At 36.3% G+C, this 57,671-nt stretch carries 43 protein-coding genes (2 of these 43 running past the window's edge); 23 read left to right on the top strand and 20 right to left on the bottom strand.

What is annotated here, in order from left to right; genetic code table 11:
* From F1003_RS04715 to panC, 9 genes are all read right to left on the bottom strand, one after another.
* On the bottom strand, positions 1-1,106 hold the start of the coding sequence (locus tag F1003_RS04715; RefSeq protein WP_155088068.1) for a DUF8693 domain-containing protein. The gene continues 3,172 nt to the left of window position 1, outside the view; only the first 1,106 of its 4,278 coding nucleotides appear in the window; the start codon lies at positions 1,104-1,106; the stop codon falls past the left edge of the window.
* Between the two features lie 335 nt (positions 1,107-1,441).
* The gene (locus tag F1003_RS04710) at positions 1,442-2,236 is read right to left on the bottom strand and encodes a T9SS type A sorting domain-containing protein (protein WP_155088067.1); all 795 of its coding nucleotides are present in this window, start codon (positions 2,234-2,236) and stop codon (positions 1,442-1,444) included.
* A gap of 368 nt (positions 2,237-2,604) precedes the next feature.
* Positions 2,605-6,837, bottom strand: a complete 4,233-nt coding sequence (locus F1003_RS04705; RefSeq protein ID WP_155088066.1) for a DUF8693 domain-containing protein — start codon at positions 6,835-6,837, stop codon at positions 2,605-2,607.
* A gap of 274 nt (positions 6,838-7,111) precedes the next feature.
* Positions 7,112-8,470, bottom strand: coding sequence for a DNA repair protein RadA (radA, locus tag F1003_RS04700; protein ID WP_155088065.1), 1,359 nt, complete (start codon positions 8,468-8,470; stop codon positions 7,112-7,114).
* 201 nt (positions 8,471-8,671) lie between these two features.
* Positions 8,672-9,859 carry an alpha/beta hydrolase gene (locus F1003_RS04695; protein ID WP_155088064.1) on the bottom strand — a complete coding sequence of 396 codons (1,188 nt, stop codon included), beginning with the start codon at positions 9,857-9,859 and terminating at the stop codon, positions 8,672-8,674.
* 78 nt (positions 9,860-9,937) lie between these two features.
* Positions 9,938-11,086, bottom strand: a complete 1,149-nt coding sequence (locus F1003_RS04690) for an alpha/beta hydrolase (RefSeq protein ID WP_155088063.1) — start codon at positions 11,084-11,086, stop codon at positions 9,938-9,940.
* Between the two features lie 42 nt (positions 11,087-11,128).
* Positions 11,129-12,088 carry a lysylphosphatidylglycerol synthase transmembrane domain-containing protein gene (locus tag F1003_RS04685; RefSeq protein WP_155088062.1) on the bottom strand — a complete coding sequence of 320 codons (960 nt, stop codon included), beginning with the start codon at positions 12,086-12,088 and terminating at the stop codon, positions 11,129-11,131.
* Between the two features lie 4 nt (positions 12,089-12,092).
* Positions 12,093-12,443 (bottom strand): aspartate 1-decarboxylase, encoded by a 351-nt coding sequence (gene panD, locus F1003_RS04680; protein WP_155088061.1) that lies wholly within the window; start codon positions 12,441-12,443, stop codon positions 12,093-12,095.
* A gap of 13 nt (positions 12,444-12,456) precedes the next feature.
* Complete coding sequence (panC, locus tag F1003_RS04675; RefSeq protein ID WP_155088060.1) at positions 12,457-13,308, bottom strand: pantoate--beta-alanine ligase; 852 nt, start codon at positions 13,306-13,308, stop codon at positions 12,457-12,459.
* 110 nt (positions 13,309-13,418) lie between these two features.
* Between panC and F1003_RS04670 the strand changes: the two genes are divergently transcribed.
* The 7 genes from F1003_RS04670 (at position 13,419) to F1003_RS04640 (ending at position 24,465) form a co-directional block, all read left to right on the top strand.
* Positions 13,419-14,231, top strand: coding sequence for a glycogen/starch synthase (locus F1003_RS04670; RefSeq protein WP_155088059.1), 813 nt, complete (start codon positions 13,419-13,421; stop codon positions 14,229-14,231).
* A gap of 8 nt (positions 14,232-14,239) precedes the next feature.
* A complete protein-coding gene (bamH, locus tag F1003_RS04665; protein WP_155088058.1) occupies positions 14,240-15,922 on the top strand; it encodes a BamH family beta-barrel-assembly machinery protein in 1,683 nt (560 codons plus the stop codon).
* Positions 15,923-15,933: 11 nt separating this feature from the next.
* Positions 15,934-17,781, top strand: coding sequence for a glutamine--fructose-6-phosphate transaminase (isomerizing) (gene glmS / locus F1003_RS04660; RefSeq protein WP_155088057.1), 1,848 nt, complete (start codon positions 15,934-15,936; stop codon positions 17,779-17,781).
* Between the two features lie 167 nt (positions 17,782-17,948).
* Positions 17,949-20,750 carry a TonB-dependent receptor gene (locus tag F1003_RS04655; protein ID WP_155088056.1) on the top strand — a complete coding sequence of 934 codons (2,802 nt, stop codon included), beginning with the start codon at positions 17,949-17,951 and terminating at the stop codon, positions 20,748-20,750.
* A gap of 22 nt (positions 20,751-20,772) precedes the next feature.
* Complete coding sequence (locus F1003_RS04650; protein WP_155088055.1) at positions 20,773-22,419, top strand: SGNH/GDSL hydrolase family protein; 1,647 nt, start codon at positions 20,773-20,775, stop codon at positions 22,417-22,419.
* A 180-nt stretch (positions 22,420-22,599) separates the two neighbouring features.
* A complete protein-coding gene (gene atpD / locus F1003_RS04645) occupies positions 22,600-24,108 on the top strand; it encodes a F0F1 ATP synthase subunit beta (RefSeq protein WP_155088054.1) in 1,509 nt (502 codons plus the stop codon).
* Between the two features lie 78 nt (positions 24,109-24,186).
* On the top strand, positions 24,187-24,465 hold the full coding sequence (locus tag F1003_RS04640; RefSeq protein WP_155088053.1) for a F0F1 ATP synthase subunit delta/epsilon: 279 nt from the start codon (positions 24,187-24,189) through the stop codon (positions 24,463-24,465).
* Between the two features lie 60 nt (positions 24,466-24,525).
* Here F1003_RS04640 and F1003_RS04635 read toward each other — a convergent pair whose 3' ends face one another.
* The gene (locus F1003_RS04635) at positions 24,526-25,500 is read right to left on the bottom strand and encodes a Gfo/Idh/MocA family protein (RefSeq protein WP_155088052.1); all 975 of its coding nucleotides are present in this window, start codon (positions 25,498-25,500) and stop codon (positions 24,526-24,528) included.
* 1 nt (position 25,501) lies between these two features.
* Complete coding sequence (locus tag F1003_RS04630) at positions 25,502-26,269, bottom strand: XRE family transcriptional regulator (protein ID WP_155088051.1); 768 nt, start codon at positions 26,267-26,269, stop codon at positions 25,502-25,504.
* A gap of 76 nt (positions 26,270-26,345) precedes the next feature.
* On the opposite strand from F1003_RS04630, the gene F1003_RS04625 reads away from it, so the two are divergent.
* The 3 genes from F1003_RS04625 to F1003_RS04615 are packed head-to-tail and all read left to right on the top strand — an operon-like array spanning position 26,346 to position 31,333.
* A complete protein-coding gene (locus tag F1003_RS04625; RefSeq protein WP_155088050.1) occupies positions 26,346-29,366 on the top strand; it encodes a DNA polymerase III subunit alpha in 3,021 nt (1,006 codons plus the stop codon).
* Positions 29,359-30,576 (top strand): DNA polymerase IV, encoded by a 1,218-nt coding sequence (dinB, locus tag F1003_RS04620; protein ID WP_155088049.1) that lies wholly within the window; start codon positions 29,359-29,361, stop codon positions 30,574-30,576. The genes F1003_RS04625 and dinB overlap by 8 nt, the downstream gene beginning before the upstream one ends.
* 25 nt (positions 30,577-30,601) lie before the next feature.
* Positions 30,602-31,333 carry an SOS response-associated peptidase gene (locus F1003_RS04615; protein WP_162306896.1) on the top strand — a complete coding sequence of 244 codons (732 nt, stop codon included), beginning with the start codon at positions 30,602-30,604 and terminating at the stop codon, positions 31,331-31,333.
* A gap of 2 nt (positions 31,334-31,335) precedes the next feature.
* On the opposite strand, the gene F1003_RS04610 is transcribed toward F1003_RS04615, so the two are convergent.
* Both F1003_RS04610 and F1003_RS04605 read right to left on the bottom strand, forming a co-directional pair.
* The gene (locus F1003_RS04610; protein WP_155088047.1) at positions 31,336-31,542 is read right to left on the bottom strand and encodes a helix-turn-helix domain-containing protein; all 207 of its coding nucleotides are present in this window, start codon (positions 31,540-31,542) and stop codon (positions 31,336-31,338) included.
* Between the two features lie 2 nt (positions 31,543-31,544).
* The gene (locus tag F1003_RS04605) at positions 31,545-32,066 is read right to left on the bottom strand and encodes a DUF2975 domain-containing protein (protein ID WP_155088046.1); all 522 of its coding nucleotides are present in this window, start codon (positions 32,064-32,066) and stop codon (positions 31,545-31,547) included.
* A 134-nt stretch (positions 32,067-32,200) separates the two neighbouring features.
* Between F1003_RS04605 and F1003_RS04600 the strand changes: the two genes are divergently transcribed.
* The 4 genes from F1003_RS04600 to bioA all read left to right on the top strand — a co-directional run bounded on the left by F1003_RS04600 (position 32,201) and on the right by bioA (position 35,985).
* Positions 32,201-33,331 (top strand): aminotransferase class I/II-fold pyridoxal phosphate-dependent enzyme, encoded by a 1,131-nt coding sequence (locus F1003_RS04600; protein WP_155088045.1) that lies wholly within the window; start codon positions 32,201-32,203, stop codon positions 33,329-33,331.
* Positions 33,328-33,741 (top strand): putative signal transducing protein, encoded by a 414-nt coding sequence (locus F1003_RS04595; protein ID WP_155088044.1) that lies wholly within the window; start codon positions 33,328-33,330, stop codon positions 33,739-33,741. The genes F1003_RS04600 and F1003_RS04595 overlap by 4 nt, the downstream gene beginning before the upstream one ends.
* On the top strand, positions 33,738-34,349 hold the full coding sequence (gene bioD / locus F1003_RS04590) for a dethiobiotin synthase (protein WP_155088043.1): 612 nt from the start codon (positions 33,738-33,740) through the stop codon (positions 34,347-34,349). Before F1003_RS04595 ends, bioD begins: the two co-directional genes overlap by 4 nt.
* Before the next feature lie 370 nt (positions 34,350-34,719).
* The gene (gene bioA, locus F1003_RS04585; RefSeq protein WP_155088042.1) at positions 34,720-35,985 is read left to right on the top strand and encodes an adenosylmethionine--8-amino-7-oxononanoate transaminase; all 1,266 of its coding nucleotides are present in this window, start codon (positions 34,720-34,722) and stop codon (positions 35,983-35,985) included.
* Here the strand turns inward: bioA and F1003_RS04580 are convergent.
* The gene (locus F1003_RS04580; RefSeq protein ID WP_155088041.1) at positions 35,971-36,399 is read right to left on the bottom strand and encodes a cytochrome c oxidase assembly factor Coa1 family protein; all 429 of its coding nucleotides are present in this window, start codon (positions 36,397-36,399) and stop codon (positions 35,971-35,973) included. The two genes, bioA and F1003_RS04580, sit on opposite strands and share 15 nt — an antisense overlap.
* Positions 36,400-36,530: 131 nt before the next feature.
* On the opposite strand from F1003_RS04580, the gene F1003_RS04575 reads away from it, so the two are divergent.
* The 7 genes from F1003_RS04575 to F1003_RS04545 all read left to right on the top strand — a co-directional run bounded on the left by F1003_RS04575 (position 36,531) and on the right by F1003_RS04545 (position 43,029).
* Positions 36,531-37,694, top strand: coding sequence for a beta-ketoacyl synthase N-terminal-like domain-containing protein (locus F1003_RS04575; RefSeq protein WP_155088040.1), 1,164 nt, complete (start codon positions 36,531-36,533; stop codon positions 37,692-37,694).
* A gap of 48 nt (positions 37,695-37,742) precedes the next feature.
* Complete coding sequence (locus F1003_RS04570; RefSeq protein WP_155088039.1) at positions 37,743-38,387, top strand: hypothetical protein; 645 nt, start codon at positions 37,743-37,745, stop codon at positions 38,385-38,387.
* Between the two features lie 33 nt (positions 38,388-38,420).
* Positions 38,421-39,851 carry a flotillin family protein gene (locus tag F1003_RS04565; protein WP_155088038.1) on the top strand — a complete coding sequence of 477 codons (1,431 nt, stop codon included), beginning with the start codon at positions 38,421-38,423 and terminating at the stop codon, positions 39,849-39,851.
* 48 nt (positions 39,852-39,899) lie between these two features.
* Complete coding sequence (locus tag F1003_RS04560; RefSeq protein ID WP_162306895.1) at positions 39,900-40,334, top strand: hypothetical protein; 435 nt, start codon at positions 39,900-39,902, stop codon at positions 40,332-40,334.
* Between the two features lie 106 nt (positions 40,335-40,440).
* Positions 40,441-41,535, top strand: coding sequence for a biotin synthase BioB (gene bioB, locus F1003_RS04555; RefSeq protein WP_155088036.1), 1,095 nt, complete (start codon positions 40,441-40,443; stop codon positions 41,533-41,535).
* Between the two features lie 66 nt (positions 41,536-41,601).
* Positions 41,602-42,462: a cupin-like domain-containing protein gene (locus F1003_RS04550; RefSeq protein ID WP_155088035.1), complete on the top strand. Its 861-nt coding sequence runs from the start codon at positions 41,602-41,604 to the stop codon at positions 42,460-42,462.
* Between the two features lie 75 nt (positions 42,463-42,537).
* Positions 42,538-43,029 (top strand): DUF6646 family protein, encoded by a 492-nt coding sequence (locus F1003_RS04545; RefSeq protein WP_155088034.1) that lies wholly within the window; start codon positions 42,538-42,540, stop codon positions 43,027-43,029.
* 147 nt (positions 43,030-43,176) lie between these two features.
* Here the strand turns inward: F1003_RS04545 and F1003_RS04540 are convergent, their stop codons facing one another.
* The gene (locus tag F1003_RS04540) at positions 43,177-43,683 is read right to left on the bottom strand and encodes a regulatory protein RecX (RefSeq protein WP_155088033.1); all 507 of its coding nucleotides are present in this window, start codon (positions 43,681-43,683) and stop codon (positions 43,177-43,179) included.
* Between the two features lie 69 nt (positions 43,684-43,752).
* On the opposite strand from F1003_RS04540, the gene F1003_RS04535 reads away from it, so the two are divergent.
* A complete protein-coding gene (locus tag F1003_RS04535; RefSeq protein ID WP_155088032.1) occupies positions 43,753-49,296 on the top strand; it encodes a DUF8693 domain-containing protein in 5,544 nt (1,847 codons plus the stop codon).
* 51 nt (positions 49,297-49,347) lie between these two features.
* Here F1003_RS04535 and F1003_RS04530 read toward each other — a convergent pair whose 3' ends face one another.
* The 4 genes from F1003_RS04530 to gdhA all read right to left on the bottom strand — a co-directional run bounded on the left by F1003_RS04530 (position 49,348) and on the right by gdhA (position 56,379).
* Positions 49,348-51,783 (bottom strand): TonB-dependent receptor, encoded by a 2,436-nt coding sequence (locus F1003_RS04530; RefSeq protein WP_155088031.1) that lies wholly within the window; start codon positions 51,781-51,783, stop codon positions 49,348-49,350.
* Positions 51,784-51,806: 23 nt separating this feature from the next.
* Entirely contained in the window at positions 51,807-52,526 is a 720-nt protein-coding gene (gene recO / locus F1003_RS04525) for a DNA repair protein RecO (RefSeq protein WP_155088030.1), read from the bottom strand.
* Positions 52,527-52,528: 2 nt separating this feature from the next.
* On the bottom strand, positions 52,529-54,913 hold the full coding sequence (gene porZ / locus F1003_RS04520; RefSeq protein WP_155088029.1) for a type IX secretion system anionic LPS delivery protein PorZ: 2,385 nt from the start codon (positions 54,911-54,913) through the stop codon (positions 52,529-52,531).
* Between the two features lie 122 nt (positions 54,914-55,035).
* Positions 55,036-56,379, bottom strand: coding sequence for an NADP-specific glutamate dehydrogenase (gene gdhA, locus F1003_RS04515; protein WP_155088028.1), 1,344 nt, complete (start codon positions 56,377-56,379; stop codon positions 55,036-55,038).
* Between the two features lie 226 nt (positions 56,380-56,605).
* Here gdhA and F1003_RS04510 point away from each other — a divergent pair, with 226 nt between their 5' ends.
* Positions 56,606-57,409, top strand: coding sequence for a THC0290_0291 family protein (locus tag F1003_RS04510; RefSeq protein WP_155088027.1), 804 nt, complete (start codon positions 56,606-56,608; stop codon positions 57,407-57,409).
* Between the two features lie 31 nt (positions 57,410-57,440).
* On the opposite strand, the gene F1003_RS04505 is transcribed toward F1003_RS04510, so the two are convergent.
* Positions 57,441-57,671 carry the 3' end of a cystathionine gamma-synthase gene (locus tag F1003_RS04505; protein WP_155088026.1) on the bottom strand. The gene runs 909 nt beyond the window's last position, so only the last 231 of its 1,140 coding nucleotides appear in the window; the start codon falls outside the window, past its right edge — the gene reads right to left on this strand; the stop codon is at positions 57,441-57,443.

The raw sequence follows: 57,671 nt of genomic DNA, 5'->3' as shown, positions 1-57,671 counted from the left end.
AAGGTAACACCTGTATCTGTACCGCCAGATTCAATAACATCTGGAATTCCATCATTATCTGAATCTAGATCGAAATGATTAGGAACTCCGTCACTATCTGCATCTAGATTAGCACAAATACCTGAGGCATTAAGTATACAAAAATTTGGATCCATGTAATTAGGTGTACCATCTATGTCGTGGTCAGCAGATGGATCGATACCATTAGATTCGTCTGTATCTTTTACTCCATCATTGTCGTCATCTAAATCGTCTACATCACTTCGTCCATCTTTATCATAGTCTGGCAGAGTAAGAATAAACATTTTTCCATCACCATTATCATTAGTTGCAGCAGTTATAGTTGCTTTTGTTATTAATGATCCTGTAGGTGCGATATCATCAAGATAAAAAATTGCAATACCTATAGTTCCTCTATTTTCAATGACCCTGTCACTGAGCCAATAATCCGAACCTGTTGGTGGAGGATTTAGTGCTCCAGCTGTACCAAGAGATGATGAACTACCTGTACCACCAAAGCCGTAAAAAGTACCTCCTGCATTGTTAACAAAAGTTTCCCCTAAAGATTGTTCTGGGCCACCATCTACTGGGATACCAAAAAATTCTAAATGGTAACAGTTATTAGCATTACGCTCTGTTATGGCAATAACACCACTTGAACTTGAAATAATTCCCCCGTCATATGTCAATGTTTGTCTTTGTGAATCTGTAGTGGTTTCTGCAGTATAATCATCACAAATGTTATCTCCATTTCCGTTACACTCAAAGTAATTATTAAGGTTTAAAGATTGAAAAGCAATCAAGGCATTTGAGTTCCAAGTAGCACTAGCACTAGTATTTTCTATCCTAACACCATTTAACCTAATATTATTAAATCCATGACCGCTAGGCCCAAGCTGTGTCATTTCATACCCAGTAGGAACTCCAAAATCAAAATAAACGTTTCCATTAACAGTAACGCTAGCTATTGTTGCTGGTTGATTTTGGTGTGTTTGATTATTACTCCATTGAAAAGTGACTCCAGATTGAATACTAGGAGCATTCGTTTGAGCATTTAATGACACTATCATTGAGAATAGCGAAAAAATGAGTAGTCTTTTATACATAAGCTATTATAGTTTGGGGCTAACAATATTTATGTACTATAAACTAAACTTCTAATTCAATGGATTGTAATTTTGAGGGAGGGTATTATCTATACGATAAATTGTAAGGTTTGGTTTTATCTTATATACTACAATAGTAGTGATTTGAACGAAAATCACCAAAAAAAAGGAACACTTTCTTCGATTAAGTGTTTAAAAAACCCGATAATATGATTGCGCTATTAATACTTGTAAATAAAAATAAGACTCATTATTCAGTCATTTTAAGTAAACAAATAAGGTCATCCCCAATTGCGCTATTAGGAATGACCTATCAGATATTTATTCAAAAATCACTAGTTAAGAATAATCTTTTTAGTAAATAAACCGTTTTTTTCTGTTACCAACTTTACAATATAAATTCCTGAATTTATTTTACCTAGTTCATATTTAATTAAATTTTCATCGTTTACAGTATTATTACTAAAAATCTTTTGGCCAGAAATATTATATATTTCTACGCCTTTTAAATCTAAGCTATTAGTGTTTGAAACTAATATTGTATTACTAACACTTAGATATCTTACGTCTACACCCTCAATTTCAAAGTCCGTTTGAGATAATGTTTCTTCAGATTTGAAGAATACTTCAAACCTATCTTCGAAGTAGCCTTGCTGTGATGAAAACTGGTAAGTTCCACTATTTTTTAAATTAAAAATCTCACCTGTATAATTATCCCTTAAACGAATACTTTGGTTATCCATATTTTCCATCGTGGTAAGCTCGATAGTATAATTATAATTACCAGAGGCCTGAAATACAAGGTTTGCAATTTTATCTTCAGTTATAGGGCTGTATGCCTGGGATATATAATACTCACCGTTTTGCAACAAGTTTAGGTCATCTTGCATTAAGAGTAAATTCTTTGTGTCATAGCCTTCATCAAAATTATCTGAAGTATTGTCACTAAAACTGAGCTGTAGCGATCGAGTTACCGAAGGTCCATTTACGCTATTAAATTCTAATCTAAAGCTTTGCACAGATGCCGCAATGTCATTAGAGTTATTCTGTGCTTTAATTAATGGGGAAGCACAAAAGATTAAGATAATAAAAGACAAAATCTGTTCTCTTTTAAGTAGTAATGTTTTCATAGTTTATGGTTTTATAGGTTAATACTATTTAACTATGTACTACGATGAAATCTTCGGTCTAATGGATTATACTTTGAGGGAAATATCATGTATTAAACTATCTGAGGGTCAGAATAATACATTACAATACTAATAGATGAAAAATGAAATAAAAAATAATTAAAGTTCTTTTCGATATAACTTAGGAAAGCAACGTTTATGAGCATTTATATAAAGATAAGCAGTTAAAAAAAGCGATTAAAAACAATTCATATTCAGCTATTTACAATAATTTAAACTTATTAATTTTAAATAATATCATAATCAACAAAGGCCATTCGATATGCTTACCGAACGGCCTTTGCCACTAACTAACTAAAAACACTGTTTTACTTTACGATAAATTTCTTCGTCATGCTTGCGCCCGTTTCGGTGGTAAGGTTTACGATGTACGTGCCCGCGCTCAGTTGCGGCAAGCCATACTCGTTGTACGAGCCCTCGAAGGTACCGATCCTTGCAACGGACTGTCCTAGCATGTTTATTATTTCCATGCTCTTTAGGTCTTCACTGGTTGGGTTCAGCACCACGATCTTCTTTCTTCCAATGGCATAATAAAGGTTAATATCTTCAATGTTTTCTTCTATCTGCGACAGCGTTTCGCTTTGCTGTTGCTGGAAAACGATCTCCAACCTGTCGTTAAATTCACCTTCTTCGGATGAGAATTCAAATGGTTGCTCTTCATTTCTTAAATCGAAATATTCACCAGTTAAATTATCCTTTATATACAGCTCTTGGGCCTCAGGGATATTTTCCATTTCGGAAACCTTTATGGTATAGTTATAGCTTCCCGAAGTTTTTAGTACCAGCGGTACCACCTTATCCTCAGTAATTGGACCATAGGCCTGCATGGTCATCAGTTCGTCTTCTAGAGCAAGGTTGAGGTCATCGCTGTATTCCTCTACATTTTTAGAATCATATCCGTAATCATAATCGTCCGATGTATCTTCGCTAAAGCCCAGTAATAATTCTCTTCTGGTGGCAGGACCATCAACTGAATTGAACTCTAAACGTATTTTTTGCATTGGATCCTCTTCAGGTTCTGAATTTTGCTGTTCAGTTACATTTTGTGAATTTGAAGTGCCCCTAAAGAACACCGATCCATTATTATAAGACCCGTTGGCGTCTGATTCTTTAATAAACACTCGTTGGCTGTTTTTAAAAACTATATTGCCACTGTTCTCAATCTCTGTCATAAACCCTTGCCCTACCGGTAAGTACCTTGATGGTGTCTTTGTTCCATCTTGGCTGCCATTGGTCTCACCTTCGATGCCCACAAACTGATATGCCCTTACCGAGCCCAGTTTGTTGACCTGTGCGTAGCCTCCGTTATATTCATCGAGATAATGAGAGCTTCCGCTCCATTGCTGCCAAAGCTGTATCGTACCGTCTATGACACCGATATTGTCATCGATGAACTCATGGATGTCCAAAGCAGATGGATATGGGTTGCCCAACAGGTAGTCCGTTTTTGATACCGCGGGAACGGAACCGCTTCCGCCAGTATCCGTGACCGGTACGACTATGGTACCGTTATTTGGTTTTCCCTCAAACAGATATTGCTGTTCCGACCCTGATATACCGGTGCCCTTTTGCGTGTAACCGACACCTGGCTGCAGTGCCGTGTTCTCATCAAAGCCTTCATAGTCATAATAGGTGACGCCGTTTTGGTACTTGTACAGCCAGAACCTGCTTATCTTGCCCGTCTCGTCATAGGAATCGGTAAACTGAAAGCTACTGCCGTCCGCCTTTTTGAGCATGTTCAGGCTATGGCCCGAATTATTGGGGTTGTTGTTCGTCGTATTGTTGTCCGTTAAGCTTGTCGCACCTTGACCCCCAACCGGTGAGGCCCAATAGTTGTACCAATATTTGTTGTTGGTCCCTTCTTGTCGACGCTTAACTCTACCGCTGGCAGAGGTCACCAAATCACTGGTAACGGTCTGAACCAACTGGGAATCGTCCATTAGATCCAAGGTGCCGTTCAGTTCTAGGTACCAATTGTTCTCCACCTTGTTGTCACCGTTCATGGTCAAGGTCCTATCGGAGTCTATCAGCAGTGCCAGGTTGGTGTGCGACGCTGAGGATGTAACATTATGCTTAATGTGGACAATGCCCCAGTCCTTGTTGCTCGGTACATCTTCAATGTCCCAGACATCGCCGTGCAACCATGTCCCTTCATTTGTCCAGTCGCCATTGCCGCCCGTCTCATAGGGCATTGGCGCGGTCTGTTCCTGTACCGTCCTAATGTTCATAAGCTTTAGGGTCCTGCCATTTCCCGAGTGGTCCGTCGTGGTACTGCTCTTTATATCTGTCATTGGCCAGTAACCCATAAGGCTCGACCATGGCACAGTCTGAAGGGTCTTGGTGTCCTTTATCTGTTTCGGTGTGACTTTCCCCTTTACATTGCCACCTTCCGACTCTATTTCCTGGTAGACCATCTGCTGTATCTGCTCATCGCTCAGTGCCGTGCCGAAGACCCTAACCTCATCTATGTTTCCCGGAAAATACTGCTGGTTCACTACATCACTGGATAAACGGCCTATCTCAAATCGATCGTTCCACGAGCTCAGAGGGACTATCGTCTTACCTATCAATCCGCTCGAGGTAAACCTTCTTCGCTCCTGCCCGTCAACGTATATGATCTGTTCGCCCGTAATATTGGAAAAGGTGCCCACAACATGGTGCCACTCACCATAATCGACGTTGATGCTCTGAACGGCAGTGGAACCCAGTGCCGTGCGGATGCCGAAAATCAGTTTGTTCCCGTTCTGCACGTAGAGCCTACAGCCATCCCCCTCGCCAGCTATCGTGGCATAGGTGTTCCCCGAATTTGAGGGGTCTATCTTTACCCAAGCCATTATCGTCAGCTCCCCCAGGCCCTCAAGAAGACTGTCGCCGCTCAGATAATCGTCGTAACCATCAAAATCGATTGTGGCAAATTCATGGTAAACATCCAAGTCATCTCTGTAGTCTAAATCACCTCCTATATATAAATCTCCATCGGTGTCTGGTAATATCGACGCCTCAGGTGAATTAATATCATCGTTTGGATCTGTTGGGTCATAAGTTACAGAACCTTCAAAAAGTATATCTAGTCCATCGTCATCAGAATCTGAAAACGTGGTAATACTATTTGCCATTCCATTTTCTTCTATGTCAGGAAGGCCATCTCCATCTGTATCTAAATCTAAAACATCAGGAGTATTATCTCCATCTGTATCAATTGAACTTAGGCCTTCACCATAATTATCATCTATTCCTGTTTTTTGATTAACATTATTACTAGGAGCAATATACCCCAATGTTGTCTGTGCTTCGACGTTATCTGGTATACCATCATTGTCACTGTCTAAATCTAAATGGTTGTATTTGCCATCCCCATCAAAATCTTCACCTGTAATAATAATCAAAGAATTGGCATTAAAATCTAAAAACTCACACTGTGTGAATGACATTCCGAACTGGCGCAGATTAGATCCAGTGGTTGTTTTATTTACAAGTTGCATTCTCATTTCGAAAGAATTGCCTATAAACTGATAATATGCTCTTAATATCTTTAAAGTTGAGAAACCTGGTCCTTCTTGTTCTCCATTAGCACTAATTTGAATATTATTACTACCCAAATCGGTGACCTCTAAAGCAGTTGGATTCTCCGTTCCATAGGCCGCAACATCATAATATACATGCGATTCTTGATAATTTGATCCTCCATCGACATCCCAAGAAATTCCATTTATTCTATACACTTCTACAGAAGGAGTGGTTGTTCCTGAATCTACGATGGTAAATTTAAACCTTGCTCCAGGTGTACCAGTCCCAGTCATTGTCAGTTGGGTTTGGAGATACGAAGGGTTATCAATTGTGTCAACATCAATATCGCTAATCGTCGTATTGTCTAATTCTAAGACCTCCAATAAAACATCTTTTCCTTCAATAGCATTCCCAAAACGGTAAACTGCACCTACAGTACCTTCAGAACTACTACTAGCCGCAGCGTCATACGCTCCATTTTCAAAAACGAGTGGTGGAAGTGTACACTCGAATCTATCTTCACCAATATTTTCAGCACCATCAGTTAGCCCGTCACCATCATCATCATAATCTAAATAGTCTGCTATTCCGTCCTGATCCATATCTGGTTCAGCATTACATTCAGCAGCACCACCAGATACATTAAAGTATAAATTCTGACCCGCTGTAGTCGCACCAGTACCATCATTATTAATTACTGTAACTCCAGCAACTTTAACATTTACACTACTGCTAGACCAACCGTCATTATCATAATCATAAAGCTTTACATAGTAGTTATTTCCGTCATCAACACATCCAAGGTTATATTTGACCACATATTTGTCCGTACCACCTGTTTGAGTACCAGAATAACATTGGGTATCATCGCAAATAGAAATCACTAAATCATTAGCAGCATTATAGAGTTCTAATTTGTGGTTATAGGATTCGCTTTTCCATTTTACCTTAACTATCACCTTAGAAGTTTGGGCATAGAAAGTACTACTTAGCATTAAACTAGTAAGAAAGCACAAAAGTAATTTTATCTTCATAACATAATGGTATTAATAGTTTGGGACTATTATTATGTACTGTGATAAAATCTTTAATTCAATGGAAATGAATAGTAGGAGGGATATAACTAATTGTGCGACAAACCTTTATTATAAGGTTCACCATACCGTACAATAGTAGTCATTTAGAAAAAAGTGCGCAAGACATTTCGTTAAAAAAAACGATAAAGTGTATAAAAAATTCGATAAAGTGTTTAATGCGGAAAATGAAAACCACAAAAACACCGATTAAAAACACTTGTTTTTCAGAGAATTAGACTATAAAACCTATCAAGTCTTCAATTTTTGAGACTAACTGAATCTTAATTTGTGTGTTTTTTATGGAAATCTTATTATACTTAGAAACAAAAATACTGGAGAAGCCTAATTTCTCCGCTTCTAATATGCGCTGTTCAACACGTTGAACTGGTCTTATTTCACCAGATAAACCTACCTCAGCAGCAAAGCAGTAATCGCTAGGTAAAGCTACGTCTTCATTAGAAGATAAGATTGCAGCAACAACGGCTAAATCTATTGCCGGATCATCAACAGTGATTCCCCCAGTTATGTTTAAAAACACGTCTTTTGCGCCTAAACGAAAGCCAGCTCTTTTCTCTAAAACTGCCAACAGCATGTTTAAACGCTTAGCATTAAAACCCGTCGCGGAACGTTGAGGAGTTCCATAAACTGCGGTGCTTACTAATGCTTGTACCTCTATCATCAACGGCCTTAACCCTTCAAGGGTGGCGGCAACTGCGTTGCCAGAAAGTTCTCCATCTTTTTCAGAAATTAAAATCTCTGATGGGTTAGAAACTTCTCGCAAACCAGAACCTTGCATTTCATAAATGCCCAATTCGTTCGTTGAGCCAAAGCGATTCTTATGTGCTCTTAGAATTCTGAAAACATGATTGCGATCGCCTTCAAATTGTAAAACGGTATCTACCATATGCTCAAGAATCTTAGGTCCGGCAATATGACCGTCTTTTGTAATGTGCCCAATCAACAAGACTGGTGTTGCGGTTTCTTTAGCAAATTTGATCAGATCGGTAGTGCATTCTTTAATTTGAGATATACTTCCGGCTGAAGACTCAATATAATCACTATGCAACGTCTGTATAGAGTCTATAATTACCAAATCTGGTTCTAAGGCTTCTATTTGTTTAAAGATGTTTTGGGTTTTAGTCTCTGTGAGGATATAGCAACTATTGTCATTGGGATTGATACGTTCTGCACGCATCTTAATTTGTTTCTGACTTTCCTCCCCAGATACGTAAAGTGTTTTGTAGTTTAATTTTAAAGCAATTTGAAGTAATAAGGTACTTTTTCCTATGCCTGGTTCACCTCCTAAAAGTGTTAACGAACCTTGAACCATTCCACCTCCGAGAACACGATTAAATTCTGCGTCATGCATATTTAGGCGTGCTTCTTGCGAAGTATCTATCTCATTAATTTTCAGTGGTTTTGAGACGCGTTTGGTAGATGAGCCTTGAGGCTTCCAGTTACTTTTTTCAGGTTTTTGAATAACCTCCTCAGCAATGGTATTCCATTGCTTACAAGCTGTGCATTGTCCTTGCCATTTGGCATATTGACTACCACAGTTTTGACAAAAAAAGGTTGTTTTTACTTTAGCCATTTTCAGTTTCCAATTAAATCGGAAATCTTTTAAAATTTTAGAACAGCTAAATTAATATAATTTTAGTTGATGTCTTTAAACCAACTGATTATTGCGAAAACTTTTATCGTAGCTAATTTTGAAGGTATATTAGTAAATAGAAAGTTTTTTGTTCTGTTGAACAATGCCTCAAAGAAATAGTCGGTCGATAATGAATTTTTCTTAGTTTTCTTCATTGTCTTCCTCCTCTCCTCCTTCTTCTTCATCTGTATCTACAATAGTAAGTTCATCTATTTTAGAGAAGATAAAATCTCTATTAATATGGCTCACATCATTAAGTGTTAAAGCAGATTCGTATAACTTTTTAGCTTTTTTGGTCTTACCAACTTTTTCTGAATATTGAGCGAGGTAGTATGTTCCCAATAATGATTCTGGATTTAATTTTTTCGCCAGTTTTCCTATTTTCTCTAAAGACTCTAAATCGTTACGTTGCTCGGCAACTTTAACTACTTTTTCAAATTCTTCTTCTGTGATTGGTTTTTTTATTCCGAATAACTCTTCAATCCTATCGTATCTATCTACCAAATACTTGTCTAAAGTCCCTTCATAAGTCAATACTTTTTCTTCTAGTTCTTTCTCACGGAGTGGTTTGTACAATTCAAAAATCTTGTCAAACGATTTAGCAATTGCACTGTTAACAAGTGTGTAATGCGTATCATTCTTAAAATCATCAAAATAATAAGTTAAATATTGGTTTTTAACTTCTGAAATCTGAGAATTGGCGTTTAAAACAGCTTCTCTTATATAGGGCAGATCTTTATCTGAAGTCGCCATATAATAAAAGATATCATCCTTAAAAAACTCTAATCTTTTACCTAAATAGTCTCTTACAGTACCCGATAAATCTGGACTAATGCATACGTAAGCATTAAATAATGGATCTTCTTTAAATAAATAAGAGTTTATGAAATTGCCCATTAAATCATGGCCGACTGCAACCCTAAACTTACTTGTATTGAACTTTTCATCTAGATAAGGTATTAACTCTTCTGCCACAAAATCGTGAAAACGTAAGCCAGATTCTTTAGGTAAGCCAGTGACCTCATCACAATAGCCATCATAACGTCTTTCGCTACCTTGTACAACACCAACTATTATAGAGCTTGGCATATCATCAAAATAGGTTTGAAAATCTACTTGGCCAGCTATGGGCTCAAATAAATAATCACCATCAAAAACAATAATTAAAGGATATTTAATTTCTGAGGATGGATCGTAATCCTTTGGTAGTTTAATTTTTAGTTGACGAACCGAATTTAGTTTTGATGAATTTATTTCATCATAACTAATCTGAGCGCATAATGGCATGCAAAAAATAAATGCCAGAACTATTAAAATAGTCTTTCTCATTTTTAAGTAGGTTTAGCTTTGGAGTACCAAACATACTAAAATATCGTTAAGTTGTGAATTTTTTTCGATGAACTGCAATTAATCTTTCATCGCATCTTGTATATCGTACATTTTTTCGAGCATCATTTCCTTATCAATATACTGAGAAGGCTCTAGCAATAATCCGGCTTTGTAGCGTAACAGTGCTTTTCTTAGGTTGCCTTCCTTTTCGTGGAACATTCCCATATAATAAGCACTGAGCATAGATTTAGGAAATTCTTTCTTAACCAACCTTGCCAACTTTTCTAAAGATTCTAAATCGTCGCGCTTTTTGCAAGCAGCTGCAATAGCTCTAATGTCATTTTCTATCAATTTCTTTTCAAAACCGTAAAAGTATTCTATGTCTTCGTACTTTTTCATTAAGTAGTCGTACGGTGAGCCTTCATAAGTCAATACTTTTTCATTGTATTCTTTTCCATTAATTGGTTTATATAAAGCAAATATTTCATTTAATGCTTTTGGAATTCCTCTCCCTACCAAAGAATAATGGTTGGCATCTTCAAAATTGTCAAACTTATAGTGTAGTTTGCCATTTTCAATAGATTTTAATTTGGCGTCACATTCTATTATTGAATTTCTTAAAACCTTCAAATCTGCATCTGCCGTTGCCATGTAATAAAATGTTTCTTGCTCTAAAATTGATAAGCGTTGCTGCAATCTTTCTACCATTTGTGGTGCTAAATCTGGGCTCAGGCTTATGTATGCCCTAAACATTGGCTCATCTTTAAACAAGTAGTAGTTGATGTAATTAGCACTCATATCGTGCCCTACAATTACTCTAAATGGAGAGGCTTTGTAATTTTCTTCAATGAAGGGAATCAATTCTGCTCCCATAAATTCGTAGAAATCCGCTCCTTCGTTTATGGGCAAATTTGTCTCTTCAGCATAGAAAAAATCATCTGTTCTAGATGTCGCTTGTTTTACACCCACCACAATGCAATCTGGTATATCTTCCCAATAGGCTTGGTAATCTATATTACCAGCAACTGGCTCAAATAAATAATCCCCATCTAAAACGATAACCAAAGGATAAGTGCGATCCGCTTCTGGATCATAATTTCTTGGCAATTGAATTTTTAATTCACGTTTATCATCAAGCTTATATGAATCTATAGTTTCATAAATTGCTTGTGCTTGGGTATTACATGTGATTAGAAATAATATAACAAGTCTATAAAAATTCTTCATGTTGTAGATTGACTTAAAGTTGAAGCAAGGTAAAAAATATTTTTATACGCTGGTTTTCTTTCTGTTATAGATTGGTAAGTATATCAAAGACAGGCCGCCAAGAACTATAATGACCAAAGTCTGAGAAGACCACATAATCCAACCGAAGGCTCTACTTGGATCTTCTGGTATATTAAACAGCGTAAATGCAATCACTATAGCTTCCGGAAAAGAGCCTATACCTCCATTTGTTGCTGCAATACTGAAACTTGCTAAAATAAAACCTATCAATACACCGGCTAGTGATATGTTGCCCAATTCTGGCAGTGCTAATGTGGTGACATAAAACATAGATAAATACAGTACCCAAATAAATACAGTATAAAAAATAAATGCCCATTTCTTTTTCATTTTAAATATGCTCAATGCACCTTCAATAAGTCCTTTAACAAAGCTTTTTACTTTTAAAGCAAATTTTGAACTGCTTCGCCTTATAAAAAAGTACAATCCTAAAACTAGCAACAACAATATAGCGCCGCCTATAAGCAAAGTTGCGGGATTAAACTTTTCCATAAAGAAACTATAAATGAACTCAAACTCTAAAACGAGGGCTATTCCTATTATTAAGAGTAGCATTAAGGTGTCAGCAACACGTTCTGCTACAATGGTACCAAATCCTTTGTCAAAAGGCACATCTTCATATGTAGTTAATATTGAAGCTCTGGCTACTTCACCTGCTCTTGGTATTGTTAGATTAATAAGGTAAGCTGAATACACAGCCATAAAACTATTGGCAAATTTAGGCCTGTAACCTAATGGTTCTGCCATAAACAACCAACGATAAGCTCTACACACATGACTTAATATTCCTAAACTCACTCCTAAGATTATCCAAAAATAGTCTGCATCCTTAAAATATTGAATAAGTTTTGATACGGATATTTGAGACAATGAATACCATACCAAAACTACTCCTAAGAGCAAGGGCAAAACAACTTTTAGGATGGATTTTGGTGTGCTCAAAAGTTTATTTTAGAAGATTGTTAGCTTCGTTTGGGAACACCAAAGACGGCTTAAAGGTTTTTGCCTCTTTGATGTCCATAAAGGCATACGTAATCAAAATTAAAATATCACCTACAGCTACTTTTCTAGCCGCAGCTCCATTCAGGGTTATTTCTCCACTATTACGAGGGCCAGGAATACAATAGGTTTCTAATCGCTCACCATTGTTGTTATTTACAATCTGAACTTTCTCTCCTTGTATAATATTGGCAGCATCCATTAAATCCTCATCAATAGTTATACTACCAATGTAATTAAGGTCAGCACCTGTACATTTAACGCGATGTATCTTAGATTTTACAACTTGAATTTGCATGGGACTAAGGTAATTAATTTAAGGCGATATTGTCTATAAGTCTTATATCACCTGCATATACAGCTATAAAAGCTCTATAGGTCTTTTTTGTTGATTTTCGTTTTACTGGTTTTAGGGTTTCTGTGTCTGCAATTATAAAATACTCTAGCTCTAAAAGCGGTTGTTGCTTAAATTGCTCTTCTACCCATTCCGTAACTTTTTGAGCACTTTTTGTGCCAAACTTGTTCTTGGCAGATTTTAAGGTTTTATAGATAAATGGAGCTACATTTCTATGGTCTTTTGTCAGCCTTGAGTTTCTAGAGCTCATTGCCAAGCCATCTTTTGCTCTATGGATTGGACAACCTATTACTTTTACAGGTATATTATGTAATTCTACTAGTTTTTTAATGATCTGCAATTGCTGAAAATCTTTTTCACCAAAGTAAGCTCTATCAGGTTTAACAATTTCAAACAAACGCTTTACAATAGTACCTACACCATCAAAATGACCTTCTCTAAAAGCGCCTTCCATTTCGTGCTCTAAGCCATCAAAAGTAAAGGATTGGGATTGTACATTATTGTTGTAAATATCCTCAACGGTTGGTGCATAAACCACAATATTTGTATCACTAACAGTTCTTAAAAGTGACACATCAGCATTTAATGTTCTTGGGTATTTAACAAGATCTTCTTTATTATCAAATTGAGTAGGATTGACAAAAATACTTACTACAACAAAAGCATTGTCATGTAATCCTTTTTCAACCAAAGACAAGTGCCCATTATGAAGCGCACCCATTGTTGGCACAAACCCTATGGAGCTTCCATCTGCCTTAAGGCCATCTACATGACTAGATAATTCGGTTTGATTGTGAAAAATTTTCAACTCTATAACAAAAAATTAACGCGTGCAAACATAATATTTTACTAGCAATCTGCACAAATTTTTGTAATTTTGCATGTTTTTTACTCTTAATTTTCAAAAGCAGTAGATTTATGAAAGATAAACGAATATTGTATGTGTCGTCGGAAGTTGTTCCATATTTACCAGAAACGGAGATTTCTTCAATGTCCTTTGAAGCTCCAAGAATGGTAAACAAACAAGGAGGACAGATACGAATATTTATGCCTCGTTTTGGTAATATTAACGAAAGAAGGCACCAACTTCATGAAGTTATAAGGTTATCTGGTATAAATTTAGTCATCAACGATTTGGATATGCCTTTGATTATTAAGGTAGCTTCTATTCCTAAGGAACGCATTCAGGTTTATTTTATTGATAACGAAGATTATTTTAAGCGCAAAGCTACTTTGACTGACGAGGATGGTAATCTTTTTCCAGATAATGATGAACGTGCTATTTTCTTCGCAAAAGGGGTTATTGAAACAGTAAAAAAGTTAAACTGGGCTCCGGATATTATTCATGTAAATGGATGGCTAGCCTCATTATTACCGCTATATCTTAAAGAATTCTATAAAACTGAACCGTTATTTACTGAAAGTAAAATTGTGACTTCCGTGTACAATCAAACCTTTGACGGAACGTTAGATAAAGGTATGATAGATAAGGTGAAATTCGATAATTTGGACGAAGAAGCTATAAAACCTCTTGAAAAGCCAAATTATATTAATCTAATGAAAATTGCAATTGACAACTCTGATGCTATTATTAGAGGCTCAGAATCATTGCCAAAAGAATTAGACACTTACATTAAAAATTTAACGAAACCTGTTTTAGATTTCCATTCTATTGAAGAATTTGCAGATCCTTACACGGAGTTTTACAAAGAAACTGTGCTTAACAGTTAAATAAACCTATGAAAAAGAACAAATTTGCCCTTCAAATAGCAGTATTTGCACTGATTATAACAAGTTTTATTGCCTGCGATAAGGACTTTTCAACATTAGAATCAGACATTTTAAATGATGATGTTGCAACTAATTTCGATATTCTTTCAGATCAATACGATATCATCACATATACAGATGCATTAGAGCCAGTACAAACCAATGGCCTTGGCCTTAACACTTTAGGTGTTTATGACGATAACACATATGGCAGAACAACATCTAGTTTTGTAACTCAATTAAGCACTACTTTTGGTGCAGATTTTGGAGATGTGGTTAAAATTGACTCTGTTGTATTATATATACCATATTTTGGTTCAATTGAAGAAGTAGATGAGGACGATAATGTAACTTATGAAATAGATTCAGTTCTTGGTAGAGAACCAATAAGATTAAGTTTATTTGAGAGCAACTATTTTATTAGAGATTTTGATCCAAATGCTGAATTTGATGAAACGCAGGCCTATTTTTCAAACAAATCTGCATCAGCAACTGAACCGATTTCTGATGCTGTCTTAGAAGGTACACTATTGCCATTTGTTGATTACAATGAGACAACTGAAGAATTTGATCCAATTGATAATATCATCGAAATTTCTGAAGAAGGATTTGTTTTAACAGGTTTAGATGATGAAGGAGAAACACAAGTAACTCAAAGACAATTTCCTGGTATAAGAGTGCAATTAGACACTACATTTTGGCATAACAAAATTATTGATAAAGAAGGTGATCCAGTTTTAGACAGCCAAAACAACTTTTCAGAATATTTTAGAGGTCTTTATTTTAAAGCTGAGCCCGTAAATGATGATGGCAGTTTTCTTATTCTTAATACTGGTGCACAAACTTCTAATATTACTATTTATTATACCAGATTAACAGCTTCTACTTCGGACGATGAAGATACAACTGAGCAGGCGTCAATAGTTTTAAGTTTTGGTCCCAATAGAATCAATTTTATGGATAATGAATTTACCTCTCCAATTAACGATGGAGATGAGACCAACGGTGATGACAGATTGTTTTTAAAAGGTGGTGAAGGATCCATTGCAAGGATTAAGTTATTTAATGGAGAGGACTTGGATGAAGATGATAACACCATGAATACTTTTGAAACTTGGAAAAGTGAATTTGTAGAAACTGATGAAGACGGTAAGTTTGTTAGAACTAAACGATTGGTTAATGAAGCTAACTTAGTTTTTTATGTGGATCAGAATATGGTAGATGGAAAAGAGCCAGATCGTCTTTTTCTGTATGATATAGATAATAAATCACCGTTGACAGATTTTTTTATTGACCTTACCAATAATAGTTTACCTTCGTTTTCAAAGTTTAACCATCTTGGCCCTTTGCAACGCGTTGATGATGAACCAACTGGAGACGGTATTAAATATAAGTTTAGGATTACAGAGCACATTAATAATATCTTATTAAGAGATTCTACTAATGTTGAATTAGGTTTAGCTGTTTCATTAAATGTTAATTTAGAAGATATATTAGCACAAAGACGAGTACAGACAACTGATGATTCTGAATTTACAACACCAACGAGTTCAATAATAACACCAAGAGGTACAGTATTGCATGGAAACAATACTGAAGATGAAAGTAAAAAAGTGTATTTAGAGATATATTACACAGAACCAAATAACTAAAACATTAACCTATGTGTGGAATTGTTGGATACATTGGCCATAGAGAGGCATATCCTATAGTAATTAAAGGACTTCAAAGACTAGAATATCGTGGTTACGATAGTGCTGGTATCGCTCTTTATGATGGCACCAATATTAAACTTTCAAAAACCAAAGGAAAAGTTTCTGACTTAAAGGAACGTATAGAAAGTGAAATTTCAACCAATGGCACGCTTGGTATTGGCCATACACGTTGGGCAACTCATGGTGTTCCAAATGACGTAAATTCTCATCCACACTATTCCAATTCTGGTGATTTAGTTATAATTCACAATGGGATTATTGAAAATTATGACTCTTTAAAGAAAGAGCTCATTAAGAGAGGTTATACTTTTAAATCAGATACAGACACTGAAGTTTTAGTCAACTTAATAGAAGACGTTAAAAAGAGCGAAAACCTTAAGCTTGGTAAAGCGGTTCAAATTGCATTAAACCAGGTTGTTGGAGCCTATGCTATTGCTGTTTTTGACAAAAACAAACCTAACGAAATTGTAGTTGCCAGACTAGGTAGCCCATTGGCGATAGGTATTGGTGAAGACGAATTCTTTATAGCCAGTGACGCTTCTCCATTTATAGAATACACAAAAAACGCCATTTACCTAGAAGACGAAGAGATGGCGATTGTTAGAAGAGGTAAAGAAGTAAAAGTTAGAAAGATTAAGGATGACGCACTCGTAGATCCTTACGTACAAGAACTTCAGCTTAATCTTGAGCAAATAGAAAAAGGTGGCTATGACCATTTTATGCTTAAGGAAATACACGAGCAACCAGATGCCATCTCCGATACATTTAGAGGTCGTTTGTTAAGTAATGAAGCCATGGTAAAACTTGCTGGTGTGGAGGATAACATGAAAAAGTTTCTTGCTGCTGATCGTATTATCATTGTAGCTTGTGGAACATCTTGGCATGCAGGTTTGGTAGCTGAGTATATTTTTGAAGATTTAGCAAGAATACCTGTTGAAGTAGAATACGCTTCAGAATTTAGATACAGAAATCCTGTTATTACGGAAAAAGATATTGTCATTGCTATTTCACAATCTGGTGAAACCGCAGATACTTTGGCCGCTATTAAATTAGCAAAATCAAAAGGTGCATTTGTATTTGGTGTTTGTAATGTGGTTGGGTCTTCAATTGCAAGAGAGACAGATGCAGGAGCATACACACATGCCGGACCGGAAATTGGAGTAGCCTCAACCAAAGCATTTACAACGCAGATAACTGTACTAACACTAATAGCACTGCGATTGGCAAGAGCAAAAGGCACCATCTCAAGTTCAGAGTTCAGACATCACTTAATTGAATTAGAAACCATACCAAAGAAAGTAGAGGAAGCTTTAAAATCCGATGGTTATATACAAACCGTAGCAGACATCTATAAAGATGCTACCAATTTCTTGTATTTAGGTCGTGGATTCAATTTTCCAGTGGCGTTAGAAGGAGCACTTAAATTAAAAGAAATTTCTTACATTCATGCTGAGGGGTATCCTGCTGCTGAAATGAAGCACGGACCAATTGCTTTAATAGACGAGCAAATGCCTGTGGTTGTTATTGCTACCAAAAAAGGACATTATGAAAAAGTAGTGAGCAATATACAAGAAATTAAATCTAGAAAAGGTAAAATTATCGGCATTGTAACCAAAGGAGACACCAATGTTAAAGAATTAGCAGATCACGTTATTGAAGTTCCTGAAACTCTAGAGTGCCTCTCCCCGTTATTAACAACAATACCGTTACAGTTACTGTCGTATCATATAGCAGTAATGCTTAATAGGAATGTAGATCAACCTAGAAATCTTGCAAAATCGGTTACGGTGGAGTAATATTTGAATATATCACAAATAAAGGCTCAAAAATTGATAATAATACAATTTTTGAGCCTTTATTTTTTTGATATGTACTATGCATGCATAATTTTGTGAAAAATTGTTACCTAATTTTCATATATTTATTTAAATTGCTTTCCTAAAAAATTAACTAATTCTCTAAAATGAAGACAATCTTAAAACTTTTTACATTGCTTTTTGGCGTGGTGTCATTTGCTCAAACCACCGTTAAAGGTAAGGTTACTGACAACACAGGATTACCTTTACCTGGTGCAAACATTGTAGTCGTAGGCACCAGTTCTGGTACCGTATCCGATTTTGATGGTGACTACACATTAACTGTAGATCTAGACCCTCCATTTTCAATTCGCATCAGCTATACAGGCTTTGAAGCACAAACAATTGAAATAACATCAAACAACCAAACAGTAGACGTGACTCTTGAAGAAGGAAACACTCTTGATGAAGTGGTAATTTCTGCATCTCGTACACCAGAACGTATTTTTGAATCACCAGTAACCGTAGAACGCTTCGGATTAAAAGAAATTAAAAATACAGCATCCGTAGATTTTTACGATGGTTTAGAAAACCTAAAAGGTGTAGATATTAATACCAACAGTTTAACCTTTAAGTCTATCAACACGAGAGGTTTCGCAACCTTTGCAAATACGCGTTTTATGCAGTTGGTAGATGGTATGGACAACTCTGCACCAGCTCTTAACTTCCCTCTTGGTAATTTATTAGGTATGACCGAAACAGATGTATTGAGTGTAGAGCTCTTACCTGGAGCTGCTTCTGCACTTTATGGAGCAAATGCATTTAACGGAATTCTTTTTATGCGTAGTAAAAACCCTTTTGACCATACAGGGATTAGCGGTTATATTAAAAGAGGAATTACGTCTCAAGAAGCGGCAGGAGATAATCCATATACCGACTTAGGAATTAGAATGGCTTATAAGTTCAGTGAAAAATTTGCTGCTAAAGTTAATTTTGGATATCTAAAAGGTACTGATTGGTTTGCGGTGAATGATGCTGATAAACTTAACCGTGGATTGACAAGAGAAGATCCAGATTACGACGGTATTAATGTTTATGGTGATGAGGTTAGCACAGATATTAACGACGTAGCCCAAACTTTGGAAGGTCTAGGATTAGCACCTCCAGGATCTTCAGCTCTTGTACCATCCCAAAACGTAAGTAGAACTGGTTATGACGAGAGAGATCTAACCAACTACAATGCAGAAAGCATTAAAGCAGATTGGGGATTATACTTCCGACCTTGGGAAGATGATTTTGAAATTCAGTATGTAGGTAAAGTAGGTTCTGGTAATACGATTTATCAAGGTGCCAACCGTTACAATATTAAGAACTTCTTTTTACAACAACATAAATTAGAAATACGAAACGACAATTTCTTTGTAAGAGGATATGTTACAGAAGATAAAGCGGGTGACTCATACGACATGGTATTCACTGGTATCAATATTAATAGAGCGTGGAAAGATGACCAAACTTGGTTTGGCGAATATGTCGCTGCTTACATAGGGGCTACGTTAGGTGGTGCGACTGATGATCAAGCTCACACCGCAGCAAGAACTCAAGCAGATACAGGACGATATGTCCCTGGTACACCAGAATTTCAAAATGCATTTGAGAGAATTACCAACGACCCAGATTTAAACACTGGTTCTAGATTTCAGGACAACTCTAAAATTTATCATGCAGATGCCAACTATAACTTCGGTGACATGATAGACTTTGCTGAAATTCAAGTCGGTGGATCTTACAGAAGGTATAGGTTAAATTCTTTTGGAACTATATATACTGATAACGATGGTCCTATAAATTATTCTGAAGTTGGTGTCTATACTCAATTACAAAGGTCTTTAGAATTATCTGAAAATGTAGAATTAAAATTAACCGGTTCTGTTAGATATGATAAATCAGAATTATTTGACGGATTTTTCTCTCCGAGATTATCAGCTGGTTTTACTATAAACGAGGATCACAATATTAGAGCATCTTTTCAAACTGGATTTAGAAACCCAACTACACAAGATTTATACATTGGTCTAGACGTTGGTAGAGCTATATTAGTTGGTGGTGCTCCAGACAACCCAGCTAGAGATGTTAGAAATTATGACTTAAGTCCTAATGGTACAGCCATAACTGGTCAGTCTAATATAGATTTTGATGGTACTGGAGCCTACAACAACTCATTCTTTGCAAATTCTGTCTCTAGTTTTGGTGAATCTATGAATCCTGCAGATTTAGAAATAGCAAATTCTAATTTGGCACAACCAGAACAAGTTAGTTCATTTGAGCTAGGTTATCGTGGTAAACTAGACGGAGTTATTATTGATGCTTCCGCTTACTACAATAAATACCAAGACTTCTTAGCAAATGAGACTGTGATTGCTCCTTTTTATGGTGATGTACAGTTAACAGAAACATTGCCAGGCGGAACTCCACTAGCAGTTGCCGCAATCGCAAATGGAGACTTCCAAGCTTATCAGACCTATACTAATTCAGATGAAGAGGTTAATTCATATGGAGCCGCAATTCAAGTATCCACCAAAGTATTAGGCGATTTTGATTTAAGTGCTAATTATACATATGCAAAACTAGATTTTGATGTTAACCAGAATCCAGATTTTAGAACTAACTTTAACACACCTGAGCATAAAGTAAAAGCCTCGTTTGGTAATACTGAGTTATTTAAAAACTTTGGTTTTAACGTGTCTTGGAGATGGAGTGACAATTACTTCTGGGAAGCCTCTTTCGGTGACGGTGAAGTTCCTGCATACCATGTATTGGACGCACAAGTAAACTTTAGAGTACCAAGTTTAAAATCAACCTTTAAAGCTGGTGCTACCAATTTGTTACAAGATGAATATTTTACAGCCTTTGGAACAGGTCTAATAGGATCTCAATACTACGTTTCTTGGACTATCAACAATCTATAATAACGGCAAAGACAAACATAAAATGAAGAAACTAAAATATATAACGCTATCACTGCTTACATTAGGTATGGTAGCTTGCGAGAATGAACTCGTACAAGACTTAAGAGATAGAGCAAATACTAATGACGAACCATTACCAGAATTAACGGCAGGCTCAGCAGACTTCTCTAATTATGTTGCTGTTGGCGCCTCATTTACTGCTGGCTTTACAGACAACGCACTTTTCATTGCCGCACAAGAAAATTCATTTCCAAATATCATGGCGAATAAATTTGCGCTTGCTGGTGGAGGTACCTTTACACAGCCAATGATGAATGACAACTTTGGTGGTTTAGCAGTTGGCGGAATGAGAATTACAGACCCAAGGTTGGTTTTTGGTGGTGCAGGCCCTGTTCCACTAGAGACTGTTATTGGTCCTGTAACTGTATCCACAGATATTGCTTTAAACAATCCAACGGGTCCTTTTAATAATTTAGGAGTACCAGGTGCTAAAAGTTTTCATTTAGTGGCGCCAGGTTATGGTAATTTAGCTAATTTCCCAGCGGCTGCAAATCCTTATGCCGTACGTGTTACAGGAAATACACCTGACGCATCTCTACTAGAATTAGCCGTAGCACAAAACCCTACATTTGTGTCCATATCTGAAGTTGGCGGAAACGATGTTTTAGGCTATGCTACAACTGGTGGTGATGGAAGCAATCCCATAACTGATACAGCTACTTTTGATGCTTCTTTAAATGCCTTAGTGTCTGGTTTAACCTCTAATGGAGCCAAAGGTGTTATCGGTAACTTACCAAACATAACGAGTCTATCTCATTTTACAACAGTACCACACAATCCATTAGATCCTTCTAATCCAGATTTTGGCCCATTAATTCCTACATTGAACTCCTTATTTGGTGCTTTAAATGGTGTCTATGCATTCTTGGAATCTCAAGGTGCCATTTATGATGCTGCTGAAAGAACAGTTATATTTTCTGAAACGGAGGCGAGCGCAGTGGTAATTGTAGACGAAAACTTAACCAATATATCTACCTTAATAACCGATACTTTATTGGCAAACCCAGCATTCCCTACTTTTTTAGCACAATTTGGATTACCACCAGAAGCCGCACCACAAGTTGCTGGATTGTTAGGTCTTGTATATGGTCAATCTAGACAAGCAACTGCTGATGATTTGTTTGTATTACCAAGTTCTTCTGTTATAGGAACAGTCAATGCAGACTTTCTTGCATTTTTACAAAGTCAAGGATTACCTGCTAATGTTGCTGGTCAGTTTGCAGTAGAGGGCGTCACATTGCCATTAGAGGATAAATGGGCGCTATTACCAGAAGAGCAAACTGAAATCGCTACTGCAACCGCAGCCTACAATGCAAGTATATCATCTGTAGCGAGTTCAAATGGTCTAGCGTTAGTAGATCTTAATAGTATACTGGTTGAAGCTTCTACAACTGGAATTATGTTCGACGATTATAATATGAATACTGATTTGGTCTTCGGTGGCTTAGTTAGTTTAGACGGAATACATTTAACAGCTAGAGGTTATGCCTTAATGGCCAATAGTTTCTTAAAGGCAATTGATGCAACTTATGGGTCAAACTTTGAAGCTTCTGGCAATCTGGCCAAAGCAGGTGATTACCCTACAAACTACTCTCCTACATTACAATAGGATAGCAATATTTATACATCTAAAAACACGCTTTTATAAAGCGTGTTTTTTTATTTAAAAAAAGGCCCATTTTTTTAAATAAAACTATATCTTTGCAGCGCAAAAAACACACCTATTTAACTTGTTTAGGTGACTTGTTTTTTCATATTTAAATTATTGCAAAACAAAAACATATAAGTAATGTCAAAAGTTACAGGTAAAGTTGCACAAATTGTAGGTCCGGTTATCGATGTAGAATTCGCTACTGGCGCAGAACTTCCAAAGATTTATGATTCGTTAGAAATTAATAACCCAGATGGTACTAAATTAGTATTAGAAGTACAATCTCACATTGGTGAAGATACAGTGCGTACAATTGCTATGGACTCTTCAGATGGTTTAAGTAGAGGGACAGAAGTTACTGCTACTGGTGCTCCAATCCAAATGCCAATTGGTGAAGATGTTTACGGACGTCTTTTTAATGTAATTGGTGATGCTATTGATGGATTAGGTGATTTGCCTAAAGCTGGTGATGCAGGTTTGCCTATTCACAGACAGGCGCCTAAATTCGAAGATTTATCAACGTCTACCGAAGTTTTATTTACTGGTATTAAAGTAATCGACTTAATTGAGCCTTATGCAAAAGGTGGTAAGATTGGATTATTTGGTGGTGCTGGTGTAGGTAAAACAGTATTGATTCAGGAGTTGATTAACAATATTGCAAAAGGTCACGGTGGTCTTTCTGTATTTGCAGGTGTTGGTGAAAGAACACGTGAAGGAAACGATTTACTTCGTGAGATGTTAGAGTCTGGAATTATCAAGTATGGTGATGACTTTATGCACTCAATGGAAGAAGGTGGATGGGATCTTCAAAAGGTAGATAAGAAAGCCATGTTAGATTCTAAAGCAACGTTTGTATTCGGACAAATGAATGAGCCTCCTGGAGCTCGTGCTCGTGTGGCATTATCTGGTTTGACTATCGCTGAGTATTTCCGTGATGGTGCTGGTGATGGACAAGGTAAAGATGTACTTTTCTTCGTAGATAACATCTTCCGTTTTACACAAGCTGGTTCTGAGGTATCTGCTTTACTTGGTCGTATGCCATCTGCGGTAGGTTACCAACCTACATTAGCAACTGAAATGGGCGCGATGCAAGAGCGTATTACTTCAACAAAGAAAGGATCGATTACATCTGTACAAGCGGTCTACGTACCTGCGGATGATTTAACGGATCCGGCTCCGGCAACTACGTTTGCCCACTTAGATGCAACAACAGTATTATCTCGTAAAATTGCTGAGCTTGGTATTTACCCAGCGGTAGATCCTTTAGATTCTACGTCTAGAATTTTAGCAGCAGATATTTTAGGTGATGAGCATTACGACTGTGCTACTCGTGTAAAAGAGTTATTACAACGTTATAAAGAATTACAAGATATTATTGCAATTCTTGGTATGGAAGAATTATCTGAAGAAGATAAAATGGCTGTAAATAGAGCAAGACGTGTACAACGTTTCTTATCTCAACCATTCCACGTAGCAGAGCAGTTTACTGGTATACCTGGTGTATTGGTAGATATTAAAGAAACGATTAAAGGTTTTAATATGATTATGGATGGTGAGTTAGATCACTTACCAGAAGCAGCATTTAACCTTAAAGGTTCTATTGAAGAAGCTATCGAGGCAGGAGAAAAGATGTTAGCGGAAGCTTAAAAACAGTAAGCAGTATGCAGTATGCAGTATGCAGTCGCTACTAATTACTAAATACTGATTACTAAATACTAAAAAACTATGTATTTAGAAATTGTATCACCTGAAGCAACATTATTTAGTGGAGAAGTAGATTCTGTTACTGTTCCTGGTGTTAATGGTGAGTTCGAAATGTTAAAAGATCACGCTCCTATCGTATCTATTCTTAAAGAAGGACACGTTAAAGTGGCTGGTAATAATATTCAATTAGAAGAAGAGGTTGAAGACAAATTTACCAAGTCAGATAAAGGTGTTTGGTTAGCCATCAATTCTGGTACTATTGAAATGAAAGATAATAAGCTAATTGTTTTAGCAGATTAGATTATTTCAACTGAAATATAAAGAACGCGAAGCAGGTGCTTCGCGTTTTTTTTTGCTTTATTATAGCTTACCTAATATCTTGTCCATGACCCAAGCCGTATGCGTTGCGGTTTTTCCAGTGGACGGATGTTGTAAAGTACCATCCAAATGTTTCTTCATGTTTTCTATATGGTATTGTTGAATATGCTTTGGGTTATCAATTACAAATTCTTTAATTCCACCATTTTTGATTAATGTAAGAGGCTCTTCAAGAAATACCGAAAACCTTATTTCCCCATCACTTCCTATAATTTTGACTTTATCTTCGCGCTCATAAGCACCAAAATTCCAAGTACCAGAACCCATAACTCCAGAATGGTGTACCCAAGAACCCGAAACGGCATCTTTTGCTGTATATAATTGCTGTTGGTTACTGCTTATTCCTGAAGCTTCCTTTATATCTCCCAACAAATAAGCAAACAAATCTAGACCGTGGCTTGCCAAATCATCAAAATAACCAGCAGGTGCAATCTTTGCATCGGTTCGCCAATTATAATCTTTTGATTGGTCTTTCTCACTTGGTGTTCTGGTGAGCGTCCAATGAATGTATCGCACATCTCCAATAGCTTGTTCTTCCAATAGAGATTTCACTTTATTGAATCTCGGTAAGGATCTACGGTAATAGGCCACAAACAATGGTAAATTTCGTTTTTCAAAAGCATCACAAATCTGAATACATTCCGTATAATTTGGTGCCATTGGTTTTTCAATACAGCAGATTTTGCCGGCTTCGGCTACTTTCATGGCATAGTAATAATGACTGTCTGGTGGTGTGGCAATATAAACGGCATCAACTTCAGATTCATTAATTAGCTCATCTGCATCATCATAAAAACGCGGTATATTATGTCGTTCAGCATAATTTTGAGCTAAGGCTAAGTTTCTTCGCATCACGGCGACAAGCTCAAAACCTTCGGTCATTTTGTAGGCTGGTCCGCTTTTAACTTCGGTAACGTTGCCGCAACCAATAATTCCCCATTTTATAGCTTGCTTCATCCTACATTTGTTTTACGGCCTCCAGCTCTACTTTTAGCTCTTGGAACATCGTCATAATACTACTTAGCTTTAGTTCCTTTTCATCATATTCTTGAGTGTTGATGCAACAGGTAAACTCCCATAACTCCAAAATATTTTCTTTTGAAACCAGGTAAGGTTTATAAGCTTTATTATCTGAACTTAGTAGCAAATTAACCACGTCACCTTCCGGAACGTACACACGTTTATACACTAGACCGTCGTCTTTGGTCAATACCACATAAGTCTTTCCGCTTTTTAGATCATTAATATCTTCTATAAATTTAGCAACAACAAAAGAACCTGGCTTTACAGGTAACATAGAGTCCCCTTTTATAGGAAAAGCTCTGTGTGTTCCTGTGGGTAAAAATGGTAGTTTAATTTTTTGAAGCTGCTCAATATATTCCGGATCATCATAGCCAGATAAATAACCTGCTGAAGCTTTTGCTGGTATAATTTCAATGAGATCCTCATTATCTTCATTTACGGTTACAGGAAACAATACGCGCTTGTTCCCTACCTCAATAAACGAGGTATCCTTTGCTTTACGCAAATCTTTGCGCACCAAAATATCTATAGGAATATCAAAATAATTAGACAGATCTATTAAGCGCTCAATAGGTGGTTCACTTCTGCCTTCTTCATAAGAACCAACTACAGAACGTGTCCAGCCCAAATCGTCTGCAAAGCGTTCTTGGGATAGTTTCTTTAATGACCTGAGGTGCTTTATGTTAGCTTGTATAGGTTTCAATCTAATTAATTTTAACAATATTTACTACAAATATAAGCAATAAAAACTACATATAGTAGCTAATTTTGTTAGTCCCATGTATTTAAACTGTCACACATATTACAGCCTTCGCTATGGTACTATAAAACCTGAGCAACTACTTGCTATTGCTTCAGAAAATGGTGTACAGACTTTGGCGTTAACAGATATTAATACCACCTCAGCGTGTTTAGATATTGTTCGTCTCTCAAAAAAATACAAGGTAAAGCCTGTGCTCGGTGTAGATTTTAGAAACAACGCACAACAAGAATTTATTTTAATCGCAAAAAACAATCAAGGCTTTCAGAATATAAATGAATATCTCTCTAAATTTCTTCACAATCACGATTTAAAAATTCCTGAACGACCAGAAGAAACTTTAGCAGACTGTTTCGTGATTTACCCTTACCAAAAAGGGAAAGATTTTAAACTAAAACCGAATGAGTTTTTAGGCATTGCGCCAAAAGATCTCAACCAACTAAAATTTTCAAAATGGAATACACATAGAGAGAAATTAGTGGTGCTTAAGACAGTGTCTTTTCAAAATAAAAAAGGATTCAACACACATCGTTTGCTTCGCGCTATTGATAATAATACGCTATTGAGCAAACTTCCAAAAGCTGAAGAAGGCAGCTCAGAAGATATAATGTTGCCTTATAATGAACTGTGCGAACGCTATTCGGAATTCCCAAGTCTTATCAATAACACAGAGGATTTGTTAGACAATTGCTCAATTTCATTCGATTTTGAAAATCCTATACCCAAAAATCAACGGTTCCTCACAAAAAATGCTAATTCTGATTATGAGCTTTTAGAAAAGTTAACCTATGATGGCATTGCATACCGTTACGGAAACGATGTTAAACCAAAAATCTATCAACGTATTGAAAAAGAACTCAACATCATTAAACAGAAAGGTTTTGTATCCTATTTTTTAATCAACTGGAAAATTTTAGAGTATGCACGTAGCAAAGACTACTACTATGTTGGTCGTGGTAGTGGAGCTAATAGTATCATTGCTTACTTGTTACGAATTACAGATGTAGACCCTATTGAGCTCGATTTATATTTTGAGCGCTTCATCAATCTGTTCCGACAAAATCCTCCCGATTTTGATATTGATTTTTCTTGGAAAGACAGAGATGATATTACTGAATTCATCTTTAAATCCTTTAAGCACACAGCGCTTATTACGGTTTATAACACCTTTAAATTTAAAGCTTCGGTAAGAGAACTTGGAAAAGTGTTTGGCTTACCAAAATCTGAGATGGATATACTTACACGAGGTAAATACAATATCCATAAACTCGACAGATTATCCCAGCTTGTTATCAAGTATTCAAAATACATTCAAGGGTTTCCTAATTATTTGGGGATTCATGCAGGTGGAATTTTAATTTCTGAGAAACCTATTCATTATTATGGTGCCACATTTATGCCTCCAAAAGGGTTTGCCACTACCCAATTTGATATGGTCGTAGCTGAAGATATAGGACTTTACAAGTTCGATATACTAAGTCAACGTGGTTTGGGAAAAATTAAGGAGGCCGTAGAAATTGTGAGCTATAATCACCCTAACCAACCCGCTTTAGACATCCATGATATTAAGCGTTTTAAACAAGATGAACGCATTAAGTATTTACTTAGAAATGCTAAGGCTATTGGTTGTTTCTATGTAGAATCACCCGCTATGCGCATGCTCTTAAAAAAATTGCAGGTAGACAATTACTTAGGCTTAGTCGCTGCAAGTTCGGTCATTAGACCAGGTGTTGCCAAAAGCGGTATGATGCGGCAATATATTTTGCGCTATCGTTATCCTGAAAGACGTAAAGAAGCGCATCCTGTACTGGCTGAAATTATGCCAGAAACCTATGGAGTTATGGTCTATCAAGAAGATGTAATTAAAGTGGCCCATCATTTTGGTGGTTTAGATTTGGGAGAATCTGATATGCTCCGTCGTGGTATGTCTGGTAAATTCCGTTCGCGTGAAGAATTTTTAAAAGTGAAACAAAAGTTTTTTGACAATTGTAAAAAGGACGGAAAGCCTTTTGATTTGGTTGCAGATATATGGAGACAGATTGAAAGTTTTGCTGGTTATGCCTTTGCTAAAGGGCACTCAGCTTCTTACGCCGTAGAAAGTTACCAAAGTCTGTTTTTAAAAGCCTACTACCCATTGGAATATATGACTGCTACCATTAATAATTTTGGTGGATTCTACAGTACCGAACTTTATGTACACGAAGCCAGAATGCATGGTGGTAAAATTGAAGCACCTTGCATCAATCAATCTTACACCCAAACTATTATCAAAGGAAAAACCATATATCTCGGTTTTATGTTTTTACAATCCTTAGAATCTAAAACTATTGAACGCATCCTTTCAGAACGCCAAAATTATGGACTGTTTAATTCGCTCGATGATTTTATAGAACGTGTCCCTATTTCTATAGAACAGATTGGTATTCTTATAAAGATTAATGCGTTTAGATTTACAAAAATCAATAAGCGTGAATTGCTTTGGGAAGCACATTTAAAAATTAGCAAAACTGTAATTCAAGATCATATAGTTACATTATTTAGAACTGAACGCATTAATTACAGTACACCAGAATTACCAAGTACAGCATTAGAAAATGCCTTTGACGAGATTGAACTATTAGGCTTTCCGTTGTGCAACCCATTTCATTTATTAGAAAAAGAATCTACCACTAAATTACGTGCAAAGCACCTTAATAAACTAGAAGGCAAATATGTGAAAATTGAAGGCTATTTAGTTACCACAAAAAATACAAAAACCTCAAATGGAAAGTTGATGCATTTTGGCACCTTTTTAGATCGTAATGGTGATTTTATAGATACCGTTCATTTTCCACCAGTGGCATCAAAATACCCATTTAGAGGAAAGGGAATTTATGAAATCATAGGCAAAGTAATGATAGAGTTTGACTGTGTTACCATCGAGGTTTCAAAATTAGAACGTTTGGCAATTATTGAAGATCCTCGATATTCCATAAAATCATTAAATCCAACGTTTCAAAGAAAAAGAAGTTTTAAAGACCTTAAAGCAAATTATGGTTAACAACCGCTCAATAGTACATATGGATTTAGACACTTTTTTTGTGTCTTGCGAACGTTTACTAGACAGCCGTCTTAATGGCAAACCTGTGCTCATTGGTGGCACAAGCGACAGAGGTGTTGTAGCATCTTGTAGTTATGAAGCCAGAACTTTTGGCGTACACTCTGCCATGCCTATGCGAATGGCAAAACAGTTGTGCCCAGAGGCTATTATTTTAAGAGGCAATTCTGGGATATACACTAAATTTTCGCAAAATGTAACTGATGTCATTAAAGAAAGTGTACCTCTTTACGAAAAAACATCTATTGATGAGTTTTATCTCGATCTCACCGGAATGGATAAGTTTTTCGGTTGCCATAAATTGGCTTCAGAACTGCGTCAGCGTATCATCAAAGAAACAGGATTACCCATTTCTTTTGGTTTGTCGCTAAATAAAACGGTTTCGAAAATTGCGACAGGAGAGGCCAAACCCAATAACGAAATACGCGTTATTTCAGGTACCGAAAAACCGTTTCTAGCACCACTTTCGGTAAAAAAAATCCCAATGGTAGGCAATGTGACTTATAAAGCTTTGTGCGATTTGGGTGTAAAACGCATTAAAACCGTGCAGGACATGCCTATGGAATTAATGCACAAAGTTTTGGGCAAAAACGGTCTTTCCATTTGGAAAAAAGCCAATGGTATAGACAATTCGCCCGTAATTCAATATCATGAGCGCAAATCCATTTCTACCGAGCGTACCTTTGGGCAAGACACGACAAACGTTCATAAACTAAGAGGCTTAGTTATTGCTATGGCAGAGAACTTAGCCTTTCAATTGCGTCGTGGTAATAAATTGACGGCTTGTGTGACATTTAAGATTCGGTATTCCGATTTTCAAACCTATACACAACAACAACGCATTCCCTACAGTGCTATGGACCATAATATTATTCCTGTAGTGTTAGACCTGTTTAAAAAACTATATAACCGTAGATTGTTGGTACGCCTTATTGGTGTAAAGTTTAGTCATTTGGTAGAAGGTGGTCACCAAATTAATCTATTTGAAGACAACGAAATGCATCTTAATTTAGCACAGGCATTAGATAAAATGCGCGAACGTTACGGAGATAGAGCTGTGATGAATGCTGCTGGCATGGAAGCCAAAACCATTAGCCGTTGGAATCCGTTTACCGGAGAACCACCTCCTTTACTTGCTAATAGGCATCAATAAAAACAAAAATTACTATCTTAGAATCATGTGTTATTCAACAGCGTTACGAAAGCAAAGAGAACAAGTAGAGAAAAAGCTGCGAGACAGTGTTAATGCTAAATTTCATCCTTCAGTAAGTTATACTCCATACTACCACCTCAATGGTTTTACACACGGTAAATTACTAATCATAAAAATGGATGAACCAGAAACAATTTATAACGCAAGTTGGGGCCTAATACCAGATTGGGCTGCACACAATCCAGATGATTTTCGCAAAAAAAGTAACACACTAAATGCTAGAGGTGAAAGTATCTTTGAAAAACCATCCTATAAAGAAAGTGCAACAAATAAAAGATGCTTAATCTTAGCCGATGGTTTTTTTGAACCACATCACGAAAATGGAAAAGCCATACCCTATTTCTGCTATCAACCCTCCAATAGTAATCCAGAGGGCGATCTTTTTCTTTTTGCAGGTCTTTATAATGAAATCGATAAAAATACTTTAAGTACTACCATCCTAACAACAGAAGCCAATGACTTTTTTATGGAGGTTCATAATAAAGGCAAGCGAATGCCATTAGTCTTAGATGAACATTACTATGAAGATTGGCTCGATGATGGTATGAATGAACAAGAGATTAACGAAATTATAGCCGTTGGTATGAGCTCACAACCATTTAAGGCACATCCAATTAGCAGAGATTTCTACAAAAAAGGTATCGATACCAACCAATCCTATATTATTGAAAAAGTGCAAAAGGACACTCTTTTTTAATGTTAATCTTCCACATACTCTAAAATATCACTAGGCTGACAATCCAAAGCTTTGCAAATGGCTTCTAAAGTAGAAAAACGAATGGCCTTTGCCTTACCGGTTTTTAAAATGGAAAGGTTTGCCGTGGTGATGCCAATGATTTCCGCAAGTTCATTGCTCTTCATGCCTCGTTTGGCTAAAACTCTATCTAAGTTAACTACTATTGACATATTTATATGGTTAGGTCGTTTTCTGATTGAATCTCAACAGCACGTTTAAATAATAATGCAACAATAAAAACTACTCCTGCCATAAACAACAAGCTTTGTGCGCCCCAATTATATGGATAAAAGAATGTTTGTTGATGTAGCCAAGCACTATACGCACTTGCGAGTAATGCCATCAGTGCAGTATATAAAACTACCTTATTGATTTTTGAAAGCAACTGTGCGACGGGCTCTGTAAACGGGCTATTAAAGTCAACTTTTCTAAACACATTTATGAGTAAATAAAAAAGATAGGCTTTCAAACTAGCAATTAAGATTATTAAGATAACTGTAATTATATAATGTAATTTACTAAAGTTGTAAAGACGAGAAAAATCAAGGCCTAAATAAATATTTTGCACAGCATAATCATTCACAAAAAGACTTGTAAAAAAGGATATAATAAAAGCTCCTGCTTTAATGCACAGTCCGATAAATAGTATCCAAGCTACTATGTGCATTATACTTAAGATTTGTTTTGTTTTCATTTTTTATTATCGTTTAACAATAACAAATATATAAATATTATTGATAAACAATAATATTTTATTGAAAAAAGATAATTTTAAAACTAGACCTCACAGGTTTTTGAAACCTGTGAGGTCTTAACTATCTTTACCCAATGCTACCCAAAAAACTAAATAAAAAACTCGAAGACCGTAAAGCCAATAACGCATTTCGTGAGTTGGGCTCAAACTCTAAATTGGTAGATTTTTCATCCAATGACTATTTAGAGTTTTCAAAATCTGAAACCATTTTTGATGCAGCCCATCAATACCTAGTTGACAACAATCTAAAGCAAAATGGTGCTACAGGCTCTCGTTTGCTTTCAGGTAATCATAAATTATACAACGAGGTTGAATCTGAAATTTCAAAAATCCATAATTGTGAAGCCGCTTTGATTTTTAATTCGGGTTATGATGCTAATATTGGGTTATTGTCATCCGTTCCTCAACGTGGTGATATCATTTTATATGACGAACTGTGCCATGCTTCCATAAGAGATGGCATTAACATGAGTAATGCCAAGTCTTATAAATTTAAGCATAATGATTTAGAGGATTTGGCTGAGATGCTGAAACGAGTTCAGCATGACAAATCTGATACATATATTATTACCGAATCCGTTTTCTCAATGGATGGCGATTCGCCAGATTTGGAAAAACTTATTAAGCTCACCAAAACCCAAAATGCACATCTCATCATTGACGAAGCCCATGCACTAGGTGTTTTTGAAAAAGGTTTAGTGCAAAAACTTGGTTTAGAAAATGATGTGTTTGCAAGAGTCATCACTTTTGGAAAAGCCTTAGGTTGCCATGGTGCAGCAATTTTAGGTTCGCAAGATTTAAAAGATTATCTCGTTAATTTTTCACGCTCTTTTATTTACACCACGGCTTTGCCTCCTCAAGCTTTGGCTAACATAAAAATAGCTTACAATGAATTGACCACAACCAATGAAATATATCAACTGAAAGAGAATATTTCATTCTTTAAAAAAGAAGTTAAGCGCATTGGATTTCAAAAGAGGTTTCTAGACAGCGACTCCGCAATACAGTGTTGTATCCTTCCAGGAAACGAAAAGGTGAAATCTGTTGCCAGTATTCTTCAAGATCATGGCTATGATGTTAAGCCCATTTTATCACCTACAATTCCTAAAGGGAAAGAACGTTTACGGTTTTGTATTCACAGTTATAATTCCAAAGAAGAAATCTCGGAAGTCTTGACCTTGTTGGTTACCTTTGCTAACCAATGAACGAAACATTTGTAACCATAGCAAGATTTCAATATTCATCCGAAGCACAGATTGTTAAAGGTCGCTTGGAAGCTGATGGTATTAAAACTTTTCTAAAGGATAATATCACTATAGATACAGATCCTTTGGTGAGCAATGCCATTGGAGGCATTAAACTAAAAGTACGTGCTGAAGATGAAAAGGAAGCCAAGGGAATTTTAAAATCAATAAAAGCATACGCTTTGGATGATAATGGTGACCCTATTTTATGTCCTAATTGTGGGAAGAACGAAGTAGAACTTTATTCCACTATTGACAGCTTTAAAGCATTTTTATCATTTTTCATAGGTTTATTGACCTTTACACTTCCATTTCACGCGCGTTACAAATACATTTGCGAAAATTGTAAAACCGAATTTCCATTAAAATGAATACCTACTTCGTCACCGGAATCTCAACAGACGTTGGCAAAACCATAGCCTCCGCCATTTTGGTCGAAGCCTTGCAGGCAGACTATTTTAAACCTGTACAAGCTGGCGACTTGGATAATTGCGATACCAAAAAAGTACAACGTTTGGTTACTAATTCCAAATCCGTTTTTCATCCAAATAGCTACGCACTACAAACACCAATGAGTCCTCATGGAGCTGCTGAAATTGATGGATTAACTATTGACATTAAAAACATAAAAAGGCCACAAACCAAAAACGATTTGGTCATTGAAGGAGCAGGTGGACTCATGGTGCCATTAAATAATTCTGAAACTATTTTAGATTTGATTCAACCAAAAGATAAGGTTATTGTGGTATCTCGTCATTATCTAGGAAGTATTAACCATACGCTGTTAACCGTTAACACATTAAAAGAAAAAGGGTTTGATGTGTCCCTTATATATAGTGGAGACGAACACAAATCCACAGAATCCATCATCGAAAAAATGACTGGTGTAAATGTGATTGGAAGAATAAATGACGAACCTTATTTTGATCGTAACGTTATTGCCGAGTATTCAAAATTATTCAGGAAAAAACTAATTTAGCAAGTACTCAAATCCCAAATCAATGCTTAGCATTGAGCATTGAAATGCAGAATATAAAAATCAAATCGATAAAAATTTTTGAAGCCTTGGAAAAAATTTAGATTTTATTTTTGGTTTTCATTCCAATTAAGGGAATGAAAAATTCCTCATTTCAATTTGATTTCCTGCCTATCGGCAGACAGGTTTGGTTCACTTCGATAATTATCGAAATGTATCAAGACAAAATGAACTTAAGAAAAAAAAAACAATAAATAGAGGCTGAAACAACACTTCGACATGCTCAGTGTGAAAGTTCAGCATGACAAAAATATAGTGTGAGTAACTAACATTTATAAGATTCCTGCCTACGCAGGAATGACAAAATAAAAACATGACCCTTAAAGAACGTGACAAAAAACACCTCTGGCACCCACTAACCCAACACCAATTGCATCCAGAAAGCATTGCAATTGTAAAGGCAGAGGGCTGTACCCTTTACGATGAAGATGGTAATACTTATATCGATGCCATTGCCTCATGGTACACTTGTATGTATGGACATTGCAATCCATATATTACTAATAAGGTTGCAGAGCAGATGCAAACGCTAGATCAAGTTGTGTTTAGTAGTTTAACTCATGAACCAGCTGTCAAATTATCCGAAGCTTTAATCGACATTCTACCTGACAATCAAGAAAAGATTTTCTTTAGCGATAATGGCTCTACTTCGGTTGAAGTCGGTATAAAAATGGCATTACAGTATCATTTTAATCGCAACGAAAAACGAAATGTTTTAATCGCTTTTGAAGATGGTTTTCATGGAGATACATTTGGAGCGATGAGCGTTTCAGGATTATCGATGTATAACGGACCGTTTGAAGATTTCTTTATTGAAGTGAAACGCATTCCGACACCAGATGGCACTAATAATAATGACATTTTAAATCAACTCAAAACCATTTCAGAAAATAACAAAGTAGCAGCCTTCGTTTACGAGCCTTTAGTACAAGGAGCTGCAGCCATGAAAATGCACGATGCAGAAGGGTTGGATATTATTCTGGAATTCTGTAAATCTCAAAATATCATAACTGTTGCAGACGAAGTAATGACAGGCTTCGGCAAAACAGGTAAGCACTTTGCCTCGCTTCACCTCAATAATCAATCTGATATTATCTGTTTGAGTAAAGCATTAACTGCTGGATTACTCCCAATGGCAATTACAAGTTGCAGTCAAGAAATTTATAATGCTTTTTTAAGTGATGATATTACCAAAGGCTTTTTCCATGGACACACCTACTCTGCTAATCCATTGGCTTGCACCGCAGCTTTAGCAGGAATTGAACTACTACAATCCGAAGACATTCAACAAAACATAAAACGGATTATAGCATCACACCAAGCTTTTGGCGGACGGATTAAAAATCATCCAAAAGTTGCTAAAATCCGCCAAACAGGAATAATTTTCGCTCTGGATTTAGATGTTCAAATGGAGCGTTATGGTAATTTACGAGACCAACTCTTTAAGTTCTTTATGGACAACGGTATATTTTTAAGACCGCTTGGTAATACCATTTATATTTTGGCACCTTATGTCATTACTGATGCTGAGTTGGAAAAAGTGTATAAAACAATTGAAGCTGCATTAGTTACCCTCTAAGCCCTTATCCAGAAGATTAATCGCTTCTTTTGTTTCTTTTATTTGCACATATAGTTTTTCATAAACCCATTCTCCATAGTCTTTGTAAGCCACTACAACAATTCTAGCTTCACCATTTGGACCCTTTATAGGAATTCTAAAATCTGCTTCACCATCATCTCCATTTAAGCTTATATTGCCTTGCATTATACCATCAGACTCTATGGGCTCACCAAGGATTGCGATCACCTCTTCATTTGTAAATGCCTGTTCCATAGCATATTTATACGGAGTTGAAGAGGTAAACATTTTTGATACACCAAAAATGATACTACCAAAAAATAAAACGACGATTATAATTAAGGTTAAGCAGCCACCACCAAGGACCCATCCCCAATTTCTACTAAACCAGCTTTTTTGTCTTTGTTCTTCCATGTCTTTTTTTGATTGATTTTCTATTTGTAAGTCAAGAGAAACGATATTATGTTACAATTTAGCAATAATTTATCAAGGTTGACTTTTAGACTTAGGTATAAATCTTACTTTTGTTTTAAAGAAAAATTACATTGAACCAACCTATTTCAATTACTGCCATAGCATCTATTTCTCCACTAGGGTTTTCGCCTGAAACCATATGGAAAAATTATATGTCGAAAGCTCATTTGTTCACTATAAAAGACAATAATCTCGTTGCTGAATTACCAAATGATGCCAGAGAAGAAATCGAAAAACTTAGAAACTCAAATAACAAGTATAAACAACTTGACGATTCTGTTTTATTCGGAATTTTCTCTGCGAGACAAGCAGTTAAACAAGCAGATTGGAATGCTTCGGACAACTTCGGAATAAACATGGGTTCATCTCGAGGTGCAACAGGTTTGTTTGAAACTTACTTTGAAAGTTTTTTAGAAAAGCATAAAGCTGAAACCTTAAGCTCACCAACAACAACGCTTGGTAATATATCATCTTGGATTGCTCACGATCTGCAAACCAAAGGGCCAGAAATTTCACATTCTATAACCTGTTCAACGGCATTACATGCTTTGCTCAATGGTGTCGCATGGCTAAACTCTGGGATGTGCGATAAATTTTTGGTTGGTGGTAGTGAAGCTCCACTCACACCTTTTACGATTGCTCAGATGAAAGCTTTGAAGATTTATTCTAGACTGGACACTGAGGTTCTCGAAGTGTCTAACGAAAAATATCCCTGCCAAGCCCTAAACTTCAACAAAACTGAGAACACCATGATTCTCGGTGAAGCTGCTGCAGTGGTTTGCCTAGAAAAAGGAAAAACGAATAATGCACTCGCTGTTATAGAAGGCATTGGATATGGCACAGAATTGTTAGAGCATAATGCTTCACTTTCAACCGATGCTAAATGTTTTCAACGTTCTATGGCAATGGCTTTGGGTGATTCCAATCCAGAGGACATTGATATCATCGTTACACATACACCAGGCACCATTAAAGGTGATTTGGCAGAATACAACGCGATAAAAAAGATTTTTTGTAACAAAATTCCTGCATTGACTACTAATAAAATACAAGTAGGTCACAGTCTAGGAGCTTCTGGAATGCTCAGTATAGAAATGGCCATACTTATGCTTAACCATCAAAAATTTATTGACATTCCTTATTTGGAGCAATCGCATCCAACAAAGATTTCAAGAATTATGATTAATGCCGTGGGCTTTGGTGGTAATGCTGTGTCTGTTATACTTTCAAAATAAAATGTTATGAATGTATAAAAATTGTTCAACCTTTAATTCTTATTGATTATGCTAGAATGGTTTTCAAATTTAGAGTTTCTTCCTAAGCTATACTGGTCCATAGCACTAGTTGGCTCATTGATTTTCATTGTTGTAATGATAATGGCTTTCGTTGGTGGTGATGCCGATGATATTGGAGATGCTGATGCTGATATCGACAGTGATGCTGGAGCAGGCTTTCAGTTTATCACTTTCAAGAATTTGGTAGGCTTTTTTACCATTTTTGGCTGGAGTGGCATTGCTTGTATTGATGCTGGACTCTCAACACCTTTAACAATTATCATTTCCGTGATTTGCGGATTATTGATGATGGTGATTATGGCATCATTATTCTATTTCATTAGTAAACTCACTGATAGTGGCACATTGAATTATGACAACGCATTAGACGCTGTAGGTGAAGTTTATCTTACTATTGGTGGAGATCGCTCTAGTATGGGAAAAGTAAGTGTGAATGTACAAGGTACGGTTCGTGAACTCGATGCCCTTACAGATTCCTTAACAGATTTAAAATCAGGAACCATAATAAAGGTCGTTGATGTGACTTCTAACGGAATTCTCATTGTTGACCGAACACGTAAACCTATTGAGGCTTCATCACCAAAACGTGATGAACTACAATCTGGTGAAACCCATTTGCTGAACGACAAATAGAATTAAATACTAACCTTTAAAAACATAAGTCCTATGATCAAGTTACTCATTCAAGAAAATATGAATTTAGACGGCTTTGGTGGGCCAATGCTACTGATTTTTGTAGCCTTATTCATTGTACTTACATTAATTATTTTAATAAAACGCTACAAACGCTGTCCTTCAGACCGAATTTTAGTGGTCTATGGTAAAGTTGGTGGTGGTCAATCAGCCAAATGTATTCATGGTGGTGCGGCATTTATCATGCCTGTAATCCAAGATTATGAATTTTTGGATCTCACACCAATTTCAATTGAGGTGAATCTGGTCAATGCCCTTTCAAAACAAAACATTCGTGTTAATGTGCCATCGCGTTTTACCATTGGTGTATCAACAGAACCAGGTGTGATGCAAAATGCTGCAGAGCGTTTATTAGGTCTAGGTTTACAGGATATTCAAGAACTGGCAAAGGAAATTATTTTCGGTCAATTACGTTTGGTAGTAGCTTCGATGGATATTGAAGAAATCAATAATGATAGAGATAAGTTCTTAACTAATATTTCACAATCCGTTGAAACGGAATTAAAGAAAGTTGGCCTGAAGCTTATCAACGTAAACATTACAGATATCGTTGATGAATCCGGTTATATCGAAGCTCTTGGTAAAGAAGCTGCTGCACATGCAATTAACGCAGCACGTAAGTCTGTTGCAGAAAAAACCAGAGATGGTTCTATTGGTGAAGCTAATGCAAAACAAGACGAACGCTCTCAAGTTGCAGCAGCAAACGCACAAGCTGTTGAAGGTGAAAATACAGCAAAGATTTCCGTGGCAAATTCCGATTCCTTACGTCGTCAGCGTGAAGCTGAAGCAGAGCGTGTGGCCATTGCATCTGAAAAAGTACAAGCTGCAAAAGCATTGGAAGAGTCTTATGCTGCTGAGCAACTCGCTGAAACTGCAAGAGCTGAACGTGAGCGTTCATCGCAGTTAGCAGATGTTATCGTTCCTGCCGAAATTGACAAACGTAAAGTTGAAATAGATGCAGAAGCTGAAGCGGAGCGTATAAGAAGACGTGCAAAAGGTGAAGCTGATGCGATATTGTTCAAAGCACAAGCGGAAGCGAAAGGTTTATACGAAGTCTTAACAAAGCAAGCTGCTGGTTTGGATGAAATCGTAAAAGCTGCTGGCAACAATTCCAAAGATGCTGTATTATTATTGATTGCTGATAAGTTACCTGAATTGGTAAAAACACAAGCTGAAGCCATCAAGAACATTAAGATAGATAAAGTCACTGTTTGGGAAAATGGTGGTGGTAAAGATGGAAAATCATCGACCTCTAACTTTATCTCAGGCATGTATAAGTCTGTACCACCTTTACAGGAAATGTTTAATATGGCTGGTATGGACTTACCAGAGTATTTAAAAGGTAAAGACAAAAAAGAGATTGACGCTGATGATGCTGAGGTTGATAAGTCTGACAACAAATAATACTTAAGCATTTTGAATAAAATAACTTACAAGAGACCAGTACCAATTATGAAGTTCATTTTTGGTGCTGCTTTCTTCATTCTTGGGATATCATGGCTCCCTCATATTTTTGGTTTTGTTATATGTGGTTTGTCATTTTTCTTTGTCCATACTACTGGCATAGAGATTGACTTGGAGAATAGAAAATACAGAAAAACTGTTTCGTTTTTCAGTCTAGCTTTTGGTAAGTGGCAAGAACTCCCTAATATAGATTATGTCTCTGTTTTTAAAACATCAGAAACCACTACTGTTAGAGCATTGAGTGCTGAAGCTAATGTTAATAACGAAGTCATAAAACTCAATTTATTCTATAATACCAATCAAAAAATAGAAGCTTACAACACGCAAAGTGAAAAAGACGCCTTTGAAAAAGCAAAGCAAATTGCAACCATTCTAAATATCGATATTTTAGACGCAACAGAACGAGAATCTAAATGGTTATAAGAACTCACATAGTCTTTTTCAATCTGTTAAAAAATTCAAATTTTCACTTAAACTCAAAAAGATTAAATGAGTTCACTATTTTTGTTTCACTAAGACATTAACCCATATGAGCGAAGTAAGACACAACTGGACCAAAGAAGAAATTCTAGATATATACAACAAACCCTTAATGGAACTGCTTTACGAAGCAGCAACGATACACAGAAAACACCACGACCCAAACACGGTTCAGGTGTCCACATTATTATCTATAAAAACTGGTGGTTGTCCAGAAGATTGTGGTTACTGTCCACAAGCAGCACGTTACCATACTGATATTGAAGGCAACGATTTAATGACCGTTCAGCAAGTTAAAGCACAAGCTTTGCGTGCTAAATCTTCAGGAAGTTCGCGTGTATGTATGGGAGCCGCTTGGAGAAATGTAAAGGATGGACCAGAATTCGACCAAGTCTTGGAAATGGTACGTACCATCAACAAGCTAGATATGGAAGTTTGCTGTACCTTGGGTATGGTCACTGAAAATCAAGCACAACGATTGGCTGAAGCTGGTTTGTATGCTTATAATCATAATTTAGATTCTTCAGAAGAATATTATAAAGAAGTGATTTCTACCCGTGGTTTTGAAGACCGATTAGAAACCATAGATAATGTGCGTAAAACCAATGTTACGGTTTGTTCTGGAGGTATTATTGGCATGGGAGAAAAAGAGGAAGATAGAGCCGGAATGTTAGTGGCACTAACCACTTTAAACCCTCAACCAGAATCCGTACCTATCAATGCTTTGGTTGCCGTTGACGGAACTCCTTTAGAAGAACAAGAACCTATTTCCATTTGGGATATGGTGCGTATGGTAGCTACTACACGTATAGTATTACCAGAAACCCAAGTGCGTTTATCTGCAGGACGAACACAGATGACTCGCGAAGGTCAGGCCATGTGTTTCTTTGCAGGAGCAAATTCTATTTTTGCTGGTGACAAATTATTGACCACTCCAAATCCTGATGTTAACGAGGATATGGAAATGTTTAAACAACTTGGTTTAAACCCTCAGAAGCCATTTATCAAAAAAATGCAGCCTGAGACTGTTGAAGCATCAGACTCAAAATATCAAGCTTTGGGTGAAAAACCAAAGTGGTCACGACCAGATCATAAAATTGAACGTAACGAAGAAGCCAAGCAAAAAGCCAGAGCTTTAAAGTAATTCGACTTAACAATAACTAAACTTTGATAACGTTTTACTAACTTTGGCGCTCTAAAGTTTTAACTGTTGCAACTAAATCTTCAAGACATACCTCGTGTTGAAACCATCACGAAAACAGATTTCTTAAAGCATTACTTTAAACCACAAAGACCTGTGGTTATAGAGCGCTTTATTGAAGATTGGCCAGCCTATACCAAATGGAGTCTAGACTACATGAAAGAAGTGGCAGGTGACAAAACAGTTCCGCTTTACGACGATAGACCTGTAGATTATAAAGATGGGTTTAATGAACCACACGCCACTATGAAAATGGGAGAATATGTGGATTTATTGAAACGCGAACCTACCAAATTCAGGATTTTTCTTTGGAATATTTTAAAGGAAGTACCTCAGCTTCAAAAAGATTTTAGTTATCCAGATTTTGGACTTCGACTCATGAAGGGTTTACCAATGCTCTTTTTTGGTGGAAAGGATTCTTACACTTTTATGCACTACGATATTGACTTGGCCAATATTTTCCATTTTCATTTTGAAGGCAAAAAACAATGCATCCTTTTTGACCAAAAACAGAATAAGTACTTGTATAAAGTACCTCATTCATTAATCACGAGAGAGGATATAGACTTTAATAATCCAGATTTTGAAAAATGGCCTGCACTTAAACATGCCAAGGGTTGGGTTTGCGATTTAAATCATGGGGAAGTGCTCTATATGCCAGAAGGGTATTGGCATTACATGCGATATATAACACCAGGTTTTTCAATGAGCTTGCGTGCTATTGCCAGAAATCCTAAAAATCTCAGGAAAGCACTTTATAATGTTCTTTTGATGCGCAACTATGACAATGTAATGCGTCGCCTGCGAGGTCAAAAATGGATTGATTGGAAAAACGAAAAAGCAATTACCAATACAGAGCCTTTCGTTTAGTTTGTCTTTTTCTTATTGCTATATAATCAGCCATCTAAATTTGTATATTTGTCCTCATTTTATAAAATTTTGAAAATGAAAAATATTATTTTATTAGCAGCTTTAATGGCTTTTGGTTTTGGTAATTCGCAAGCGTTTGAAGGTAAGGGTGACCAAAAATTTCAGGTTGGTGCCAACTTTCAGGATGAAGCCACTGGTATCAACATTACTTTTGATTATGGTTTGGGTGATAATATCTCTGTAGGTATTTCTTCTTCTTATGCTTTGGGCATAGATGACAGATTGGATGCCGATTTTGGTGATCGTTTTGACCTTAAAGGTCGTTTTAATGCCAACTTGGGTAATGTCTTAAATATTGACGAAAACTTTGATTTCTATCCTGGTTTGAGCTTAAGTTTAAAGAATTTTGGTGGCCATGTAGGTGCACGTTATTTCTTTTCTGAAGGCTTTGGTATTTATACAGAAGCTGCATTCCCATTAGCAAAATACAGTGATGATAAAACTGATGTAGGCTATTATCTCTATAATCAGTTTACTATAAATATTGGTGCAAGTTTTAATTTGTAACATTCTTTGTCACACTGATCTGGTCGAAGTGTCGTTTTAGCACCTCATAAACTCTTTTGTCTATATAGATCCTAAAATAAGTTTAGGATGACAGAATGGAGACTATAAATTTAACGGAAGCCTTTTCAAATTGTTGAAAAGGCTTTTTTATAAATATTCATTAAGTTTCTCATAAACCAAATGACTCTCCCAGCCTCTGTATAGTAGATAATCAGCTACTTTACGCTTTTTCTTATAGCTGTTTTTTTCCTTTACTTGGTCGATTCGTTTTTTGGTTAACTCATCAAGGGTTTTATGGTAGGCATCAGCATCAATTTCCTTTAGTGCTACGTCTATACTATATTTAGAAATTTCCCTGAATTTCAACTCCCTTACCAATCGATTTTTTCCCCATTTTTTAATTCTGAACTTCCCTCTTACAAAGGCTTTGGCAAAGCGTTCCTCGTTGAGATAGTTGTTTTGTATAAGGTGAACCATAATGTTATCAACAGCCTCAGGAATCATACGCATTTCCTTTAATTTATTCCTCACTTCCTTGTGGCAACGTTCTTGGTAGGCGCAATAATGCTCTATCTTTTTTTGCGCTTCATCGACGGTATAGGTTTTTTGTAGATTCACAGTTACGAAAATATAACTTTTTGTTAATAATTTCATATCTTACAAAGTCCTGAGCTACAATGATATATTATATCTTTATGGCTGGTTAATAGTTAATTGATCCCTATGAAAAAGAAATACTCCCTCATCTTCTTGGCTTTCCTATGCTTTGTTGTGTCTGGTTATGGACAAGTCAATGAAAATTTTGATACGAATTTTGGAACTGGTTATAATAATTATAATTATAACAATTTTGATATAAATAATGGCTTAAGTGAAGGTGCTAATCCTAGATCAGGTAGAGCTGTTAGATTAAGAAATGCTGGTAGCTCTAATTTAGAATATGTTGGTACGGATGGGAACGGAAAAGACGGAGGTATTGGTACAATATCTTTCTGGTATCGTTCTTGGGATGCTTCTCCAACCGCAGTTTATGACGTTGAAATTAGTATAAATAATGGTGGATACACAACCATAGGTTCTCAAATCAGTACTTCGAGCACTACTTACGCGCAATGGAGTCATACTCTAAACAATACTAGTGATAATATTAAAGTCAGAGTGATTCGGTCTTCTGGTGAACGATTGATTATCGATGACTTTGAAATAACAGATTATGCAGTATCTTCGGATCTAGTTATATCAGGAACACCAACAGATCATGGTTCTAGTTGTTTATCTGCAGCAGCATCGCCAGTAACTTATACCATAACCAACAATAGTGCTGCTATAGCCTTAAATGTTGATGTAAGCTCAGATGATGCTCAATTTGTCATTAGCAATTGGACACCACAAGCAATAATACCATCTGGTACTGCTACCTTTGATGTTACTTTTACACCAACAGCAATAGGAGCACAAAATGCAACGATAACGGTGACGAGTACAAATGCAAGTGGCTCTACAATAGATTTGGATGGAACTGGGATTTCTAACCCAACCATAACAACACAACCAGCTAACCAAATCGAGCAAATACCAGATACGGCTACATTTTCTGTAGCTTCAAGTGATGCATCATCCTATCAATGGGAAGTATCCACAAATGGAGGTTCTACATGGACACCAATTGGAGGAGCAAACGCTACTTCATTTACTATAGGTGCAACGGATGCTTCAATGGATGGTAATTTATACCGTTGTATTTTGACCAATGCATGTGGTAACACAATATCTAATAGTGCAAGTTTAACAGTTACTAATCCTAGTCCTAATAATGTTACAAGTACTAGAGGCTGTTTTGAAGATACTTCCGTAAACATAGATTGGAACGCTCCTGCAACTGGTGCCACACCTACAGGTTATGTTGTCTTTATGATAGATGGAGGTACAGCACCTGCTGGCGCGCTTTCTGATGCTAATACATATACTGCGGATGCTAACTTTACAACAGCAACAACAGTAAGCGCAACTTTGGGAAAAGTTGTATATAAAGGTAATGGCACTTCAGCAACTGTAACCAACCTAACGGAAGATAATAATTATTCAATTACAGTATTTGCCTATGTTGGTGAAGCATTAACTGGATGGTCTAACGGTACGTCTGGAGGTAGTAGAGTGGTCAATGGATTAGCACAAGCTGATGTTAGAAATTTAGTAGCTACACCATTGACAAATCAAATTAACTTAAACTGGAACAACCCAACACCTTCCTCATGTTGGGATCAACTCATAATAGTTGCTAATCAAGGCACTGTTACGTTTACACCTTCTGGTGATGGGTCTGCATATTCTGGTAATGATAATGATGTGTATGCAACACCAAATCAGTTAGTTTATGAAACAACTTCTAGCGTCACGAGTAAATCCGTAACAGGGTTTACAAATGGCACTAATTATTGTTTAAAAGTTTTTATTAGAAGAGGCACCACATGGTCTGAAGGCGTTGAAGTTTGTGCTGTACCTTCCTTAACGTATTGTAATTCTAGTGGAAATACTTCTTTTGATACTGGTACAACTGGAGTCATATTTAATACTATAAATAATACAGGCACGGCAACAAATGTTGCGTATTCAGATTTTACCGCGATATCAACAACTGTTACTTTAGGTGAAAGTTATAACTTAGAGGTTAGAGTAAACACTGATGGTAATTTTACGACGCACACAAGGGTATGGATAGATTGGAATAATGATGGTGATTTCTCAGATTCCAATGAAGATTATGAATTGGGTACGGCAGATAATGTAGCAGATGGTACTACTGACCAAAGTCCCTTAGCTATTGAAATACCTAGTAATGCTGTGGTTGCTGCGACAAGAATGCGTGTGTCCACAAGATTTAATACAACTTCTACGCCATGTCAAACTGGATTTGATGGTGAAGTAGAAGACTATACCATAAATATTGTACGACCTGCCAACGCAGAAATCAATATTAAAGGTAATAATATTACAATCGCAAATGGTTTTAATGCTCCTAACGGACTTAATAATACATTATTTGCAACGACGAATATAGGAGCAACAACTGCCCCAAAAAGTTATTTTGTAGAGAACATTGGTTTAGCGACATTAAATCTTACAGGCGCACCAAGAGTAGAGTTAACAGGTGCGCATCCTAGTGATTTTAATGTAACTCTACAACCAAGTTCATCACTGGCTTCAACTGCTACTTCAGAGTTTAGGATAGAATTTTCACCTACCGCAGATGGCACAAGAACAGCAACAGTAAGTATCATAAATTCTGATAGTGACGAAAATCCGTATACTTTTCAAATTGAGGGTACAGGACAATGTGTCTCAACTATAACAAGTACCATTTGGCCAACCGAAGGCCCAGAAAATACTGAAGTGACAATTACTTCAGCTACGGATTTAACAGGAGCAACTGCAACGATAAACGGAGTGGCAATGACAACGGTATCCACTACTGCAACAGAGCTGGTGGTATTAGTACCAACAGGAGCTACTTCTGGCAATATTTCAGTGCTGTTTTCTATAGGTTGTTCCTCTACCAATGCATTCACTATTATAGATGATGCCATAAGTGGGTGTGAAACCGCATCGTCATCAACTGTACCAACCGATTTATTTATCAGTGAAATTTCAGATGCCACAAGTGGAAGTTCTTCATTTATAGAAATATTTAATGGAACTGCCTCTAGTATTGACTTAAGTGATTACAGTATAAGAGTTTTTAACAACGGAAGCGCATCACCATCTACAACAGCCAACCTAATTGGCACACTAGCACCAGGTGGAGTTCATGTAATAAGCATTGGTACTACGACTTGTGATTTAACTGGTAATGGCTTAGCAGGAGGTTTGCCAGATCAAGCCTTTAATGCTGCTAGTGGTATTAACTTTAACAATAACAGTTCTGATGCTCTAGAATTATATAATAGCACTACTACCACTTCAATTGATGTTTTTGGTGTTCTAGGTAGTGATACTTGGGCAAATGGTTTAGGTATTGGCGATGATGGTGTTAATTACAGACGTCAAAATACGGCTGCTAATTTACCTTCTACAACATTTGATATTACGGAATGGGATGAAATTGATTGGACCTCTTGTGGAGATTCAGACTATAGCGATTTTGGTTTATATGACTTTTCGCTTGGTGTACCACCTACTGTTTCGGTTTTAACCGCACCAACCTTTAATTGTACAAGTGCAATTTCACTTTCAGTAACAGGAACTGAAGGCGTGTCTGGCGGATTACCATTAGCCTACCAATGGTATTACTTGGTGCCTAACACTTCAACTTTTATGTTAGTACCAGATAATGCAGATTTTGATAATGTTACAACTGCTACCTTGGATATCGTAAATCCATTAGGCTACGGTGATTATCAGTTCTATTGCCAGGTTAGGGAAAATACGTCAACTTGCTACCAGGCAAGCAATGCCGTAAAGCTAAATATCATAACTGCAACTTGGAATGGGTCTTGGTCTTCAGCTCCTGCACTGAACAAAATAGTTTTAATAGATGATGACTATGATACTAGTGTTGGGACAAATGGTGAAACAAGCTTTGAAGCTTGTGAGTGTATAGTGAACACAGATAATGAATTAACCATTGCTAATAATACCTATGTATTGGTGGAAAATGATTTAACGGTAAATGGTAATATTGTTGTTATGACAGATGGCTCTTTTGTACAGGTTAATGATACCGCTGTAGTTGATGGAGATGTCTTAACAGATAAGAGTAAAATTTCCGTAGAAAAAGAAACAGCGCCTCTTGCTAGCTACCGAGAATACACCTATTGGAGCCCACCTGTAGTTGGGGAGGTTATCAGTGATGGTTTGTTAGAAGCTGATCCTAATAGAATATATTTATTTAGTGGTGAGAACTTTAGAGATTCTACTCAAGAGACTAATAATAACAATGATTCTACTACTCCGGGACAAGATGATATCGATGATAATGCGGACGACTGGCAAAACGTTACTGGAGCGACAGTAATGACACCAGGCGTTGGGTATGCGGCCACCCATAACCCAGCAATTTTTATAAATCCAGGCCAATACATTTATGTGTTTGAAGGTCCTTTTAATAATGGAGTTTACAATATACCTATTTACAGAAATGATGCAGAATTAAATGATAATAATTGGAATTTTATTGGTAACCCATATCCTTCGGCTGTAGATGCAGATTTATTCTTAGCAGCAAATGCTAGTATTGATCAGACAGTCGGTGCTACTAATGGTGCCATCTTTTTCTGGTCACATAATACGGTTGCAGATGCAAATACCAATGGTAACGAGAATTTAAACTATTCGCAGAGTGATTATGCAATAATAAACGGTTCTGGACAAACGGCTGGTGGTGATGGTATTACACCAAATCGATATATCCCTTCTGGACAAGGATTCTTTATCTCTATGGACGATGGTGCTACATCTACTATACACAGTGGAAATATAAGAACAACAGATGTTATTTTTAATAATAGCATGCGTGTTATAGGAAACAATAATCAGTTCTTTAGAAACTCTATCGTAGATCAACCTAATAAGCTTTGGTTAGACCTAACTTCAGACAATGGTGTGTTTAACCAAATCTTAGTGGCTTATGTTGATGGCGCAACAGATAATTATGATGGTGCTTATTATGATGCACATAAAAATCTGTCTTCTGAGCTTTACTCTGGTATCTATTCTCTGATTAGCGATTCTACTGATAAGAAATTTGCCATACAAGGTAAAGACCCTATTAGCTTAACTACGGACGAAGTGATTCCTGTAGGTTTTAGTACTGTTATTGATGAACCTACGATCTATACGATTTCTATTCGTCAATCTGAGGGTGCCTTTATGCACGAAAATGATATTTATGTCATTGACCATCTCTTAAATTCAATTCATAACCTTAAAGATTCTGATTATAGTTTCACTTCAGAGAAAGGGGAATTCAACGAGCGTTTTGAGATTGTATTTAGAGCCGATGCACTATCCATTGACGACAATCAATTAGATGATAACGACCTATCCATTGTTGAGCAATCTAATGGTGATGTAAGATTTAGTATTGGTAAAAACCTGACTATTGCCAATATTGAAATATTAGATGTTTTAGGAAGACAGGTCTATAATCTAAAAGGAAACAGTTCTGTTGAAGTTTATGATTTATCTAGACTCAGCAATGCAGCTTATATAGCAAAAGTGACTTTATCCAATGGACAAGTTATTAGCAAAAAAGCCATAAAACGCAAATAGATTAAATAAACATACAATTCAAAAGCCTCTTAGTTGAGGCTTTTTTTTGAATTAGAAGCTGTATTTTAAAGCCAAAATCAAATTTCTACCAGCTGCAGCTATACCAGAAGAATAAGTTCTATAGCGTTGATCTGTGATGTTTTCTAAACTTGCTGTAAGGCTTAATTTTTCATTATAAGTGTACTGTGTTCTAAAGTTTAAGGTGTGCCAAGACGGTGCATATGGATTTCCGTCTGAATCTTTAGCATATAAATAATCTTTAGATATTTCTGAAGGCGCTAATTGATTAAATGATAGCTCGTTATTATAAACCAAAAAGGCATCAAAAAGTAGCTTATCGTTTTTCCAAATAAAATGGGTTCTGCCAAAATTGGGGGCTACGTGTCTTACTGGCACTTCCACTCCGTCATTATCTTCGGTTCCTCCTATAACATTATACTGTGAACGCATCTTTAAGCGACCAGAAAAGTTAACCTCTACTCCTGCTTCAAACCCATAAATCCATGCCTTAGATGCATTCTGTATGGCTTGCACAGTGCTCAGTTCACCATCGTACATAATTTCTGTTTCTCCATTGAGCTCAAAATCCCTTCGGATTAAAGCATTATCCAAAAACGTGTAATATGTGGCTAAGTCTATAATGACTTTTTTATCAAAATTCAGTTTCAGTCCCAATTCTCCTCCATAGGCATACTCTGCTTTTAGGTCTCTATTAGGCACTACGACTGAACCGGGTTCAGAATCAAAAACTTTTCCTATATCGTCTATGTTTGGCGCTCTAAAGGCGGTTGAGGCATTTAGCTTCCATTGTATCATATCACTAGGTAACCATGTAATACCAGCTGTACCTGTCAGTGCACCTGTATTGACCTCAGCATCATCAAACGGAAGGTTTAAAAAAGCGTTGTTCTCGGTAAAATCGGCACTTGCTAATACCTGATTATATCTTAACCCAGATTGAAACACAAATTTAGAGTTAGGTTTGTATTTTAAACTCGCATAACCTGCAAGAGATTGCCAAGTAGCACCATCTGGATAACGGGTTACATTGGGAGAACTCATATTGGTATCAATATTCTCCTCTTGCGCACTAGAGCCAATTCGATTGTGTAAATACTCGAGTCCATAAAAAATGGTGGTCTTAGGGCTTACCTTTTTTTCTAAATCTAAATTAAAGGAAAGTGCATCCACATTTTCCTCTCTTACTTGTCTTATATAGGATTGAAAATCCCTATCCTTTCTACTCTCCTTAAAATTTTGATATGCTGCCGTAGCCTGTATCTTATCATACAAGTTGGAGCTACTACTGGTTTTGGTCACCTGAAAATTACTCATAAACCATCGCTGTGGCCCATATTCCCATTCGGAAGAACGTAACGATTCCCCTCGTGGTCGTATCAATCTGTCGTATCTTGGATAATCTGATGTGGTGGTGTAATACAATCCTAAATCGAACTTAAGATTATCGGATGGTTCGTAGCGCGCTCTTTGCATTAAGTTAATCTGACTATACGCTGTTGGTTTTTGAACCTTAGGATTATCATTAGGAACGATAACATCTTCACCATTTTGCCGAATGATATACTCTGGTCTTAAATAATCTGTCGGGCCATTGCTTCCCATTCTTAAATCATCATAATCCGTGTAACTTACATTGGTTAAAAATGCCCATTTTTTATACCCGAGATTTAAATCAAAATGTCCGGTTTTTTCAAAATTGGCACTAGCATATCTCGCTAAGGCACTTCCGCTTACCAACAGTTCATCTTTGTATGACAACTGAGGCTTTTTTGTGTAAAAACTCATGACGCCTCCTATAGCGTCACTACCATAAACCACGGAACCAGCTCCCAATGTTACTTCGGTATTCTGAATGGATAATGGATCTATGGAAATTACATTCTGAAGATTACCACCTCTAAATATGGCGTTATTCATTCTAACACCATCTACTGTAATAAGTAATCTATTAGTAGAAAAACCTCGTATCATAGGGCTCCCACCACCCATTTGACTCTTTTGAACATAAACATTTCCAGTGTTTTCTAACAAATCTGCACTGGTCTGTGGGTTTGCCAAGGCTATTTCCTTTGCACTTATACTTACTATGGATTGTGGAATGTCTCGTTTACTTTGTTCAAACTTAGAGACCGAAATCACAATCTGGTTTAAGCTTTCAACTTTGGGAGTTAAATAAATGATGTTGTTATTGTCTGAAATCTCAATCTTTCTTAACTGAAGTTTCTCGTATAATAGATTTTGAAAATAAATGATTTCTCGCGCGTTGAAACTATCTAATTTGGCCTTACCGTCAATGTCTGTAACCACATATTTTGTTTTCTTTAAATTGTATAAGGCAACTCCAGGAATAGGCTCGTTACTACCTTCTTCTAAAACAGTAATTGTTTGGGAAAACGATACTTGTAAAAAAAGAAATAAAATAACACTAAGTATGGTATTGCATTTTACTTTTATGCGCATCTTCATTAAAATCTTTTCGTAAAAATTGCTTAATGAAATACCTCATTAAGCACCTGTAATGATTTAGGTTTTTTAAAACCGTCCAAATGTAATTCAAAATAATGCAATAACATATTTAAAAACTCTTGTCTTTGTTTTGCACTAATTTTGATAGTATGTAACGCATCAAAATTTATGCCCAACAACTGTTTTAACAGTGTTAAATTTTTCCCAGAAATGGAGTAAATTCCATCATCGAAAGTTTCAAATGTTCCAGACTGCAGATTAAAATAAGCGTGATTTTTATTTAGATTTTCAGGCTGAAATCCTAAATAGCGTGTTAGCTTTAATAAAAATAAAAGATGGAAATTGGCATACTGCTCTTCATTATCTAGATATTGCAACGCAGTTTCTAAATAGTCATAGAGTGCCTCATTCCTTTCTTCTTCCCTTAATACATTAGAAAGAATTTCGGATAAAAATAAAACTATAGCGCTTTTATAAATGTTAGTGTGAAGGCTTTTATAAATATAGCCCAACTTAACTTCTTTAATGGCGTGAAGCGATTGATTTGGCTTAAAGTTTTCTTCTATCTGTAACTGAGATAATGCTTGAAAATAAACGGTCTTTGCTTGGCCTTTTTTAGATTTTAAAATCCCTCTTAATATGTAAGTTACTATTCCGCGTTGTTGGGTATAGCATTTAACGATAAGGTCGTAGTCTTTGTATTTTAATTTTGAAAGTACAATGCTATTGTTTTTTGCAAGCATGGTTATCTAACTATAAGAACTTTGAGAACTTTGGTTTCAAAGGAGTCTAAATCTGAAATCATTACCAAATAAACACCACTTCTTACTACAGCATTAGCAAGGTTTTTACCATTCCATATCGCAGTACCACCATCTATAGCAAAGTTATAGTTGGCACTAGAAGATCTTAAGTTGATATTGGACTGTGCCTCGGCAACTAAATTACCTTCTATATCTGTGATTTTAATATTTACACTTTCGGTAAGTCCGCTGACCTTTATACCCTTGTTTACATCATTTAAATCATTAAATCCCAATATATTGTATTCTGGTCTTACCGGATTTGGATAAACAAATGCATTTTCCAAGGTCTCTTCTGGTTTTGAGCCACCTGCTCTAAAGGACAGCATGCCCTTGGTAGTTGCTATATAGACTATTCCATTATTTGGGTCTATGGAGATATCATTAATACGGTCTGAAGGCAATGGAGAATTATCTTTTGTAAAATGGTAAATGGTATTTTGCCCATCAGGTGAAAAATAAAAAACACCTGAATCTACGGTGCCAACCCATTTATTGTTAGAGCCATCAGCTTCAATATCAGTTATGGACTGTCCTTCTAGTAATTCTTTTGGGATACCATCTTCTAAAATTATTATAGAGCTTAAGGTTGGATTTGGATCATCATAAAATCCTGAGGTATTGAACAAAACTCTTAATCCCGAAAATGTACCTACCCAAAGTTGGTTTCTATTGTCTATTTCTAATGACGTCACCCTAGGAAAAGGGAGGTTCTGTTCTTCGGATACAATATTTCTTAATGGGTCTGTACCTATATTTTCATTATAAGCATATAAACCATTAGAGTATCCGCCTATCCATTTTGTGCCATTATTATCTATGGCTATATCAAAAAAGCCAAATTCATCTAACAAAGCATTTTCTATAATTGCAGAAAAATCATAACCTTGCCAGCTCCCTGTATTTGGGTCATAGGATTTTAAGGGGTTTGGAGCACGAGCAGTGAGCGACCATAAAACTCCGTTTCTATCAAAAATAGATGCCGATACTCTAATGCTTTTAAAATTTGGAGCATTTGGAAGTATCAGGGATTCTAACCCGCTGTTATCTTCATTATATAGTATTGTAGGCATAAAATCATTAACCTCCAAAATACCGTCTTGAAAAGAACTTATAAAGCCTTGATTTGGATTAAAGGGATTTATTGCTATCTCAGAAAGATTCTTCGCTCCAAATACACTATCAAAAGGGATATCTTCCCATAATTCATCCCTGTAATAATTGAACCCTCTTCTCCTGACCGGAGAAGGATCTAACGATTCGGTATAGTCCCCAAAAGTTGCCCAAACTGTTTCAGTTTCTGCATTTACCCTGAACACTTCATTAAATAAAGGACCGTTCGGCTTTATTTCCGTATAAAATGTATTATCTGAAATTGAGCTTCTCAACACACCAAAATCTTGCGAACCAATATAAATGAAATCATCTATTTGTGTTGCAGACGTAAAACTTGTATCAAACTCTTCGTTTGGCTGAAAAGTATTTACCAACTGAATATTTGTATCGTAAACATATACTGTATTCATTGTTGATATAATTAAATTAGAGTTACTTACCTCAGTATCATTAGGCAGTATATCTAATGTAAACAATTGAGTGAAACCTGATTGGTCAATTTCAAATAATGCTCTATTATCCCTAACTGCATAAGCCTTATCTACAAGTGTGTTAATTGTAACAAAATTACCTCCTATTAAAATTTGCCATTGAGAAAAATCTATAAGATTAGGATTATTTAGATCTGCTTTTTTAAGGCCATTATTGTTAGAACAGGCTGCAAAAATTTCGTCATTTAAAACAGAAACCTGATTTACCCTAATTTGCGAGCCTCCATTTCCTAAGAAATAAGTGTCCCCAAACTCTAATCGTTCTAAATCATATACTGAAATTCCATAATCCGTAGAAATATAAATCAAACCTTGGTGCTCGTAGAAATGATTTACAGTTTTGTTAATAGGTGTTATATTTTCTTTTTCTAAAATATCAACTACAGACAATACCGATTCCTCAGTTTCTGAATAGACTTCTATTAAGCCTGTTTCATATCCTATGAGTAAATATTGGTAAGTTTCACTATAATGTATTGTAGTAATTTGTTCCCCAGACAAACCATCAACCGTTGTAATTGTTTTCAGGTCTTCAGAGAATATATCATATTCAAAAACAGCATTTTGGGCTGCAGCATAAATCTTACTATCTCCACTGACGACATCAACTATGTCATTATAAGAATAATGCGCTTGCCATAGGGTTGAAAATTCCTGACCATACACACTAGTAGATAAACCCAGTATTAAAATCAAGGTTTTAAAAACACTTTTATACATTATAAATTGTTTGCTCAAATATATTAATAGTAACGATAATATGGTGGTAATCATATATTATGTCATAAAAAAAGCCTCCATAAAAACATGGAGGCCAGTACTGAAGTATTATTTATAAAGAATTAAATTACACCTTGTGCCAGCATAGCATCTGCTACTTTCACAAAGCCTGCAATATTAGCGCCTCTTATGTAGTCTATAGACCCATCGTCATTCTTGCCATATTCTACACAAGAGTCATGAATATCTTCCATTATATCTTTCAGCCTTTCATCTACCTCTTTTCTAGACCAGCTTAAACGTAAGGAATTCTGGCTCATTTCTAGACCAGAAGTCGCTACACCACCTGCGTTAGAAGCCTTTCCTGGTGCAAATAAAATGCCCGCTTTTTGGAACTCATGTATTGCTTCTGGTGTAGAAGGCATATTGGCACCTTCAGATACACACATACAACCATTTTCTATGAGTTGTTTTGCTTCTTCACCATTCAGTTCATTTTGAGTCGCACAAGGAAGTGCTATATCGCATTTCACAGACCATGGTCTTTCGCCTGCAACATATTTAGCATTTGGATATTTCTCAACATATTCACTTATTCGGCCTCTTTTTACATTTTTAAGGTCCATAACAAACTTTAGTTTTTCTGAACTTATGCCTTCTTCATCAACAATATAACCTCCAGAATCCGAAAGTGTTAATACTGTTGCACCGAGCTCAATGGCTTTTTCTGCAGCATACTGTGCAACATTCCCTGACCCAGAAACAACAACTTTCTTACCTTTAAAGGAGTCGTTTTTCCTCTTTAACATATTGTCAGCGAAGTAAACATTCCCATATCCTGTAGCTTCTGGTCTAATTAAAGATCCTCCCCAAGATTGTCCTTTACCTGTTAAGACGCCTGTAAATGTATTATTCAGCTTTTTATACATTCCAAACATATACCCAATCTCTCTCGCTCCTACACCTATATCACCTGCTGGTACATCCGTATTATGACCAATATGTCTGTATAGCTCCGTCATAAAAGCATGACAGAAACGCATAATTTCATTATCTGACTTGCCTTTAGGGTCAAAATCAGAGCCTCCTTTTCCTCCACCCATTGGAAGTGTCGTTAAACTATTTTTAAAAACCTGTTCAAACGCCAAGAATTTAAGAATACTAGCATTTACTGTAGGGTGGAAACGCAAACCGCCTTTGTAAGGTCCTATAGCAGAATTCATCTGTACTCTATAGCCTCTGTTCACTTGTATTTCACCAGAATCATCAACCCAACTGACTCTAAAAGAGATCAATCTTTCTGGCTCTACCATTCTAAGTAAAATATTTTTTCCATTATAGATTTCATGTTTAGCTATGTATGGAATAACTGTTTCTGCTACCTCTTGAACTGCTTGTAAAAACTCTGGTTCGTGACCGTTGCGCTCCTTTACAAGATCTAAAAAAGCTTCAATTTTATCTTTCATATAAAAAAATGTTAAGAAATTGTAATTTTAAGGGCATAAAGATACGTTATCTATAAAAATAACCATTCATTTTTTTTATATTCTCAATTATTTTTTCAATATTTCAGAATTGCAGTAAAATTCTTATCCCTAACAAGAAAAATGCATTTTGTCCGTTTTATTTTGTAGTTCGTCGAGTTTTTATATATTTGTTCGATAAGAGCTTCAAATTTTTAGATAGAGTTATATGGCAATACACTTAAAAAAACTATTTCTTTTGTTTGTGCTTGCTTTTTCAGTGCAAACTACTTCTGCCCAGTTGGGCTTCTCTCATGAAATCGGTGCTTTTGTAGGTGCTGTTGCTTTCCAATCTGATTTTGGAGTTAGAAAAGATTTTGAAACTAATTCAGGGAATACTGGTATTGCCGTAGGTATTGTTCACTACATTAATTTTGCCTATCGTGCTGACTGTAACTGTTATTCTACCGACACATATTGGAATGACCACTTTAAAATACGAAGTGAAATTTCTTGGAATAAGACTTCGTTAAACCACTTTGGAAAATGGGTGGATGACTCTAGAACAAGTCAAGATGCTGAACGACTAAGACAGCATACTGGTGAAGCCCAAAACTGGGACATAGGTATGCAACTTGAGTATTTCCCTAGAAGTATTAGAGCTTTCTCAGCTGGTGCTTATTCTTTTGCCCCTTTTGGTGCGCTTGGAGCACACTTTGTATCCTACAACCCATCTGTAGAAACTACCTATGGTGATGGCAATATATTAAACAACAGCAATTTTTATAACCCTTGGGGAGCTGCTTCTGGTGGTGACCCATTTGTTAGCAACGAGTCTGGATCAACTTGGTCCGTTGTTGCGAGTATAGGAACCCGATATAAGCTCACTATACTTTCAGATTTATTTTTAGAACTTCGTTGGCAATATTATTTTAATGACTTTATAGATGGTCTAAATCATAAATTACCTTCTAACAAAAACAACGACTGGAATTTATGGCTCAACTTTGGGTATATCTATTATTTAGACTAGAATATAATATGTTTTTTGTGATGCGAAGTAACTAGCCTATGGCTTGTTCTAAATCTGCTATTAAATCACCTTCGTCTTCAATTCCTACACTGAGTCTGATTAATGAGTCCACTATTCCTGTTTTTTCGCGTTCTTCTTTAGGAATGCTAGCATGTGTCATACTCGCTGGATGACCAGCTAAAGATTCTACACCACCAAGAGATTCTGCTAAAGTGAATATTTTAAGATTCTCAACAATTCTAATAGCTTCTTCATAGTTGTT

Source organism: Winogradskyella ouciana (genome assembly GCF_009709615.1).
In the GTDB taxonomy this organism is placed as follows: Bacteria; Bacteroidota; Bacteroidia; order Flavobacteriales; family Flavobacteriaceae; genus Winogradskyella; species Winogradskyella ouciana.
This window is presented reverse-complemented; position numbering and strand designations above follow the sequence as displayed.

Excerpts from the sequence above, each read along its gene's own strand:
- dinB (WP_155088049.1), top strand. The coding sequence starts at position 29,359 with ATGGTTAACAACCGCTCAATAGTACATATGGATTTAGACACTTTTTTT.
- F1003_RS04710 (WP_155088067.1), bottom strand. The coding sequence starts at position 2,236 with ATGAAAACATTACTACTTAAAAGAGAACAGATTTTGTCTTTTATTATC.
- F1003_RS04705 (WP_155088066.1), bottom strand. The coding sequence starts at position 6,837 with ATGAAGATAAAATTACTTTTGTGCTTTCTTACTAGTTTAATGCTAAGT.
- F1003_RS04595 (WP_155088044.1), top strand. The coding sequence starts at position 33,328 with ATGAACGAAACATTTGTAACCATAGCAAGATTTCAATATTCATCCGAA.
- F1003_RS04570 (WP_155088039.1), top strand. The coding sequence starts at position 37,743 with ATGCTAGAATGGTTTTCAAATTTAGAGTTTCTTCCTAAGCTATACTGG.
- bioB (WP_155088036.1), top strand. The coding sequence starts at position 40,441 with ATGAGCGAAGTAAGACACAACTGGACCAAAGAAGAAATTCTAGATATA.
- F1003_RS04695 (WP_155088064.1), bottom strand. The coding sequence starts at position 9,859 with ATGAGAAAGACTATTTTAATAGTTCTGGCATTTATTTTTTGCATGCCA.
- F1003_RS04540 (WP_155088033.1), bottom strand. The coding sequence starts at position 43,683 with ATGAAATTATTAACAAAAAGTTATATTTTCGTAACTGTGAATCTACAA.
- F1003_RS04545 (WP_155088034.1), top strand. The coding sequence starts at position 42,538 with ATGAAAAATATTATTTTATTAGCAGCTTTAATGGCTTTTGGTTTTGGT.
- F1003_RS04690 (WP_155088063.1), bottom strand. The coding sequence starts at position 11,086 with ATGAAGAATTTTTATAGACTTGTTATATTATTTCTAATCACATGTAAT.
- atpD (WP_155088054.1), top strand. The coding sequence starts at position 22,600 with ATGTCAAAAGTTACAGGTAAAGTTGCACAAATTGTAGGTCCGGTTATC.
- F1003_RS04600 (WP_155088045.1), top strand. The coding sequence starts at position 32,201 with ATGCTACCCAAAAAACTAAATAAAAAACTCGAAGACCGTAAAGCCAAT.
- bioA (WP_155088042.1), top strand. The coding sequence starts at position 34,720 with ATGACCCTTAAAGAACGTGACAAAAAACACCTCTGGCACCCACTAACC.
- F1003_RS04560 (WP_162306895.1), top strand. The coding sequence starts at position 39,900 with ATGAAGTTCATTTTTGGTGCTGCTTTCTTCATTCTTGGGATATCATGG.
- gdhA (WP_155088028.1), bottom strand. The coding sequence starts at position 56,379 with ATGAAAGATAAAATTGAAGCTTTTTTAGATCTTGTAAAGGAGCGCAAC.
- F1003_RS04640 (WP_155088053.1), top strand. The coding sequence starts at position 24,187 with ATGTATTTAGAAATTGTATCACCTGAAGCAACATTATTTAGTGGAGAA.
- glmS (WP_155088057.1), top strand. The coding sequence starts at position 15,934 with ATGTGTGGAATTGTTGGATACATTGGCCATAGAGAGGCATATCCTATA.
- F1003_RS04535 (WP_155088032.1), top strand. The coding sequence starts at position 43,753 with ATGAAAAAGAAATACTCCCTCATCTTCTTGGCTTTCCTATGCTTTGTT.
- F1003_RS04625 (WP_155088050.1), top strand. The coding sequence starts at position 26,346 with ATGTATTTAAACTGTCACACATATTACAGCCTTCGCTATGGTACTATA.
- F1003_RS04670 (WP_155088059.1), top strand. The coding sequence starts at position 13,419 with ATGAAAGATAAACGAATATTGTATGTGTCGTCGGAAGTTGTTCCATAT.
- bamH (WP_155088058.1), top strand. The coding sequence starts at position 14,240 with ATGAAAAAGAACAAATTTGCCCTTCAAATAGCAGTATTTGCACTGATT.
- F1003_RS04650 (WP_155088055.1), top strand. The coding sequence starts at position 20,773 with ATGAAGAAACTAAAATATATAACGCTATCACTGCTTACATTAGGTATG.
- F1003_RS04530 (WP_155088031.1), bottom strand. The coding sequence starts at position 51,783 with ATGAAGATGCGCATAAAAGTAAAATGCAATACCATACTTAGTGTTATT.
- F1003_RS04605 (WP_155088046.1), bottom strand. The coding sequence starts at position 32,066 with ATGAAAACAAAACAAATCTTAAGTATAATGCACATAGTAGCTTGGATA.
- recO (WP_155088030.1), bottom strand. The coding sequence starts at position 52,526 with ATGCTTGCAAAAAACAATAGCATTGTACTTTCAAAATTAAAATACAAA.
- F1003_RS04655 (WP_155088056.1), top strand. The coding sequence starts at position 17,949 with ATGAAGACAATCTTAAAACTTTTTACATTGCTTTTTGGCGTGGTGTCA.
- panD (WP_155088061.1), bottom strand. The coding sequence starts at position 12,443 with ATGCAAATTCAAGTTGTAAAATCTAAGATACATCGCGTTAAATGTACA.
- radA (WP_155088065.1), bottom strand. The coding sequence starts at position 8,470 with ATGGCTAAAGTAAAAACAACCTTTTTTTGTCAAAACTGTGGTAGTCAA.
- F1003_RS04610 (WP_155088047.1), bottom strand. The coding sequence starts at position 31,542 with ATGTCAATAGTAGTTAACTTAGATAGAGTTTTAGCCAAACGAGGCATG.
- F1003_RS04635 (WP_155088052.1), bottom strand. The coding sequence starts at position 25,500 with ATGAAGCAAGCTATAAAATGGGGAATTATTGGTTGCGGCAACGTTACC.
- F1003_RS04580 (WP_155088041.1), bottom strand. The coding sequence starts at position 36,399 with ATGGAAGAACAAAGACAAAAAAGCTGGTTTAGTAGAAATTGGGGATGG.
- F1003_RS04615 (WP_162306896.1), top strand. The coding sequence starts at position 30,602 with ATGTGTTATTCAACAGCGTTACGAAAGCAAAGAGAACAAGTAGAGAAA.
- F1003_RS04565 (WP_155088038.1), top strand. The coding sequence starts at position 38,421 with ATGATCAAGTTACTCATTCAAGAAAATATGAATTTAGACGGCTTTGGT.
- F1003_RS04510 (WP_155088027.1), top strand. The coding sequence starts at position 56,606 with ATGGCAATACACTTAAAAAAACTATTTCTTTTGTTTGTGCTTGCTTTT.
- porZ (WP_155088029.1), bottom strand. The coding sequence starts at position 54,913 with ATGTATAAAAGTGTTTTTAAAACCTTGATTTTAATACTGGGTTTATCT.
- bioD (WP_155088043.1), top strand. The coding sequence starts at position 33,738 with ATGAATACCTACTTCGTCACCGGAATCTCAACAGACGTTGGCAAAACC.